A 57,671-nucleotide genomic window follows, 5' to 3' on the forward strand; every position below is an offset into this window, starting at 1 on the left:
AAAGCCCATACTCCCTTAGCAGGGGAGCGCCTTCGGCCACTCGGCCACCTCTCCGTTTCTTGGCGCACATATTACTGTTTGATGAAAATAAGTCAAACCCTTTTTAGGAAACCTAACTTCATTTGGAGTGTTTTTAAGCACATTGGGGATAATAGACTCAAATAGTCACAAAAACAGTGTTCTTTTCAGTGAAAATTGATTTAAATAATCTTCCTTAATCTCATTATCTCGCTGTTAAGTCTGTTAGAAATTTAGCGATAAAAAACTTTTTTTACAAACGACATTATCAGCATATCAATTAACTAACTTAGATGAGGTTTTGAAGATTAAAATTTCGCCAGGCCATTTGTCATAATTAATGTGACCATAATGATTAACATGAACGGTTTAAGTGTTTTTTATGTAGTTGATAATCTGAACGATAATTGACCACTTAATGCCAGCTCAACGAGGGTAAAACCTTTGAGATAGATTAATGCTGACTCAACACAATAAAACCAAGCGATTTCTAATGCTCATATTAGAGTGTCAGTAAGATACTTTAACAAGGTCTTAATCAAAGCCATGGTGGCTGTTTTTAATATCACTCGCGTAGAGCGAATACTCCAACCTCGTCTGGAGGGTAAGCCAAGAGACAAAGCATTTTGCTTTGCAACATAGAATAGGCATCCTGCTATTGGATCACTACGATAACGGATTGGGCTCGTCGTTGAAGAAAGGGCAACTAACACGCCTGAGCGCTCCTGTATTTAGTCTTCGCCCGTGTATCGATGAATGTGCTATCTATTATAAATATAATCACTCTGCTGTGGTACACAGATGCGAGTAAGCCTTAACTTAAATAATATGCAGCGCTTTGACTAACCATACTGGATATAAACTTAACCGCCCTGTTTAACCGCCCTGTTTAACCGCCAGAAATATCTCACATGCAGAAAACAAAAAAGTCAGCAAATGCTGACTTTTTTGATATCGATCAAATATGCTCGAACTTAGTAATTACCACCTTCAGAAGGGGTACCTGACTTCTCAGACTGAATACGTTGATAGATCTCTTCACGATGAACAGAGACTTCTTTAGGTGCATTGACACCGATACGTACCTGGTTACCTTTAACACCTAACACAGTAACTGTGACTTCGTCACCGATCATTAATGTTTCGCCTACACGACGAGTCAAAATTAGCATTCGACTGCTCCTTTAAGTTCAATCTGCATAACACGCTTTATCCGTAATATGCGCTCATTATAAGGTCTGCTTTACATAAAATCATAGTATCAATTTCTGAATACGTCGGTTTATAAAGCATATTCTCTTAAGAAATCATAAAACTTGATGATTTTCATCTTTTGAAACGAGGTTAACCGTCAATTAATCACATTCACGATACGACTCGCTGGTTAAACAATCCAATACGGCAAACCAATAACAAAAACGCTAGCAATGGAAAACAAATACCAAATCAGAGTACTACACTTGAGCACAAAAAAAAGCATTGTCTGACACTGGTAATCCTTTTAAACGCTTTTACTGTTAGCAAGTTAGTTCACTATGCCAAATCTACTGATAGCACTCAAGTCATAAAGCTGCATATAGTAGACTTTATGACTCAATTGCCGATAAATCGTTAATTTACAGATTTAATTAGCTTAAACGTTCGTTTACCCAAGGTGCAACCAAGGCTAATGCAGCGGCTAAATTCTCAGGCTGAGTACCACCCGCTTGAGCCATATCTGGGCGTCCGCCGCCCTTACCGCCAACCTGCTGTGCGACCATTGCCACTAACTCACCCGCTTTAACTTTTTTAGTTAAATCATTGCTGACACCAGCAATTAAGTTAACTTTACCGTCTTTAGACGTACCTAAGACAATAATCGCAGATTTAAGCTTTTGTTTCAGCTCATCTTGTAAACCACGAAGTGAACCAGGATCAATGCCATCAAGCTGCTTAACTAACAACTTAACCCCATTGATGTCGACTGCATCACCCGCCATATCGGCACTGGCTGCTGCAGCTAACTTATCTTTTAACTGCGACAAATCTTTTTCTAATTGCTTCACTTTATCTAACTGGGCTTTTAACTTAGCCACAACTGAAGCACTGTCTGATTTAAGTAATTGCGCGGCTTCATCTAATACTGCTTGTTGATCGGCAATATAAGCCATTGCTGCGATACCTGTGACAGCCTCAATACGACGCACACCGGCAGCAATACCACCCTCAGAAGTGATTTTAAATAACCCAATATCACCAGTACGGCCAACATGAGTACCACCACATAGCTCGATAGAGAAATCCCCCATAGTCACCACGCGGACTTGGTCATCGTATTTCTCACCAAATAATGCCATGGCGCCTTTTTCTTTGGCTTCGTCAATGGCCATTTCTGTGGTGCAAAGTTCATGGTTACGGCGAATTTGAGCATTGACTAGATCTTCAACCGCTTTTAACTCTGAAGCTTTAACCGCTTCAAAATGAGCAAAGTCAAAACGTAAGCGCTCAGGGTTAACTAATGAGCCCTTCTGAGACACATGCGAGCCTAACACTTGACGTAATGCAGCATGCAGTAAGTGAGTGACGGAATGATTTAACTGAGTACGATGACGTAAATTTTTATCCACTTGCGCAATTAACTGCTGACCAATAACTAATTTGCCTTGGCTTAATTGACCTTCATGACCAATAGCAGGGCCAAACTTTTGCGTGTCGTTAACAATAAACAGTAAACCTTCAGCTGTCAGTTGACCTTTATCGCCCACCTGTCCACCTGACTCTGCATAGAATGGCGTATTATCTAGCACAACAACGGCATCTTGACCGGCAACCACAGTATCAACCGCTTTACCGTCAACATATAAACCAATCACATTAGGCTGACCAGTTAACTCGGTATAACCACTGAATGCGGTTTCTGCGTCGATAATTAATTGGCTATTATAATCTGCGCCAAAGTTACCTGCGGCTTGTGCGCGACTTCTTTGCTCCGCCATTGCGACTTCAAAGCCTGCTTCATCAACATTAATATCACGTTCACGACAAACATCAGCGGTTAAATCAACTGGAAAACCATAAGTGTCATACAGTTTAAATACCGTTTCACCATCTAAAGTATTACCTTGTAGCGTATTTAGCGCACCATCCAAAATCACTAAGCCACGCTCAAGTGTACGAGCAAACTGCTCTTCTTCTGCTTTTAAGGCTTTTTCAACAATGGCTTGTGTTTGTTTTAAACCATTAGCTGCATCACCCATAACGCTAATGAGTGTTGGGACTAACTTATAGAAAAATGCATCGGTAGCACCAAGCTTATTACCGTGACGAACTGCGCGACGAATAATACGACGCAATACATAACCACGGCCTTCGTTTGATGGCATAACACCATCGGCAATTAAAAATGCACAAGAACGTATATGATCAGCAATAACCCGTAATGATTTATTTTCTAAATCAGATACACCAATAATTTCAGCCGTTTTTGCGATGAGTTGTTTAAAGATATCGATTTCGTAGTTTGAATGCACACCTTGCATAATTGCTGCAATACGCTCAATGCCCATACCTGTATCAACCGAAGGTTTAGGTAATGGCAACATTTCACCGTCGGCTTGACGGTTATATTGCATAAATACAATATTCCAGATTTCAATAAAGCGATCGCCGTCTTCTTCAGGCGTACCAGGACGACCACCCCAGATATGATCGCCATGATCATAGAAAATTTCGCTACATGGGCCACAAGGTCCGGTATCACCCATCTGCCAGAAGTTATCAGACGCAAACGCGCCACCTTTATTATCACCAATACGGATCATATTTTCAGGTGCAACACCAATTTTTTGCGTCCAAAGCTCATAGGCTTCGTCATCTGTTTCATAAATGGTGACACATAAGCGATCTTTTGGCAGCTTGAGGGTTTCAGTTAAAAAGGTCCACGCAAAACGAATCGCATCTTCTTTAAAATAATCGCCAAAACTGAAATTACCCAACATTTCAAAAAAAGTGTGGTGACGAGCGGTATAACCCACATTGTCTAAATCGTTATGTTTACCACCAGCACGAACGCAACGTTGTGATGTTGTTGCTCGGCTATAGTTACGCTTATCCATACCGAGGAACACATCTTTAAACTGATTCATACCCGCATTGGTAAATAACAGTGTTGGGTCGTTAGTGGGAACGAGCGAGCTGCTATCAACAACCTGATGTCCGTTATCTTCAAAGTACTTTAAAAATGCACTTCTTAACTCTGCTGTAGTCTGAAACATGAAATGGCCCTGAATAGAGAAAATACAAAAGTAACGAGCTTGATATGCAAGCTAGTAAATGTAGGCATTATATACTGAATTTGTCGAAAGAAGCGAGTTGAGTCAGTTGATTATAATCTCGACAAAATCGATAGAATAACGATCTACTGGCTCGATAACGACGGAGATAGCGAACTCAATCCACTGATTATTTAAACGGAATATGCATTTCTATCTTGTCTATAAATAAGCTCGTTGATCATGACTAGGACATAATTTGACTAATCAATCTGATAAGCAACCAAATCAAACGCATAAGAAACCAAGATAGTTCACATTCTGGCGAGTCTGGTAATCAGCACAATCGTGATGTGATAAGAAATAATGTGATTAAAAAGGATGTTATTAAAAAGGATGTTATTAAAAAGGATGTTATTTAGCCTAACCGACATTTGATAGAGCAACTTGTCGCCGTACATTTCTCAATGTACCCAACTTTACTTAAAAATGATGCAATCACCTTAACATTAGCAAACACAAATAAATGCATACCAAGGGTGTTAAAGGCTTTAGATATTTTTTTGCTTAAAGCGGTGTTGACTATAGCTGGCAAGATTAGCCATTGTGCATGACAAGTGTCACTTAAAAGTCTCTGAGTTTGCCATTATTTGCAACATTTAGACTGGATGACGTTTAAAATATGGTGAGTGTAAAAGATGGTGAGTGCTTGTAATGAGGCGACTTTATGGCGGGAATTTTCGCGGCGCGCAGAAGCGCTACCGCGATAAATATGACTGGCTAATTTAGAATACTTCACCTGTTTCAAGGTCAATATTCTCATCACTTTCAGTGGTTGAGTCTGATGAGTTAGCCCCACCATTCAATAACATGCCACGAAGAGTGGTATTAATTTCATCAGCAATAGCTGGATTTTCAGTCAAAAATTTACCAGCATTGGCACGGCCTTGACCAATTTTTTCGCCTTTGTAGCTGTACCAAGCACCGGCTTTATCAACCAGCTTGTGTGCAACACCTAAGTCAACTAGTTCGCCGGTACGGTTAATACCTTGTCCATAAAGGATCTGGAATTCAGCTTGCTTAAATGGAGCTGCAATCTTATTTTTAACCACTTTAACGCGAGTTTCATTACCGATGACTTCATCGCCATCTTTAATCGCACCGGTACGACGAATATCTAAACGAACAGATGCGTAGAATTTAAGTGCATTACCACCTGTAGTCGTTTCTGGGCTACCAAACATTACACCAATTTTCATACGAATTTGGTTAATAAAAATAAGCAGTGTGTTTGATTGCTTAAGGTTACCCGCAAGTTTGCGCATCGCTTGGCTCATCATACGAGCAGCAAGGCCCATATGCGAATCACCAATTTCACCTTCAATTTCTGCTTTTGGTGTTAATGCTGCAACAGAATCGACAACGATTACGTCTACCGCACCTGAACGCGTTAACGCATCACAAATTTCTAGTGCTTGTTCGCCTGTATCTGGCTGTGAGCAAAGTAAGTTATCAATATCTACGCCTAACTTTTTGGCATAAATTGGGTCAAGAGCATGTTCAGCATCAATAAACGCACAGGTTTTGCCTTCGCGTTGCGCTGCGGCAATCACTTCAAGAGTTAATGTGGTTTTACCTGATGACTCTGGGCCGTAAATTTCAACGATACGTCCCATTGGTAAACCACCCGCACCAAGTGCGATGTCCAATGAAAGCGAACCGGTAGAGATAGTTTCAACATCCATTGTGCGATCTTCGCCCAACTTCATAATTGAGCCTTTACCAAACTGCTTTTCAATTTGGCTTAATACGGCGGCTAGCGCTTTCTCTTTGTTTGGATCAACCTTCATTATAAAACCCTCTTAAGGCATTCAATACGTTTAGTAAAATGCTATTTTGACTTAGGTGAAATGATGTAAACCATTTCATTATGTTCATCAGTATACTGTATAGTCATACAGTATCAAGTGCTGAGGGCAATTTTTTTTAAACCTTAGTGAATTGCCTTTTTACATCAATATTTTATCTCCATATACTTTTTTGTTTGAATCTATTTATACCCTAGGGGCAAATATTGTTAAGATTAGCCTCATAAGATTTACGTCCTAAGATTGATTAATAGTGAAGTGTTCATAATGACAGTGATTGATACCAGCGATTTAGAAAAACACACCCCGATGATGCGTCAGTATTTAGGCTTAAAAGCGGCCCATCCTGATATGTTATTGTTTTACCGAATGGGTGATTTTTATGAGTTGTTTTACGATGATGCTAAGCGCGCTTCTGAAATGCTGGGGATTTCACTTACTGCTCGCGGAAAAAGCGGCGGCGATCCTATCCCAATGGCTGGAATCCCCTATCATGCTGTAGAAGGCTATTTAGCTAAACTAGTCAATATCGGCCAGTCTGTAGCCATTTGTGAGCAAATTGGTGATCCTGCGACATCAAAAGGCCCAGTTGAGCGTCAAGTCGTACGCATTGTGACTCCTGGTACCTTAACGGACGAGGCTTTACTTCAAGAAAAACACGACAATTTACTGGCGGCGCTTTATCAAGGTAAAAACGGTTTTGGATACGCTACCTTAGATATTTCATCAGGTCGTTTTGTGGTTGCTGAATTACCTACTCGTGAAGCCCTAGAAGCTGAATTACAACGTACTAATCCTGCCGAGTTGCTCTACAGTGAAGATTTTACTGACATGTTATTAATCAATAATATGAAAGGTATTCGTCGCCGTCCAGAGTGGGAATTTGATTATGATACTTGCGTAAATTTACTGCTTGGTCAATTTGGTACCAAAGATTTACATGGCTTTGGTATTAGTGATGCACGCTTAGCATTACAAGCTGCTGGTTGTTTAATGCAGTATGTCAAAGATACGCAAAAGATGGCACTGCCACACATTAATTCGATTGTGCGTTTTAATCAATCTGAATCCATTATTTTAGATGCCGCGACGCGACGTAACTTAGAATTAACGCAAAACTTGTCTGGTGGGCGTGAAAATACCCTGTCGTGGGTACTCGATAATACTGCCACGCCTATGGGCAGTCGCATGTTACAACGCTGGATCCATGAGCCACTTCGAAATAGACAAACGATTCAATATCGCCATAACGCCGTAAGCGAGTTGATTGAGCAAGATATATATCAACCCCTACATGAGCAGCTGAAGGTTTTAGGCGATATTGAACGTATTATGGCTCGTTTGGCACTGCGTAGCGCCAGACCTCGTGATTTTTCACGTTTAAAGCAAGCGCTAGCACTGCTACCTGAAATTCAACAAACATTAGCCGTATGCCAACAACCAAGATTGACAGCTTTAATTCAATTATTGGGTGAGTTTCCAGAACAACACGATTTATTAGCACGCGCAATTGTTGATAATCCGCCAGTATTAATTCGTGACGGTGGCGTAATCCGAACGGGCTACAATAATGAATTAGACGAATGGCGTAAGTTAAGTGAAGGCGCAAGTGATTATTTAGTCGAACTTGAAGCTCGCGAGAAACAACAAACTGGCATTAACACTTTAAAAGTAGGTTATAACCGCGTCCATGGTTACTACATTGAAGTCAGCCGTTTACAAGCTGATAGAGTCCCACTGAGTTATCAACGTCGCCAAACCCTTAAAGGCACCGAACGTTATATCACTCCAGAATTAAAAGAATACGAAGAAAAGGTACTCTCAAGCCAGGGCAAAGCGCTCGCACTTGAAAAACAACTGTGGGAACAACTTTTTGACTTATTGCTACCTAAATTACAAGAGTTACAACAGTTTGCCAGTGCCGCGGCCGAATTAGATATATTAAGTAATTTTGCCGAGCGTGCAGAAACCCTTAATTATCAATGTCCACAAATGACGCAGGATATTGGTATTCATATCAATGCTGGACGCCATCCTGTGGTAGAGCGCGTCAGTCAAGCGGCATTTATTGCTAACCCTGTGGTATTAACACCTAAACGGCAAATGCTCATTGTAACTGGCCCTAATATGGGCGGTAAATCAACCTATATGCGTCAAGTGGCACTGATTACATTAATGGCACACATAGGCTGTTTTGTTCCTGCTGACTCAGCTCAAATTGGTGAAATCGATCGGATATTCACCCGTATTGGCGCATCAGACGATTTAGCATCTGGTCGCTCCACCTTTATGGTTGAAATGACCGAAACGGCTAATATTTTGCATAATGCGACCGCAAACAGTTTAGTGTTAATGGATGAGATAGGCCGCGGTACTTCAACCTATGATGGTTTATCGCTGGCATGGTCTGCTGCAGAATATCTCGCGAAAAATGTCAGTGCACTGACATTATTTGCCACTCATTATTTTGAACTCACCCAACTGCCAGAGCTGTTACCATCAGTAGTGAATGTGCACCTAGATGCAATAGAACACGACGACACCATTGCCTTTATGCATTCAGTGCAAGAAGGTGCGGCAAGTAAAAGTTATGGCTTACAAGTCGCGGCGCTAGCCGGGGTTCCCGCAGCGGTCATTAAGGCGGCAAAACAAAAGCTACATCAACTTGAAAATAGGGATATGAGTTCACCACAACATAATCAGGCTCAAGTGAGTATGAATTTATTACCGCCAGTGCCAGAGCCATCAGCAGTATTGGAAAAATTAGCACTAATTAACCCTGATGATTTAACCCCTAAACAGGCATTAGATTATTTATATGAATTGAAGCGCTTAAACAACGTGAGCTAACAAATAGTGCTAGTGATTATTCGCGACGATAACAACGGTGGAAGTCTGCAAAGACTTCCATTTGATATTTACGATTAACTGACGCAAACCCACTATTAATTAGCTCTTAGCAATATACTGCATCAAAAGGATAAACGTACCGAAGGAGTGAGACAGGCATAAAATAGGCTATAGACAATAGGATTGTCTTTCTAACAAGTTGCTGAACTGAGCTTAAATTGTCATATCGAATAGTGATCAATCGATCACAATCACATCAATGATGTGGGTATTGATTGTCGGGATAAACCTAAACACATGAGCAAAAAGTAATCTCTCATATAGGCTTTACCCGCATATCAACAATAGCTTAAGTTAACGTTATCCAAAATTTAGCTATCACAAATGATTCAAGTTAAATTAATTAATCACCAGTAACTTAATTATGACAGTAAACGTTCACTGTCCATTAGTCTCTGAATAATGCTTCAACAGAAAGCCCTTGAGCGCCCAATAAATCTTTTAAACGTTTAAGCGCTTCCACTTGAATTTGACGCACACGTTCACGTGTTAAACCAATTTCAGCACCAACATTCTCTAACGTTGAAGGTTCATATCCAAGCAAACCAAAGCGTCTCGCCAGTACTTCACGTTGTTTAGTATTAAGCTCATTTAACCATCCAACTATCGAATTCGATAAGTCTTCATTTTGCACCCGATAATCCGGGCCTACTGAATCGTCATCAGCAATAACATCTAATAAAGCCTTCTCATTATCGCCGCTCAGTGGTGTGTCGACAGAAGTAATTCGTTCATTTAGTTTCAACATGCGACTGACATCACCCGTCGACACATCTAACTTTTCTGCAATTTCTTCTGCAGTCGGTTCGTGGTCAAGTTTTTGCGCCAGCTGTCTTGCGGTGCGTAAGTAAACATTTAATTCTTTAACTATATGGATAGGCAGGCGAATGGTGCGGGTTTGATTCATAATTGCCCGTTCAATTGTTTGTCTGATCCACCAGGTCGCGTAAGTAGAAAAACGGAAACCACGCTCTGGGTCGAACTTTTCCACCGCTCTAATTAAACCTAAATTGCCTTCTTCAATAAGATCGAGCAACGCTAATCCGCGGTTGTTATATCTTCTGGAAATTTTAACGACAAGACGAAGATTACTTTCTATCATGCGGTTGCGAGATTTTTCGCAGCCTTTGAGGGCTTTACGTGAAAAAAATACTTCTTCCTCTGCTGTTAGTAGCGGGGAAAAACCTATTTCACCTAAATATAATTGAGTGGCGTCTAAATTTTTCTGTAAGTCATCTTGGACTTTTTCTTCAATATCGAGTTGTTGCACCAAATTAGCATCATCGGTTGCAACTTCTGGTGGTTGTTTAGCTAGATCGACAAGACATTCTGCTGAAGCAGTATTATTTTTGCGGCTCATAATTGCTCTCCCAAACCTAATTTATGTTATTTAATCTACTGCACTCGCTTATCCTCCGTTATTTATGTTGCTAAACAATTACTGTTTAGGTAGATATCGTAATGGGTTGACAGACTTACCATGAAAGCGCACTTCAAAGTGAAGCATAACTTGATTAGTCCCAGTACTGCCCATTTTTGCAACTGTTTGACCTGCCGTCACATATTGCCTTTCCTTAACCACTATCGTGTCAGCATGCGCATAAGCACTTAAAAAATCATCATTGTGTTTGATAATCACTAAATTGCCATATCCGCGCAGTGCATTACCTGCATACACGACTTTCCCATCTGCAGCGGCTTTAATAATATCACCGCGATTACCTGCAATCTTAATACCTTGATTGCCTTGTTCTGAAGCCGAAAAATACCCGATTATCCGACCTCTAACTGGCCAATGCCATAATTGAACTTGTTGTGGTAAATTTGCGACAGAACCACTTGTATTTTGGTTAATTGTTTGTTGGGTAGTTGTTACAGAATACGCAGGCTTGACTTTGTGATCAAGCTCTTTTTTCGTTCTGCTTGAAACAGCTGCTGTGCCTGGCTTTGAAGTGACTACTGACTTTATTGTTTCTGATTTTGAACCAATTGAACTGGCAATATATGGCTTATTAATGGCTTGAGTTTGAACAGAAGCAACCTGAGTTTGAGGGGTACGAACAGTTGGCGTTGGACGATGACTTTTGGCCGCTAAATGAAGTATTTGGCCAGGATATATAGTATAAGGAGCCGATAAATGGTTCAAGCGAGCAACTTCGGCAAAATGGCGTCCAGCTCCCCAAGCGATTGAATAAAGGGTGTCGCCTTGCTGTACTTTATATTTATCGGTTTTTAATGACCCTTTGTGGTAACGAGGTCCATGATTTTTTGATGATAAACTGTCAACCGGCGCAGGACGATCTGCTTGAAAGCTGCATCCTGTGAGCATAATTGCTAAGACCATAAAGTTTGGCCAACCGGTATTCATCAAACAAAATCCTTACAGAGAAAAATACATGATTGTTAAGCTAAAACAAGCTTATTCCAAACGAACATTTGTTCACTAACCAAAACTCAACTGTGTCGAATTGACTACGCCAAATCTCCGTTAATAAGCGGCACAAATTTAACCGCCTCGATAATCTCAGATTGGAATGACTGTCCAATACGGGTAATTTTGAGTAATTGTTGGATGTCTTCTCCAACAGGAATAATTAAAACTCCATGTTCAGCTAATTGTTCAAGCAAGGCTTGAGGCACTGTTGCCGCAGCAGCAGTCACCATAATGCCATCAAATGGACCGCGATTTGGCCAACCTTGCCAACCGTCACCGTATTTAAATGACACATTATGTAAATCGAGACGCTTTAAACGTTGCCGAGCTTGTATTTGCAATGCCTTTATTCGCTCAATAGTACAGAGCTCAGGAATTAATGACGCTAAAACGGCAGCTTGATATCCTGATCCTGTACCAACTTCGAGCACTTTTTGAGGTTGGTGCTGCATTAACAGCTCTGTCATTCGAGCAACGATATAAGGCTGTGAAATAGTTTGTCCCTGCCCTATAGGTAACGCGGTATTTTCATAGGCTTTATGAGCTAGCGCACCATCAAGAAACATCTCTCGTGGTGTAGTCGCGACAGCATGCAATACTGCAGGATCTTTAATCCCTGCCTCCGCCAACTTTTTGGCCAAATTAAGTGCTGATGTTGACGCTACCCGGGTCATATTTTTATTATCCAATCGGCTAATCCATCAAGTTGATTGTATGCTGTTAAGTCAACGGTTAGCGGAGTTATCGAAACATAACCTGCTGCGACTGCACCAAAATCAGTTCCATCACCCGCATCTTGTTCACTGCCAACTGGCCCGAGCCAGTATATATCTTTACCCGCTGGATCTTGGGTTTTTATCATACCTTCAGCTTTATGCCTGGCCCCCAAACGGGTGACTTTAATCCCTTTAATTTGTGTTAAAGGCAAATCAGGAACATTAACATTTAAAATTTGATCGCGGCTAATTGGGTGAGACAGTAAACCTTTTACGATTTTCACGGCATAAATTGCAGCGGTATCATAGTGAACGAGTGATTTACCCGCCAGTGATATAGCAATAGCGGGTAAACCTAAAAAACGCCCTTCCATGGCTGCTGCAACAGTACCAGAATATAAGGTATCATCGCCCATATTCGCTCCGGCATTAATACCAGAAACCACAATATCGGGCTCGACATCACAAAGCTGTCTAATCGCAAGATGGACACAGTCTGTGGGTGTGCCGTTAACAGAAATACAGCCGTTATCTAAGTTATTAATTCTTAATGGATTAGTCAAGGTTAATGAGTTACTTGCTCCCGAGCAATTACGATCAGGTGCAACCGTTAATACTTGCGCAAACTCACTCAGTGCCTGGCTTAACGCAATAATACCGGGTGCATTAACACCATCATCATTACTGACTAAAATATTAATCATTCATTAACACTCTTCATTTGTTTTAGCTTGTTGATCTGCAACCATCACTTTTCGCTGTGACTCTTGGACATCTTGATAATCAACCAGTTCACGAAGCACTGATGTAGCATAACTCCCTGCTGGTAATATAAATTCAAGTGTTAGCGTATCGGCGTCAAATTGCCATTTCATTCCTTGAGGTTCAAGCAATAAAGGCCGTCTTTCTTGTGACAAACCCGCTTCTTCGAGGCCCTGAAGATCAGCTGAAAATTCGGCTAACGGCATCATTTCTACTGCTAATGCATCACCTTGTGCTAATGGTGTTCCCCTGCCCCACAATGGTGCTGCAAGTTGAATATCTTTTTCTGCTAAACGAGTTGTCAGAACGTCATCCCAAGCTTCCACAGTAAAATAGCTTTTACTGCCGGCTAACATCACACAATCGCCTGTTAATGTCTCGATATGATGATTGGCGAGGCGAAATGACACCACTTGGTTAAATATATTGGAACGCACAGCCGATAAATACATGCTGCGTTTGTGACGATCTTTTATATTTCGACCACCACTGAGCATTTGTCGGCCTAAGATAAGGTTTTTACCATCATGGCCAAAACGTTGTTCACCAAAATAATTAGGCACACCCAGTTTAGCAATCTGCTGTAAACGCATGTCAACATCGGTAGCATCAGTAATATTTCGTAAGGTCAGCACAAACCGGTTGCCAAGTAATGCGCCTATACGCAGTTTTTTGCTATGACGGCTACTCGATAAAATCGTTAGCTTTTCATCATTTAGCTGAGCCCACTCTGGTGTTTCTTTACCAGGAATGCGGATCCCGAACCATTGTTCAGTAATGGCATTTTTGTCTTTTTGGCCAGCATAAGTCACTTCTTTTGGATGAACCTTAGCAAATTTAGCTAATATCTCAGCAACATAAACCGTATTCATGCCATTTTTGCGCACGTGGAGCATATGATGTTCACCTTCGCCAGTTGGCGTAAAAGGCAAAATTTCTTGGACAATAAAATCACTGTTATGGGTACGTAAATCAGCTTGGCTTATTGGTTTACCAAATAGGTAATGTAATTCTTTCATGTGACAGAACTCTCTATATATTTTTAGGTTATTGGCTCTTCATCAACACAACAGCTTCAACGGCAATGCCTTCTTTACGCCCAGTAAAACCAAGTTTTTCGGTGGTCGTCGCTTTTACATTAATATTATCGATATCGGTTTGTAAATCGACACTTAAACACTGACGTATCGCTTCAATATGAGGCGCCATTTTAGGTGCTTGCGCAATAATAGTCACATCGAGGTTACCTAAAACAAACTGCTTTTGCAGTGCAAGTTGATAGCAATGTTTCAATAACTCTCGGCTATCTGCACCAGCAAAATTAGCATCGGTATCAGGAAAATGTTTACCTATGTCGCCTAATGCCATCGCACCTAATATGGCATCGCTAATAGCATGCAGAACGACATCACCATCAGAATGAGCTATCAGCCCACTTTCATAAGGCACCGTCACCCCGCCTAAAATAAGCGGGCTGTCACCGCCAAATTTGTGTACATCAAAACCATGACCGATACGAATATTCATTTCAAAACCTTACGTTAACTGACTATCAGGTGATATTAACGACTCGAGCTAAATCTGTTAAATTTATTGTTGTGACATAAACAAAACTGCCAATTGTAAATCATCTGGATGAGTCACTTTAATATTATCCACCCGACCACTGACCAACCCCGGCATAACACCAGCCCATTCCATAGCACTGGCTTCATCTGTAATAGGGGCCTGCGCCGCTAATGCTGCTGATAAATGGCGGCGTAAAATTGATGCTGGGAAAAATTGTGGGGTGAGCGCATGCCATAACAAGGTGCGATCGACAGTATTAACAATATGACCACTGGCATCACTGCGCTTCATCGTGTCGCGAACCGGTGCCGCCAAAATAGCGCCTTGAGGATAAATGTCTACAGACTCAATTAATCGACTGATATCGGTTAGGGTAACACAAGGCCTGGCGGCATCATGGACTAGCGCCCACGCGTCTGGATGATGACTATAAACATAGTCTAATGCGGCTAAAACTGAGTCGGCACGCTCTCCACCACCCACAACTTGGATTAACTTAGGATGCTGAGATTGCGGTAATTGGCTGAAATAATGATCTTGTGGATGCAATGCAACAATGACTTGTTCTATTTCAGGGTGAGCGAATAATGTATCTAATGTGTGAGCGAGAATACTTTGTTGACCAAGCATTAAATATTGCTTAGGTTTGTCAGCACCCATGCGGCTACCAATACCTGCAGCAGGCACAATAGCAATAATAGAACGAGGATTGTTGCGCATATTAGCAGTACCAAGATTGAAAGTAATATGATTGAGGGTTATACCTGCAGTACCACATAAGGTTAACGATTAAATTGGTTGCGTTCACGCAGCTCACTGCCTACAACTCGATAAAACGTCTCGCCTTCTTTAACCATACCTAACTCGTTACGGGCACGTTCTTCAATGGCTTCTGTGCCACTTTTTAAATCAATAATTTCTTCTTTAAGGATTTGATTTCGAGCAACAAGCTTGTCATTACTTTGTTCTTGCGCCGCGATTTGCGTTTGCAAGACGACATATTCTGAAAAGTTGTTATCGCCCTGCCAAAGCCGGTACTGTAAAAGTGATAATAAACAAATCAATAAAAATATTAGTTGTTTCATAATATTAAGTTATGTCGAAGTAACCCCTAGAAAATATGACTGTTATAGTACAACAAAAAAGGCCACCAAGTGGTGGCCTTTTTAAGCTAAAGCAAAAATATTATGCTTGGCCTTTGACTTCTTTAAGACCGTTATACGGTGCTTTTGAACCTAAAGCTTCTTCAATACGCAGCAATTGGTTGTATTTAGCAACACGGTCACTACGGCTTAGTGAACCGGTTTTGATTTGACCTGCCGCGGTACCAACAGCTAAATCAGCAATCGTTGAATCTTCTGTCTCGCCGCTACGGTGAGAGATAACAACCGTAAAGCCTGCATCTTTAGCCATTTTAATTGCAGCCAAAGTTTCAGTTAATGTACCGATTTGGTTGAATTTAATCAGGATAGAGTTAGCAATACCATTATCGATACCACGCTTAAGAATTTTGGTATTGGTTACGAATAGATCATCACCGACTAATTGGATTTTATCACCCATTAGTTTAGTTTGGTGAGCAAAACCATCCCAGTCAGACTCATCAAGACCGTCTTCGATAGAAACGATTGGGTAACGTTGCGTCAAACCTTGTAAGAAGAAGTTAAATTCTTCAGAAGTAAATTTCTTACCTTCACCTTTAAGATCGTAGATGTTTGCTTCTTTGTCGTAAAACTCAGATGCAGCACAATCCATCGCTAACGTAATGTCTTTACCTAACTCATATCCGGCGTTGGCAACAGCAACTTTAATTGCCGCTAGAGCCGCTTCGTTAGAGGCTAGGTTAGGCGCAAACCCACCTTCATCACCAACAGCCGTTGAGTGACCGTCAGCTTTTAATACTTTAGCTAGGCTGTGGAATACTTCTGCGCCCATACGTAAGCCTTCACGGAACGTCTTAGCGCCAACAGGCTGGATCATAAACTCTTGGATATCAACGCTGTTATCAGCATGCTCGCCACCATTGATGATGTTCATCATTGGAAGAGGCATAGAGTAAACACCTGGAGTACCGTTTAAGTCAGCAATGTGAGCATATAAAGGTACGTGTTTAGCCGCAGCAGCCGCTTTAGCAACAGCAAGAGACACTGCTAAAATCGCGTTCGCGCCAAATTTTGCTTTGTTCTCTGTTCCATCCAAGTCAATCATGATTTGGTCAAGTTCAGCTTGAGCCAATGCATCTTTGCCTTTTAACGCTTCTGCGATTGGGCCATTAACAGCGGCAACAGCCTTAAGAACACCTTTACCTAGGTAACGCGCTTTGTCGCCGTCACGAAGTTCTAAAGCTTCGCGACTACCGGTCGATGCGCCAGATGGCGCTGCAGCCATACCGATAAAACCGCCTTCTAAATGCACTTCTGCTTCAACCGTTGGGTTACCACGAGAATCCATAATCTCGCGACCAATCACTTTAATAATGTTAGCCATAATTCCCTCGTACTTTGTGTAAGTAAATTAAAAGAAATAAAAAGTTAATACCAATAAAAATACATACGACACTAAAAACAGCAGACTTATTGGTATATAACTTTCAGTTTTGTAATTTAAATTCGAATATCACTTAGGATAAATCGAATTAGACTTTGCATCAACTTAGTTTTGACTACTGTGATACAAGATTGAGGCTATTATTTGATCTAACGCAAGTATCGTGCATAAAAAAGCCGCTAATGCATGCATTAGCGGCTAGTTCATTAAGCGATATCGCGTTTTTGATACGCATAAGAAGCGGCAATAAACCCTTCAAATAATGCATGACCGTCGCGTGGGGTTGAAGTGAATTCCGGATGGAATTGACTTGCCACAAACCATGGATGATTTGGTAGCTCGATCATCTCAATCAATTTACGATCAGATGATAAACCACTAAACACTAAACCGGCCTTTTCAAGACGCTCAATATAGTTGTTGTTGACTTCGTAACGGTGACGATGACGCTCAACGCAAGTTGTAGCCTTGTAGGCTTCAGCGGCTTTAGTTCCTTGTTTCAAATGACATAACTGAGCGCCTAAACGCATAGTGCCACCTAAATCAGAAGACTCATGGCGCGTTTCAACATCACCTTCTTCGTTAATCCACTCGGTAATTAATCCCACTACTGGATGAGGTGTTTGCGAGTTAAATTCAGTTGAATGTGCACCTTCTAAACCTGCCACATGACGAGCAAATTCAATTAATGCCACTTGCATACCTAAACAAATACCAAAATAAGGTAGGTTGTTTTCACGGGCAAATTTGGCAGCAAAAATCTTACCTTCAACACCCCGTTCACCAAAGCCGCCTGGGACTAAAATACCGTCCAGTCCTTGTAATACTTCTTCGCCTTTAGCTTCAACGGTTTGTGAATCAATGTACTTAATGTTCACTGTCACGCGTTTTTTCAAGCCTGCATGTTTTAAGGCTTCGTTAACCGACTTGTAAGCGTCAGGTAATTCAATATATTTACCAACCATACCAATAGTCACTTCACCATTTGGATTGGCTTCTTGATAAATAACATTTTCCCACTCAGACAAATCAGCTTCGTTACATTCTAAATTAAAACGTTTGATGACCAAGTCATCTAATCCTTGTGAACGCAATAGCGCTGGGATTTTATAGATGCTATCAACGTCTTTTAACGAAATAACTGCACGTTCTTCAACGTTACAGAATAACGAAATTTTTGCTTTTTCATTCGCAGGAATAGCACGGTCGCCACGGCAAACCAACACATCTGGAGCAATACCAATAGAACGTAACTCTTTAACAGAGTGTTGCGTAGGCTTAGTTTTAATTTCACCCGCAGCGCCTAAGAATGGCACTAAGGTTAAATGCATAAATAGAGTGCGTTCACGTCCTAGCTCTGCACCTAATTGACGAATAGACTCAAGGAAAGGTAATGATTCGATATCACCTACCGTGCCACCGATTTCCACAATCGCCACATCATGGCCTTCTCCACCGGCTAACACTTTTTCTTTAATCGCGTTAGTAATGTGAGGAATAACCTGAATGGTTGCGCCTAAATAATCACCACGGCGTTCTTTACTAATCACTTCTTCGTAAATACGCCCAGTGGTAAAGTTATTACGACGATTCATTTTAGTGCGAATAAAACGCTCGTAATGACCTAAGTCAAGATCGGTTTCAGCGCCATCTTCAGTCACGAATACTTCACCGTGCTGAGTCGGGCTCATGGTACCCGGATCGACGTTAATATAGGGGTCAAGTTTCATAATGGTTACATTGAGGCCACGCGCCTCTAAAATTGCTGCGAGCGAAGCCGCTGCAATGCCTTTACCTAGTGATGAAACAACGCCACCAGTAACGAAGATATACCTTGTAGTCATGCTGAACCTGAGAAATTGTGTTGGAATAAACGTGCTTGTAAGAAAGCACTAGGACGGGGCGATATTATAGCAAAGCCACCTCGTTTCGACAAACTTAAACGCGCTAATTTTAGCTTAATTTATGTTTTCGTGTTGTTTTACACGATTCCAGTAGTGGTCTAATTGCTCTAAGCTGTGTTGCTCTATTGGTTTTCCACTTAGGGCAACACATTGTTCAACCCCTCTGAATCGCCGTTCAAATTTATGATTGGCTTGACGCAATGCTTGCTCGGGATCAACCTTTAAGTGGCGCGCAAGATTGACCACTGCAAACAATAAATCGCCCATTTCATCGACAATTCTCGGTTGATAAAAATCAGGATCTTGATGTCGTTGATTAACTTCAACCAGTACTTCATCGATTTCTTCATGTATTTTAGCCACCACAGGCTCAAGCTCGGCCCAATCGAACCCCACTTTTGCCACTCGATGTTGTATTTTTCGTGCTCGACTGAGTGCCGGTAATGCGTGAGGAATATCATCTAAAGCGGAATGCAGTTGCTTTTGCTGACGTTCTGAGGCTTTTAATTTATCCCAGGCTTGGCTTAAATCATCGGTATTGGTGATTGCCGCAGGTGCTTGGGTTTCTGGTTGGGCAAACACATGGGGATGACGACGAACCAACTTATCACTAATACGCTCAATCACTGTGGCAAAGTTAAACATGCCTTGCTCTTGGCCTAATTGGCAATAAAACACCACCTGAAATAATAAATCACCCAGTTCATCAGGTAATTCCTGCCATGCTTTGCGCTCAATAGTATCCACTACTTCATAAGCTTCTTCTAAAGTAAAAGGCACTATAGTTGTAAAGTCTTGGGCAAGATCCCACGGACATCCTGATTTAGGGTCGCGCAATTGCTGCATAATGGTCAATAACGATTGAATATCTGCCACGATAGTGTCCTCTTTGAATAAGTAAAAAGGCACCTTCGTTAGAGGTGCCTTGATCGCGATAATGTGATTATCTGTGTCTTGATTATCTGCGAATTAACGTCTGTTAACTAAAGTCTGCGCGACTCAATCACGCCATCAACTTGGGATAACTTGGCGAGGATCCGTGATAAACCGTCTAAGTTGTACAACTCAAGTTCAACTTCTACCGTTGCGGTTTGAGTTTTCACGTCTGATGATGAACTCATGGCCATCACGTTAGACTTTTCAGCAGCCAGCACTGTGGTTAAGTCACGTAACAAACCACTACGGTCATGTGATAGCACCCTAACGCGGATTCGATAACCACCAGAGTAATTCTCGCCCCAAATCACATCGACGCTACGTTCAGGATGAGCACGCATTAACTCTTTGACTTGCTCGCAATCGCTGCGGTGCACTGAAATTCCCCGCCCCATAGTGATGTATCCAAAAATCTCATCACCAGGTACCGGTTGGCAACAACGAGCGATATGACTCATTAAATTACCCACACCATTAACTTCAACTTGGCCTTTGCTCGATTTTTTAGGTTTATGTGACGCTTTCTTGATGATGTCTTCAAGTAAATTTTCGTCTGTGTCAGCGACCTTACGAATTTTGGTGTCAGTGAAATTAACCACTTGGTTTAAGCGCAAATCGCCGCCACCGATGGCTGCCAACATGTCATCCATTGAATTTAAATTAAAACGTTCTACCGCCACCGCGGCGTCTTTGATTTTTAAGCCAACGCGGGCCAATTCAGATTCAAGCATCTCCTTACCCGCAGCAATATTTTTGTCGCGATCTTGTTGCTTAAACCAGTGTTGAATTTTTGAGCGTGAACGTGACGACTTGATATAGCCTAAATTAAGATTGAGCCAATCACGTTTGGGGTTAGGCGTTTTTGAAGTGATAATCTCAATCCGCTCGCCCGTTTCCACTTGGTAAGTGAAGGGAACTATGCGGCCATCAACCTTAGCGCCGATACATTTATGCCCCACCTGCGAGTGAATATAGTAAGCAAAATCGAGCACGGTTGAACCTAAAGGTAAGTCAACTACTTCACCACTTGGGGTAAATACATAAACTCGATCTTCAAATACTTGGCTGCGGACTTCATCAACTAAATTACCGCTTTCGGCGACATCTTCTTGCCACTGCAGAATTTTACGCAACCAGTTAATTTTTTCTTCGTAACCCGTTTGCTTACTGTTACTCGCACCTTCTTTGTATTTCCAATGCGCAGCGACCCCAAGCTCGGAATCTTGATGCATTGCTTCGGTACGAATTTGAATTTCTACTGTTTTGCCTTCTGGGCCTACAACTACAGTATGAATCGATTGATATCCATTCGGTTTTGGATTGGCGACATAATCATCAAACTCACGAGGAATATGGTGCCAAAGATCATGCACAACCCCTAATGCGCCATAGCAATCTTGTAATCTTTCAGTGACGATACGTACGGCACGAACGTCAAAAAGCTCATCAAACTTGAGATCTTTGCCCTTCATTTTGCGCCAAATACTGTAGATATGCTTAGGACGACCGTACACTTTGGCGCGAATATCATCACTGTCTAAGCGTTGTTGTAATTGAGTCACAAATTTGTCGATAAACACTTCACGATCAAGGCGTTTACCATCTAATTGTTTGGCAATGTCTTTGTAAACCGTTGGATGCAAATAGCGAAAAGATATATCTTCCAGCTCCCACTTGAGCTGACCAATACCTAAACGATTAGCTAATGGTGCATAAATATCGGCAATTTCGCGGGCTAACAATACTCGAGTTTCTTCATCGGCGTTTTTAACCGCACGAAGCAAACATACACGCTCAGCCAATTTGATGACCACAGCGCGCACGTCTTCAACCATAGCCAATAGCATTTTGCGGATGTTATCGATTTGCGGTTCTGCATCACGGGAGTTTTGACTGACTTTTAACGCGCCGATAGCATTCATGGTGACAACACTGGCAACAAGTTTTGCAAGATTTTCACCGTATTGCTCTACAATTTGCTCTTCATTGAGCACACCTGCATCGAGTAGCAGAAATAACACCGCAGCTTGGAGGGTTTCGATGTCCATATTCAGCGGCGCTAAAATCTCAATCATTTCGCGAGCGCGCGCAAGCAACTCTGTATGAGCCAGCTTGTTTTTAACCGGTAAGGCCTCAACTTGCTGGATCAATAATAATAATTTCTGAGCATCATCTTTGTCGTCGAGATATCGAGCGACCCACTCATCTAATTGGAATGCTTGCGTGTTAAAATGTGCTTCGCGAACAGATACCATGAACCCTTCCTTAGCCGCATGACCGACTGACAGACATTCAACCATATTGCCACATGTAAAACTGTGTTTGTATGGCGCTAACAATAACTAAACGACCTATCTTGAAGCTCTACATACGTTTGTCAATTTAATCGCGTTTAGTTGAACAAATTTTTAGCATACCTAAGTTCCGATATCGCTAAAACGGCCTGTTTATTTATCTAATTCAAATAACACCATGGCTTCAATATGATGTGTTTGTGGAAACATATCCACTAATCCGACTTTAGCAATACGATAACCATTAGCTAATAATACACTACTGTCGCGAGCTAAACTTGCCGGATTGCATGAAACATAGACCACTTTTTTAGGTTGCATTTTCTGTAACCATTGTAAACTTTCGAAGGCACCGGCTCTGGCAGGATCAAGTAACAGTTTATCAATTTTCCCCAGCCAGGGTTGCGTCGATAAATCAGCACTTAAGTCTGCATGATAAAAAGTGACGTTATCCAGTTTATTGTCGATAGCATTTTGTTTAGCTTGTTGTACCATTTCAGGCACACCTTCAACAGCGACAACCTCAGCAGCCTTCAATGCCAAAGGTAAGCTGAAATTCCCCACACCACAAAACAAATCTAAAATGCGCTCGCCTGGCTGAGGGTCTAACCACGCAATAGCTTGATCTACCATGCTCTGATTAATCGCGCCGTTAACTTGCACAAAATTACCCGGGGTAAACGAACAACGCACCGACTCCTGCGCAAGATGGTAATAAGGTAACGTCACCGCATCATCAGTTTGTAACAAGGGATATAATTGGGTCAATTGACCGGCATCATCTTGCAATAATAAGTTAACTTGATGTTTCTCAGCAAAACCCGTTAACCAACGAATATCTGACGCGGGTAACACTTTCGTCACTCTTAATACTGCAAAATTACCGTTATCCGCTTGAGTGAGTTCAACGTGCCCCAAACTTGACCGCGCTTTGAGTTGATTTAAATTAACCGCAAATGGCGTAATTAGTGCCGATAAAGACTCTGCTAATACAGGACACTGCTGAATAGAAACAATTTTATTGCTATTGGCTGCGCGAAACCCCAGCTGCAGCCGACGAGTGTTTTTATCAAATAATGTTGCCAGTCTGGCGCGTCGACGGTAATGCCAACTGTCACCCACGATAGGAGCTGCGACAACATCGGTCTCAACCGCTGAAGCAATCGATGATTTACTCATAAGGTCGACTAAGGTCGTTTGTTTATGTTCGCGCTGAGCTTGTGTGTCCATGTGCTGTAAATCACAGCCGCCACATTCATAATAATGCGGACAATGAGGTTTGACTCGATGAGCAGATGCAAGCTCAATCGCGATTAACTTAGCTTTAGAGTAGCTTTTCTTTTGTTCCACAAATTGCACTGTTGCCGTTTCGTCAGGCAACACACCAGGAATAAACACCACTTTGCCTTGATGCTGCGCTATACCTGCACCTAAATGGTCAAGTTGAGTCACACTGAGGCTTAGTTTTGTTGATAATTGCTTAGATTTGTTCGGTTTAGCTTGGAAAAATTGTGCCATTTCGGCCTCAGGTATTGAATAAAAAACTAGTCAAGAGTGCGCCATCTCTGGCAATCTAGACGCAATAATCGCGATTAAGTAACAGGGACATACCTAACAAACATGAAAAGTGCCAACAATATGACCAAATACAGCCTACGCTCTTGGGTTCTGGTACTTGCGTTAGCACCCACTATTGTCGTGGGTATTCTACTTGGAAGTTATTTCACGATAAACCGCTTTTATGAATTGGAACAAACCTTAATTGAAAAAGGCAGTAACATTGTCGAACCGTTAGCGATTGCCAGTGAATTTGGCATTATTAATCAAGACCGTGAATCAACTAAACTTTTACTCGCCGCTTCACAGATAAACAATGCATCCCTGATCCTCTCCATCGCTGTTTTTGATGCCAAAAACCAACTCTTTGTGACATCGCACTATCATAAAGATTTTGAAACCATGCGTTATAAGCAACCTTTGGCTAACTTGGTTGGAACAGAGCATGAAACCATTGGCGATACCTTAGTCATTCGAGTGCCAATAATATCTCATACTGGCTTAGAACTAAAACCGGTTGCCAACATCAATCGCCAGAATGACACTAATACCGATAATGCCTCGGCAAACAATGGCATGATTGCGCCGATTTACAACAACCAACAAGAAAAAATACTCGGCTATATTTCGGTATTATTAAACAAAGAAAACGCTCTGCTTGAACAGCATAGAGCAGCAATAGCCGCATTTATTATCGTGTTGATTGGCGTACAGTTTAACTTATTTTTCACTTTCCGTTTAGTCAAATACGTTAACTACCCCATTACCGAAATGGTGCGAGTGGTTGCCAAAATTCGTGAAGGTAAACTCGATACTCGCCTTGAAGGAAATCTGATTGGCGAGCTCGATCTGCTTAAACGGGGTATCAATGCAATGGCAGGATCATTGTCTGAATATCACGATGAAATGCAGCAAAACATTGATCAAGCAACCTCAGATTTACGCGAAACACTTGAACAAATTGAAATTCAGAACGTAGAACTCGATATAGCTAAGAAACGAGCGCTTGAAGCAAGCCGGATAAAATCAGAGTTTTTAGCTAACATGTCGCATGAGCTTCGTACCCCACTTAATGGTGTCATAGGTTTTGCAAGACAGCTGTTAAAAACGCCATTGCATACCAGCCAGCTCGACTACATTAAAACTATTGAACGCAGTGCCAGTAATTTATTAGGGATTATCAATGACATTCTCGACTTCTCAAAACTAGAAGCCGGCAAAATGGTATTAGAGAAAATGCCATTTGCATTGCGTGAAACCCTTACCGAAACCTTGACCATTATTGCCGGAAGCGCCCAAGAAAAAGGCCTAGAATTAGTCATTGATATCGATGCCAATGTTCCTGAAAGCGTCAGTGGTGATGCCATGAGAGTGAGTCAAATTATTACCAACTTAGTCGGTAACGCCATCAAATTTACCGACAAAGGCAGTGTGATACTCAAAATCCACTTAGTGGGTCAGGACGACGATAATATTACCTTACGCTGCGAAGTTATTGATACCGGCATTGGCATTGATGAAAGTCAGCAAGAGTATCTATTTCAGGCATTTGGCCAGGCAGACTCATCGATTTCTCGCCGCTTTGGTGGCACTGGATTAGGTTTAGTCATTACCAAACGCTTAATTAACCAAATGGGCGGCCAAATAGGCTTTACCTCTGCGCCCGATAAAGGCTCAAACTTTTGGTTTATTTTACCACTGGGGATCAGTCAATTTGAGATTGGTGAAGTGCTGCCGGTGGATGTATTGCAACATAAATCAGTATTATTGTATGAACCACGAGAATTAACTCGTGACACACTTAACCGTCGCTTAGTGTCATGGCAATTAATTATCACTAGTGTTGCCAATCCCGAAAACCTGACGTCGGTTTTGCAAAGTAAAAACAGCAAGTTTGATTACATCATCATTAGCTGTCATGGGTTTGCAGACAACGCAGCCTTTATCCATTTGTTACAACAAGCCAGACAGCATACTGACTGCCTTATTTTATTGCATGACTGTCTAGACCAAGACATGATAATCAATGTACTAAAAGTCAATGCAGATGTATTGCTCAACACTCCGGTTAGCGATTTTACCCTAGCACATCATTTAATCTATCCTCCAATGCCGTCAACCTTAGTGGCTTTACCAGAACAAATAAACCATGAGATCAGCAAACGCCAAAATGCATCCGTATTAGCCGTTGACGACAATATGGCCAACCTAAAGCTAATTGATACCCTACTCAAAGAGTTGGTCGATAATGTGGTCACAGTCAATAACGGCGCGGATGCGATAAAACAAGCAAACACACAAGTGTTTGACTTAATCTTTATGGATATTCAAATGCCAGGCACAGATGGCATTACCGCAACCAAACAAATTCGTTCAGGATCTCTCAATCGAAATACGCCGATTATTGCCGTTACTGCACATGCTATTGCAGAAGAACGTGAAAACATATTAGCCAGTGGTATGGATGGTTTCCTTCCCAAACCTATTGATGAACTGTCACTAAAAAGCGTTATCAGTCGATGGATAATTAAACCGCAATTCACCCATTTTGATACTCATGTGCTCAATTGGGATTTATGTTTAACCCAGGCCAATCAAAAAACAGATTTAGCATTAGACATGTTAAAGATGCTAGTTAACTCATTACCTGAAACCACCGCAACGATTAATGAGGCATTAATTGCAAAAAATGCCGAGGTACTTGTGCAAGCGGTGCATAAACTGCACGGCGCAACATGTTATTGCGGTGTACCTACGACACAAAAACTGTGCCGGGATATTGAGTCAGCATTAAAGCATAAAATTGCCATTGATGACTTAGAACCTGAAATACTAGAGTTACTTGATGAGTTAACTAAGGTAGAATCAGCAGCAAATCAAGTCATAAATCAGCTATCAGTGGATATACCCCATGACCAGTAAATCCGGTTTTTTCAAACGCCTAAAAGCGTTATCGTTACCTCAGAAGCAGCTTTTTGCTTTAGCATTGTGCCAACGAATGTTGCCTAACTACCAATTATTTTCTGAAGTGTGTGAATTTGGCCAACCGCAGGTGCTCAGTACAGCCTTAGAGTTACTGTGGCAAAGCCAGTATGACAAAAAACTTAAGTTCAATATTGACGTGCATTTACAACGCCTTGATGAAAATACTCCAGATCCTAGTGAATTTGAAGCCTATGGTGCTTACCCTGCCATGGATGCAGCAGTAGCCATTGCAACGCTAATGGGTGCTATAGACGGGAAAATTGAAGAAGATATTACTAATATTAGTAAGTTATCATCAAGCACTGTAGCAAATTACATTGAAGCAATTAGTGATGAATCATTAATGGATGAAGAACTTGATGAATTTGTATTTTCGCACCCAGTAATGGAAGAAGAAAAAGAACTACAAGGCATGTTACTCGACATTATCGAAGCTAACCCAGAAATCACCAGCGAACTGGTTAAAGGTTTACGTAAAGAGATTATCGAAGCCGGTGTGTCTAATATTGGCATTAGTCTATAGGGGCTGACTCCGATACTGCCAATAAACAACCAAGCCTGATGTTATTCAGGCTTTTTATTGAGTGTCACGCCATGAAATTTTTTATCACAGTTTCATTTTTATCCAGTCTGATGAAAAATCGATAATTAGACCTTAATCGTTAGTTATCTGGTGCGAGTAGGCTCTTTCTTCGGGTTGAAGGCGGTAAGTGCATTTTTACTGAACTTGAAATATTGTCATCAGCAAAAGTATTCCAGGTCAGTTTGAGCCAAAAAGTAAAAAATAAACACTCGTTTAACTTTAGCCTAATTGCATCCTCCTAGCAAAACGCAGTAAAGTGACCATATTGTCATTTTGTTAAGGAATTGCGTGGGATGTCCAGTATTCTTACCCCGCTAATCGCTGTATTTATCATTATGCTGCTTGGCAGTATTGTACAAAAATTGAGATTTTTGCCAGCCGACACCGATCTGATCCTCAATCAATTTGTCTACTACATTGCCTTTCCGGCAATTTTACTGATTGTATTAGCTGAAACACGCATTGAAGACATTATTCAATGGGGCTTTATTGGTGGCTTTAGTTTGGCGATGATCATTACCTATGCATTGGTGATTGCTGTGTCATTGTGGCGCAAACCTAAGCAGCAAGCCGTTGCGGCAATGCGCGCCTTAAATGCCACCTTTGGCAATACTGCATTTATTGGTATTCCATTACTGAGCTTGTTATTCCCAGGTAACAAGATCGCCTTAGTTGCCGCTGCCATTGCCAGCTTACTGTCGGTGTTTATGTTTGCCTTTGCATTGGTCTCTATTGAACTGGCCAGCCGTGACAAAAAATCCACTGATCATGCTATCGTCATCATGGCGAATGCACTATGCAAAAATCCGATTGTACTGGGCAGCGTCATTGGTATCAGCCTATCGGCATTGCATATTACCTTACCAGAGAGTCTGGCATTAGTACTGCATCAAATAGGCAATACCTCAAGCCCTTGTGCACTATTTGCCATCGGAATGGTACTTGCTAAAGCGTTACGACATCAATCGTTCGCAAAAATGTTCAGTCTCGGACTTATAATAGAACTCAGTTTCATTAACTTACTCAAGTTATTTGTTCAGCCCTTGATTGCCTTTGGATTACTCAAATTCTTTGGCGTAGAGCATCAACTACTGATTATGGGAGTACTTTTAGCAGCCTTACCAACGGCAGCAAGCGTATATCTATTGGCTGAACGATACCAAATTAATGCCAATGGAAGTGCTCAAGGGATTTTATATGGCACATTAATCACCTTTATCAGTTTGCCTATAATAGAAACACTTTTAAAATCCATTGCTTAATGTTCAACCGACTCTCGACGATAAAATAGTCAATAATAATTTTACCTCAACCACTTTACTGTATATAAAATCAGTATATACTGTTTATCAATACAGTGGTTTGGTCGTTTATTGACAGGAATTCATTATGCTTTGCCAACTCAGCATCAATAATTTTGCTATCGTGCGTTTTTTAGAACTCGATTTTAAAGCCGGTATGACAAGCATCACCGGCGAAACTGGTGCAGGTAAATCGATTGCAATCGATGCACTTGGGTTATGTCTTGGTAATCGTAGTGATGCCAATACTGTCAGACCTGGCGCCAGCAAAACCGAAGTGAGTGCAAGGTTTACCCTTGTCGATGTGCCTTTAGCTAAACGTTGGCTTGAAGATAGCGATCTCGATGCTGAAGATGAATGTATATTGCGTCGAACCATTAGCAGTGATGGCCGCTCAAGAGCCTACATTAATGGTAATCCAGTTCCTGTGACGCAATTAAAAGCCATCGGCCAGTTATTGATTGGTATTCACGGCCAACATGCTCATCACGCTATGCTCAAAAGCGAACATCAATTAAACCTACTCGACAACTACGCTAATCACAGACTACTACTCGATAGTGTCAGTGCCAGCTACCAACGCTGCAAGCAAGTTGAAAACGAGCTGAAGGATCTTGAGCAAGCTCAGCATGAGCGTATTTCTCGTCAACAGTTACTCCAATATCAAGTTGAAGAGCTTAATGAATTCAACTTAGGCTTAGATGAGTTTGATGAAATAGAACAGGAACATAAACGCTTAGCCAATGGCACAGATCTAATTGAACGTTGCCAAGCGGGCTTGCATTTATTGACCGAAAATGATGATGCTAATATCGAATCACTACTCAATAAAGTGGCCACTATTGCTGATACGCTTCAAGGCTACGATGAATCACTTAGCCCGATTAGCACTATGATCAATGATGCATTAATTCAAGTACAAGAAAGCGCTAGCGAAATTGAGAGTTATTTAAGTAGTTTAGAGCTTGATCCTGAACATTTCGTCTATTTAGAAAAACGCCTATCAATGGCAATGCAATTGGCGCGCAAGCATCATGTGAGTGCTGACAAGCTAGCGCTACATCATCAAGCGCTTATGAGTGAATTAGCCGAACTTGCTGACGATGAAACTAAATTAGATGAAATAAGACAACAACTTGCAGACACCAGAAATGCTTATCTAACCAATGCACAAAAACTCAGCCAAAGCCGCAGCCGTTATGCCAAGGAATTAGATAAGTTAGTGACTCAATCTATTCATGAACTCAACATGCCTAAGGGTAAGTTTACCATTCAGATTAATCATAATCCGCACAACATTTCAGTTAATGGCTGCGATAACATTGAGTTTATGGTGACCACTAACCCAGGACAACCATTGCAACCGATCTCAAAAGTCGCCTCCGGCGGTGAGCTATCGCGCATTGGATTGGGGATTCAAGTGATCACGGCGAAAAAAGTTGCCACTCCAACATTAATATTTGATGAAGTTGATGTGGGTATTTCAGGTCCAACAGCCTCTGTCGTCGGACGCATGTTACGCAGTCTTGGCGAGTCGACCCAAGTGTTATGCGTCACCCATTTGCCGCAAGTTGCGGGTAATGGTCATCAGCACATGTTTGTGAATAAATTTAATAAAGGTGGCAACACAGAAACGACCATGCAGGCCTTGGATAAAGAGCAACGGGTGAATGAACTTGCACGCTTATTGGGTGGCGATGTCATAACCGAAAACACCTTAGCTAACGCCCGTGAACTATTGCAATAATCGTTACGCACTTATAAAAAGCAAATCAATATGTTAACGTAAAGTTAATATGGATTTACGGATAAATCATAATGATCAAAGTAATAAAGGGCTTGGGTGTTGTTGTCGGACTAATGTGCAGCTTACTAGTATTTATTGTTGTCTGTTTAGTGGCCATTAACGCCACAGACAGAACAAAGTCACCTAACACGCTTTTAGTTGAAACTTGGTTAAAACAACAATCGATTGACCCTGCCCAAAATGGTTTTGTATATTTGCAAGCTTTTAGCGGCACTATTGAGGATGTAACGGCTAAAGAAATGGCCACTACATTAAGTTTCAATGATGAAGAAAATCAACTATTAAGCGATTACAAAAAATCGTGTTATCAAACAGATGTAGCAAGCTGTAATGAATTTATTGAAAAAAATAACGATAGTATTTTACAAACAATTAAGGCACATAAAGCCAATATCACCCATTATAACAAGCTGATTGAAATGCCTTATTGGCAAGAAGATATTCAGTATTTAACACCTGAGAGTCTATTTAAATGGTTACCACTACTTAACTTACGAGCAATCAGTGAACTTAGCGTTTTAATCAACTTTGACGGGGCCCCTAAACTTAATGCTAATGAGGCCTTGTTAACATTTTTAACTACAGATGCTCAATTCTGGAATATGGTTTATCACTCATCTCGCTCTATAGTCAACCATATGATTGCCGTTAGCGTCATCAAATCTCAACTTAACTTTGCCAGCACTGTAGCTAAGACACTCGATAGCGCGTTTGTAAATAAAGTCACCACTTGGCAAACGCCATTCGAATTAACTAACAACGATTTTGAGAGAGTATTTTCTGGTGAATGGCAGTTTGCTCATAATGTCAGAGAACAAATGCTAATTGAAGTGCAGTCTGATGAAGTCGCCTTTTATGAAAAATGGCTAGCAGATGCTTTATACAAGCCCACAGACAGTGACAACCTTATGGCTGAGTATATTGTAAGCTTAGTAAAGGAACCGGTTTCAACGAGCTCTGCTCACACGGTCATAAAGCCTGATTACTGCTCTCTTGACAATTATATAAAGCAATTATGGATGTCACGCTACAACCCGATTGGTAAACTATTTAACTGCACAGTTTATGAAACAGATTATAAGCAACGATTAACTAATATCAATACAGAGTTAGAGCAATTGCGCACTAATCTACTTACCGGAACATCATCTTAATAAATTCACTTCGACTGATTTTATTAAATGCCGTTAGCGAAAAAGAGCACAAATGGGCTCTTTTTTGTTTTATAAATTTTTATATATAAAGTGCTTAACCTGAAATCGAGATAAAGATGAGGAGGTAATAAAAATGAACTTATTTTGCCATCTCGCGCGCTAAACTTATTATTTTAACAAGATTCGGCATCTTGCTACTGAATGCATCGATAACAAGCCTATCAACTCAGTGAGGAAAACAAAGGACTTTTTGATAGTCGTTTGTTATCCAAAATTCAGGTTACTTATAAATAATAAAGCGCAAGTTGCACCCCGATTAACGAAAATACACCCGCTAATACGTCATCAATCATTATCCCAAAACCACCATGCACTTTGGCATCGAGCCACCGGATAGGCCATGGTTTAACAATGTCGAAAAAGCGAAATAGTACAAAACCAAGTGCTAACCACATAAAACCTAAAGGCGCTGCAATCATGGTAATCATCAATCCAACAACTTCATCCCATACAATAGCACCATGATCGTGCACCCCCATGTCCTTAGCAGCTTTTCCACAAATATAGAATCCAGCAAGCATGCTAATACAGGTAATGATGAGGTAATGGGTTAAGCTTAATTGTTGCATCAAAAGCACTAAAGGTATCGCAGCTAAAGTACCAAAGGTACCCGGCGCTTTTGCTGCTTTACCACTGCCAAAGCCTAGTGCCAAAAAGTGTATTGGATGTGCTAATGACAGCTTTTTAACAAATTTATCTTGGGTTAATAGTCTCATAATATTCACATTAGAAATGTACAAAGCCACGTGAAATGAGGTTAAATTCCTGGCCATCATCGACTAATTTTAATTTATCACCAGCACAGATTTGACCAATTTTAACGAATTTCACCCCAGCATGGATCAAAGCAGTATTGATTGCACCACGCTGTGACTCAGGTACAGTAAATAACAGCTCATAATCTTCCCCGCCAGTTAATGCATAACTTAAAGCATCTTCACGGCTGAGGTTGGCTTTGATTGATTTTGATAACGGAATTTTATTTACATCGATTGTCGCTCCCACTTTCGATGCAGTTAACACATGACCAATATCGGATATTAAGCCATCAGATAAATCAATAGCACTTGTTGCAAGCGTTCGCAGTGCTTGACCAGCCAAGACTCGGGGTGTGGGGTAATAATGTCGATTAATCAGGTATTCTTTATCTTCAGTATTGACGCTTTGGGCACCTCTGAGAATATCAAGACCTAAGGCTGAGTCACCTAAAGTACCAGTGACATATATCCAATCGCCATTTTTGGCACCAGCACGAGTCAACGCAGTGCCTTTTATCACTTGGCCATTAATGGTGATACTGATGCTGCGCGGTCCCCGAGTCGTATCGCCGCCGATTAAGGCTATACCGTAGTATTCGGCAATCTCAAATAAGCCTTCACTAAAGCTGGCTAACCAGGGTTGATCAACGCTAGGTAGTGTGAGAGCTAAGGTAAACCAAGCTGGCTCCGCCCCCATAGCAGCAAGATCAGAAAGATTAACCGCTAACGATTTGTACCCTAAAGCATGGGCGGGGATGTCGGCTAAAAAATGAACCCCCTCAACGAGAGTATCACAAGAAATCGCAATGGATTTATTGTCTGCCGGATTCACTAACGCACAGTCATCGCCGATGCTTAATTCAACATCGCGCCTTTTTTGGCCTTTATTGCGGAAGTAATGTTCAATGAGTTGGAATTCTTTCACATTCAGTCTGGTACGGTAAACCGTCCACCTTAATTTTGAAACCATTAACAACAAATGAAAACGGTATCCGAAGATACCGTTCTGGTGTTACTTATGCTTCACTAACTTATCAAGCAAGCCGTTAACAAATTTGTGACTATCTTCAGCACCAAACGCTTTCGCTAACTCGATACCTTCGTTAATCGCCACTTTAAACGGCACATCTTTACGGAAGGTCAACTCGTAAGTTGCCAGACGCACAATGGCTTTTTCTACTGGTGACACTTCTTCAAAATTACGATCAAGATGCGGCTTTAATAGCTCATCAATTTGCGATGTTTTTGATGCTACACCAGTTAACAACTCACGAAAATAAGCGACATCAACACCGTCAGTGTTCTGTTCAGTTAAAAACTCATGTTCTACGTCAGCAACTTTGTTTTTACTTAACTGCCATGAATAAATGGCTTGAACGGCTAAACGGCGGGCCTTACGGCGCTCTGAAGGTTTCATACTTTTCCTACTATTACAGCTGTTGTTCTAGTTGTTGCAGTACATTAACCATTTCAAGCAAACTAAGGGCTGCTTCGCCACCTTTATTGCCTGCTTTAGTACCTGAGCGCTCAATAGCTTGCTCAATGGTATCTGTGGTTAATACACCAAATGAAACAGGAAGATCATACTCTAATGCAACTTGTGCAAGACCTTTATTACATTCACCAGCAACAAATTCAAAATGAGGTGTTCCGCCACGAATGACAGCACCTAATGCAATGATACCGTCAAACTTGCCACTTGCTGCAACACGCTTTGCGGCAAGGGGTAATTCAACTGCACCAGGGACGCGAACAACAGTAATGTTGTCGTCACTAACCTGGCCAAAACGCTTTAATGTGTCTATTGCACCATCAAGCAGACTTTCAACTAAAAAGCTATTGAATCGCGAGATCACGATCGCCACTTTGGCATTTTTCGCTTCGATATTACCTTGAACTACGTTCATTCTATCTTACCTAAATTAGCTAAAGCACCCGGCTCGGGGCAAAAAGAGGCGTTATAATATCACAGCCAAAAGCCCTGAGCGCTATGCAATTAATGAAATTGTTAAATTTACCACGAGCTAAAATTATTCAGCTATATAATCAGTCACTTCTAAACCGAAACCCGACAATGAATGGTAACGTTTTGGTGAGCTTAATAAGCGCATAGTCGTAACACCTAAACTCGACAGAATTTGCGAGCCTACGCCAACACGACGAGATGTTCCTTGCCACATTGCTGGCGCTGGAGATTGACCATTGTCTTCAGCTTCGAACGCTTTGACTTTGGCCAATAAGTTACTTGTATGTTCATCATTACCCAGCAACACTAAAACACCACCTTCTAAAGCAATCCTTTCCATGGCTTTTTCTAATGGCCAACTGCGCTTTTGATCACGTTCAGAATGCAGCAAATCATTGAAGGTGTTTTGTAAATGAACACGCACCAAACAATTTGATTTTACTTCATCTTTAATCAAGGCGTAATGTAATTGATTATCGATAGTGTCTCTAAAGGTCACCATAGTAAACTCACCAAAACGAGTAGGCAATTTACACTGAGCTTCGCGAACAACTGTGGTTTCGTTGGTATTACGGTACTCAATCAAGTCGGCAATAGTGCCTATTTTAATGCCATGTTTTTCACTGAATATTTCTAAATCCGGACAGCGAGCCATAGTGCCATCTTCGTTTAATATTTCAACTATCACGCCTGACGGTTCACATCCTGCTAAGCGCGCTAAATCGCAACCCGCTTCGGTATGGCCAGCACGAGTTAATACCCCGCCTTCTTGCGCCATCAATGGAAAAATATGTCCAGGTTGTACCAAATCAGAGGCTTTAGCATCTTTAGCAACGGCAGCTTGAACTGTTACAGCACGATCATGGGCTGAAATACCTGTGGTCACCCCAGTTGCTGCTTCAATTGAAACCGTAAAATTAGTTGAAAACTGGGCGTTATTGTTGGTCACCATTAAAGGTAAGTTAAGCTGCTGACAACGCTCTTTGGTCATGGTTTGGCAAATTAATCCGCGGCCATAAGTGGCCATGAAGTTGATTGCAGCTGGCGTCACTTTATCAGCGGCCATAATCAAATCGCCTTCATTCTCTCTGTCTTCATCATCCATCAAGATAACCATCTTGCCTTGACGAATATCTTCAATGATTTCTTCTATGCTATGTAGCGCCATTGTCAGACCTTTATTGATTAAGTATTCGATTTAAACCTTAGGCATTAAATCTGTTTATACCGTGTGTTTTTACACTTCGGGTACTGGGTACGAATGATATTTTACGGCAACAACTAACGCAAAAAACCTGATTTAGCGAGTAATTCCATGGTCACGCCCGATGAAGGCTGTGCATGGTGAGCTTCTGGTTGCATTAATCGTTCTAAATAACGGGCAATTAAATCCACTTCAATGTTAACGCTATCACCGACTTTCAAATGCACCAGCGTAGTTTCGCCCGCAGTATGAGGCACTATGGTTAATCTGAAGCGATGACCATCAACTTCATTGACGGTTAAACTAACACCGTCAATGGTAATCGAACCTTTGTGAGCGATGTAACGACTTAATTGCGCTGGTGTCGATAGCCAAAACTCAAGCGCTTTACCTCGATAAGCACATTGCTCTACTTTTGCGATGCCATCCACGTGGCCGCTGACCATGTGCCCACCCAACCTTGTGGTTGGCGTAACCGCTTTTTCAAGATTAACCTTTTGGCCGACTTGATAATGACTAAAACCGGTTAACGCGACAGTTTCAGCTGATATATCAGCAACATAACCATCACCTAAACGTTCAACAACCGTTAAACACACACCATTAGTCGCAATGCTGTCACCTAGCTTTACATCGGTTAAATCTAGCTTACCGCTAGCAACCGTTAAGCGAATATCGTCACCTTTTCGATCAATTTTACGTAATGTGCCAAGGGCTTCGATTATCCCAGTAAACATAATGACTCACTTTTTGCTTATAAACTTTGCTCTTGCTCGGGTTTTCGCCTAAGCACTCGCACATTAATACGATTGATTATATCTAAGGATATATCGCTTATCTTGTCCAATGCTACGCTCATCGATTAATTGCAACGACGGTGTTTGATCCATCGCACTGTAATCGGGTAGCTGCAACATATTACGTCCATGGCTGCCTAAAAGTTTAGCAGCCTGATAAAGCACTACTTCATCAGCGAGACCTTGAGCAACAAATGCGCCGGCTAACGTTGCCCCAGCTTCAACTAACACGCTATTGCTATGCTGACCTAAATACGTTAGCAAAGCTAACAAAGGGATTCTACCTGACGAGTCACACTCTAATTGCAGAAAATCAACGTGCTGTGGAAAGTCAATTTTGACCTTGTCAGAATATGCACAGCCTGAAACCAGTAAAATAGGACTTTGAATCGAAAATAACTGCTGGGCTGACGTTAATCTAGCTTGGCTATCAAGCACCACCCTTAAAGGCTGGAATATGTCTTCTTGCGTATGACAAGTGGTTAATTCACCGAGCGCTTCATAACGGACATTTAAGCTAGGGTCATCAACAAGAATAGTTTCAACCCCAGTGATTAATGCGCAATGCCTGGCTCGATACTTTTGCACATCTGCCCTGGCAGCGTCACCGGTAATCCACTTTGACACTCCATTCGACAGGGCTGTTTTACCGTCTAAACTGGCGGCTATTTTCACTGTCACCCAAGGCAAGCCAGTTTTCATCCGCTTCATGAAACCCAAATTTAGCGCATAAGCTTGCTCTGTCAGTAATCCGATATCAACTTGAATACCTGCATCACGTAACATGCTGATACCGCGGCCAGCAACCTGTGGATTGGCATCGGTAACAGCAATAACAACTCGAGCGACCTTGGCATTAATTAAGCCTAAAGCACAAGGTGGTGTACGGCCGTAATGGCTACACGGCTCAAGAGTGACATACGCGGTAGCATCTTGTGCCGAAAAGCCATTATCGCGAACCATTTTAAGCGCATTGACTTCGGCGTGGCCCTGGCCTGCACGCTGGTGATAACCTTCACCGATAATCTGACCATTGGCGACAATGACGCAACCGACACAAGGATTTGGCCGAGTGGTATAACGACCTTTCTCGGCGAGTGCTATCGCACGGCTCATCATTTGAGTGTCGAAGGTAGAAAAGTTAGCCATATTAGGTAGTCTCTTATTGCTCAGATGCCGTCATAAAAGGATGATATTTGTCGCCATTACTTTTGTAATTTGGCAATGGCCTCACCAAATTGTGATACATCTTCAAATGCTCGATAAACTGATGCAAAGCGGATATAAGCCACTTTATCAAGGTTCATCAACTGTTCCATCATAAGATTACCAATCATTTCAGAATTAACTTCGCGTTCGCCCGTTGCGCGCAGCGTTGATTTGATTTTAGTCAATGCTTGTTCAATTTCATCGATTGAAACAGGACGTTTTTCAACGGCACGCAGCATGCCGCCACGGAGCTTTTCTTCATCAAAGGGTTGACGAGTACCGTCACGTTTAATCACTCTGGGCATCACTAATTCTGCACCCTCAAAGGTAGTGAAACGCTCATGGCATTCGGTACATTCCCGGCGGCGACGAACTTGGTGACCATCAGCCACTAATCGAGAATCTATAACTTTGGTATCGGTCGCGCTACAAAAAGGGCAATGCATTGAGCCTCCTGCAGAAAAAAACAAAATGGCCGCTAACAATTAGCGGCCATTAAAGTTTATCCTATTTGTTGAACAAGGTTAACCTAAACCTTTTCAACAGGCATCAAGAGACGATTAACCGTATACAGGGAATCGAGCACATAATGCCAACACTTGACCTTTCACTCGTTCAGCCACTTCGGCGTTAGATGCATCATCAAGAATGTCACAAATCCAGCCGGTTAACTCTTTCGCTTCTGCTTCTTTAAAGCCACGACGAGTAATTGCCGGTGTTCCAATACGAACACCAGAGGTGACGAACGGTGAACGTGGATCATCAGGTACTGAGTTTTTGTTCACGGTAATGTTGGCATTGCCCAATGCAGCATCTGCTTCTTTACCCGTTAAATCACGACCAATTAAATCAACCAACATTAAATGGTTTTCTGTACCGCCAGAAACAATTTTGTAACCACGATCTAAAAACACACTTACCATAGCTTTAGCATTTTTAACAACTTGCTGTTGATATACTTTAAACTCTGGCTCTAATGCTTCTTTAAATGCAACCGCTTTACCGGCGATAACATGCATTAAAGGGCCACCTTGGCCACCAGGGAATACCGCTGAGTTCAACTTTTTATATAAGTCTTCATCATTAGCTGCAGAAATAATAATACCGCCACGTGGGCCAGCCAATGTTTTATGGGTTGTTGAGGTCACAACGTGTGCATGAGGCACAGGCGTTGGATAAACATCTGCAGCCACTAAGCCAGCAACGTGAGCCATATCAACAAGCAAATAAGCACCAACTTTATCAGCAATCTCACGCATTTTAGCCCAATCGACTATGCCTGAAAATGCCGAAAAACCGCCGATCATCATCTTAGGCTTGTGCTCAATAGCTAAGCGTTCCATTTCGTCATAGTCAATTTTACCTGACTCGTCGATGCCGTAAGGAATGATGTTGTAAAGCTTGCCGGAAAAGTTAACTGGTGAACCGTGAGTTAAGTGACCGCCGTGGGCTAAGTTCATACCTAATACAGTGTCACCTGGCTTTAATAGCGCCATAAATACCGCACTGTTAGCTTGTGAACCAGAATGAGGCTGCACGTTGGCATATGTGGCACCAAATAATTCTTTTGCGCGTTCAATCGCTAATGTTTCAACCACATCAACGTATTCGCACCCACCATAGTAACGCTTACCTGGATAACCTTCAGCATACTTGTTAGTTAACTGAGAACCTTGCGCTTCCATCACACGTGGACTGGTATAGTTTTCAGATGCAATCAATTCAATGTGTTCTTCTTGACGACAAGTTTCATCTTCAATGGCTTTAAATAATTCTGGATCATAATCCGCAATATTCATCGCTTTCTTCAACATGGTAGCTCCAACATCATTATCTATATAGTAGGGTTGCGGCGTATTCTACTCTGCAACGATAATGATTTACAGTATAAACAACATGAAATTCACTGTGTTCTGAATACAAAACGATTCATGTTTATGCCAATAGACTGGCAAATTTTAGATCTTATGTGGCCGAAAAAACACTCAGGAGCAAATCACACAATTGCCTGTTGAGTTCAGCCTATAATACAGTAGAATTATCATCATCTTTATTGACAATTAGACAGTATTATTATGGCTCAGTTTGTATACAGCATGCTTCGTGTGGGTAAAATTGTCCCGCCTAAAAAGCAGATTTTAAAAGATATTTCATTAAGTTTCTTTCCTGGCGCCAAAATTGGTGTGCTCGGCTTAAACGGTTCAGGTAAATCGACATTACTGCGTATTATGGCCGGCATCGACACTGAAATCGAAGGTGAAGCACGCCCAATGCCTGGATTGAAAATTGGTTATTTACCCCAGGAACCTCGCTTAAATGAGCAACAAACGGTTCGCGAAGCCGTTGAAGAAGCCTTAAGTGAAGCTAAAAATGCCCTAACCCGTTTAGATGAGGTTTATGCGGCTTATGCTGAGCCCGATGCTGATTTTGATGCCCTCGCTAAAGAGCAAGGTCAACTAGAAGCTATTATCCAATCTCAAGATGCTCACAATATTGATCATATTCTGGAACGTGCAGCAAATGCGTTACGCCTCCCCGATTGGGATGAAAAAATAGCTGTACTTTCTGGTGGTGAACGCCGACGTGTCGCAATTTGTCGCTTGTTACTTGAAAAGCCTGAAATGCTATTACTTGACGAACCGACCAACCACTTAGATGCTGAGTCAGTGGCTTGGCTAGAGCATTTTTTACAAGAATATACTGGTACAGTCGTGGCGATTACCCATGACCGCTATTTCTTAGATAATGCTGCAGGCTGGATTTTAGAGCTCGATCGCGGTGAAGGTATTCCATGGCAAGGCAACTACTCATCTTGGCTTGAGCAAAAAGACGCCCGTTTACAGCAAGAGTCTTCTACCGAAAGCGCTCGTCAAAAAACCATTGCTAAAGAACTAGAATGGGTAAGACAAGGTGCCAAAGGTCGTCAGTCTAAGGGCAAAGCCCGTATGGCTCGTTTTGAAGAACTCAACACTAACGATTATCAAAAACGTAACGAAACTAATGAGTTGTTCATTCCGCCAGGGCCACGCCTTGGTGATAAAGTGATCGAAGTGACTAATTTAACCAAGTCATATGGTGACCGCGTACTAATTGACGACCTAACCTTCACAGTCCCCAAAGGGGCAATTGTCGGTATTATTGGTGCTAACGGTGCCGGTAAATCAACCTTGTTCAAAATGATCTCAGGTGATGAACAACCGGACAGTGGCGATATTTCTGTCGGTGAGTCGGTTCAAATCGCCTCAGTAGATCAGTTCCGCGATTCAATGAATGATAAAAATACTGTCTGGCAAGAGATATCTGGCGGTCACGATATTATGCGTATCAACAACACCGAGATATCGAGCCGTGCTTATGTTGGCCGCTTTAACTTCCGTGGTGGCGACCAGCAAAAAATCATCGGCACCTTATCGGGTGGTGAGCGCAACCGAGTACATTTAGCCAAATTATTGCAAGCTGGTGGCAACGTATTGCTACTCGATGAACCCACCAACGATTTAGACATCGAAACATTGCGAGCTCTCGAAGAAGCCTTATTAGAGTTTCCTGGGTGTGCAATGGTTATTTCTCATGACCGTTGGTTCCTCGACCGCATTGCAACTCATATTTTGGATTATCGAGACGAAGGCAAAGTGAACTTCTATGAAGGCAATTATACTGAGTATTCAACTTGGTTAAAGAATACCTTAGGAACTGATGTCGTTGAACCTCATCGATTAAAATACAAGCGCTTAAACAAGTAACCTAAACACTTGCACACAAATGGTTAACAATTGTTAAACTTGAGTGATAGTGTTGAAAAAGAAATATCAAATAAAGCAGAGCCCTAAGCTCTGCTTTATTATATTAGCTCGTATGTGGAAGGTTATTATTGAGAATGCTCTGTAGAAATATCAACATGTGTCAAAAAACTGTCAATTTATTGTAAGTAATGCACTAAATCTGTTTGTAAAGCCAAAATAACTTCAGTATCATAAAATATTAATGGATTATTTTACTCTTTGCTGATTACACTCAGCGCATTACAGAGTGTCGATGGTTCTAGCTTGAAGAGAAATTTAATGGAGATATCAGTGAGATACGGTTCAATCAGCCTTGCTTTATTGTGCTTATACGCTAGCAACTCATTTGCGGCACTCGAAGTCATTACCTCGTCAGAAAAGCAGACCCTCAATAAGATTGAAGATCAATATGATATTGATACTCTGCTGATCACAGTTAACGACAAGTTCTCACAGCTTAATAAAAAAGCCTACGACATAGAAAATATAAAGAAGACGATTGTTGCAGAACAAAATCGATACAACGAGTTGATTACAGAATTACCTAAGGTCATTCGAGCCAAAACAGCGCTTGCAGATACCTATAAAAAAATTGAAGACTCTGTCAATCTAGTCGATGAACTGACCCTTAAAGCAGAGCAAGACAGTAAACTTCTGGAAACTGAAAAAGTCGAAATTCTGTCTGAATATGAAGTAATAAATAATAAACGCACAACTAAAAGTCAGCAATTATTTAAACTTAAAACCGATATCACGAATCGTTTAATCGCAGACTTGTCAAAATCAACGAGTACTTTGCCAGTCAATATCAATGGCTCTACTGAATGTTCAAAATACCAAACTATCGCAGATTGTTTGAAAGAGTCTAAAAGCAGCATTTTATCTAATACTCGCAATGAATCACCATTTTTAAACGATAAAAGTGTTTTATTGTCATATGAAGTTCTTGATGCCAACATGAATATGAAAGGCGATCTTCACTATAAAGTCGCGATGAAATTTAAACCTTCATATAACAACAAAATCGACACTATACTGAATGAAAAACTAGGTTTAGTATCGGCGATGGTGACGTTAATCAGTAATGTTCCAGCTGATTGGTATGTAAATGGCACCAAGGTGGGTACAGGTAAAAAACTGTTTCACGAGATCCCTTTAGGTAAACATGGCATTTTAGCTTCATACCAAAATCAAGATAAATCAAGTGTCGAAAACATTGAAGGTAATGGAGTATTTAACTACAAATTCAATGAGGTTGCTTCTACTCAAAAAGTCAGTAACAAACCTAAAATGGACACGGCTGAGGTGAAAAACGTTATCCTTAAGCAGGCGCCTAAACAAGTCCAACCTTCAGTACAACAAACCAAAGCTAAGTACACTCTATTCTCTGACCAAACCAGTATTAAGCTAAGTGACGATGATGCTAAAAAGAACTCATCAGATAACAGCTACGAATATTTTATGGGTGTTGCCCCAGCAAATAAAAAACAAAACATAGAGTTTACAAATGAACCCGTTAATAAGTAATGGTTATATTGCAGGCATAATGAAGATCTTGCTCTAGCGATGAAACCAACACTTAAATAAAAGCCATATCAACTGATATGGCTTTTTTGTGACGATTAATTGTTGCCCCCCTCGCTTCATATGCGCCTTGTTACAAAGAAAATCGAAAGATTTACATTACTTTACGCTCAATTAAGCAAAAATAATTACAATACCCAAACATCAATCACCGGCTAGCCATTAGCCAATGTCGTCGCGCAACGACACCTTCCATTATTGTTTATAGAGATGTGTACTCAGATGATCAAAAAACTTAGCCAATATCTTTTTTCAACTACCATATTGATTATGGGATATGTTGGATTTGTTCACACAGTTAACGCCGCGCCCAAGGCTATGCACGCAGAAAAAGTTGTGCCTGTTATCACAGCCATCGTTGAACAACATGAGCTTTCACAATCAATTACCTTAATAGGAAAACTTGTCGCGACTCACTCAGTAATGATAGCCCCGCAAGTTGCAGGCAAAATAGATAATATAGAAGTCACATCCAATCAATACGTCAAGCAAGGGCAAGCATTACTGACGCTTGATAACCGTAAAGCTAAAGCCAGCGTGACCGAAGCCCAAGCTTATTATCAAGATGAAGTTCGCAAGCTTAACGAATTTAACAAGTTAATCCATGTTAACGCCATTACCCAAACTGAAATAGAAGCGCAAAAATCGACTGTTGATATCGCTTTTGCCCGACTAGAATCAGCCAAAACTGACCTTGACTACCATACATTAACTGCGCCCTTTTCGGGTAATACCGGCCTAGTCAATTTCAGTCGCGGAAAAATGGTTACCATTAATGAGTCTCTATTATCACTTGATGACTTGTCTGTGCTTCAGTTGGACTTACAAGTGCCAGAGCATTATTTATCACAACTCAGCACGGGAATGTCAGTCAAGGCGACCAGTAGAGCTTGGAATAAAACCACCTTCACAGGCAAAATTATCGCCATTGACCCTCGTGTCAATTCAGCCACACTCAACCTCAACATTCGCAGTCAGTTTGATAATCAAAAGGGTCAATTAAAGCCCGGTATGATGATGTCAGCTACGCTAGTATTTCCAAGTGTGTCATCACCAATAGTGCCAGTACAAGCTCTTGAATATTCAGGTACAAAACGGTATGTCTACGTGATCGATAAGCATAATATCGCCACCCGTACACAAGTAATGTTAGGCGCAAGAATTAAAGACCAAGTCTTACTGGAGTCTGGTATCAACATTGGTGATCACATCGTAGTTCAAGGCTTGGTCAACATGCGTGATGGTGTCAAAGTGAAAGAGTTAGCGACTCAATCGGAAACGTCTCCTGCGCAACAGGAGCATAAATAATGTGGCTAAGTGATACGGCTGTTAAGCGCCCTGTTGTTGCGATTGTATTAAGTCTGTTGCTGTGCGTATTTGGTTTAGTGTCTTTCTCCAAACTGTCGGTGAGAGAAATGCCCGACGTGCAAAATCCTGTCGTAACAGTGATGACCACTTATAGCGGTGCATCGGCGACGATAATGGAAAGTAAAATCACTAAAAATCTCGAAGATGAATTAACAGGTATTAGTGGTATTGATGAAATCACCTCAACGACTCGAAATGGCATGTCACGTATTTCAATCAAATTTGAGCTGGGTTGGGACTTAACTGAAGGCGTAAGTGACGTCCGTGACGCCGTAGCAAAAGCACAACGTCGCTTACCTGATGAAGCAAACGATCCAATTGTATCTAAAGATAATGGCACGGGTGAGCCATCAATTTACGTCAACTTAAGCTCTGAAAATATGGACCGTACTCAGCTGACCGATTACGCCCAGCGAGTATTAGAAGACAGATTTAGCTTAATTACTGGTGTGAGCTCGGTTAATATTTCTGGTGGCTTATACAAAGTCATGTATGTGCAGCTAAAACCGCAATTAATGGCCGGTAGAAATGTTACCACCAACGACATTATCAGTGCATTGAATACTGAAAACCTTGAAACACCCGGTGGTGAAGTTCGCAATGACACGACCGTCATGTCAGTCAGAACGAAACGACTCTATTACAGCCCAGAAGACTTTAATTATCTAGTGGTTCACACCGCAGATGATGGCACACCGATTTACCTTAAAGATGTCGCGAGCGTGTTTGTCGGTGCAGAGAATGAAAACTCGACCTTTAAAAGTAACGGCATTGTTAACTTAAGTCTCGGCATAGTGCCACAATCAGATGCCAATCCATTAGACATCTCGACGCGAGTACAACAAGAAGTCGATAAAGTGCAGAGTTTCCTGCCAGAAGGCACAAAACTGATTGTTGATTATGATGCTAACGTGTTTATTGCACGCTCAATTAATGAGGTATACAACACCCTGTTTATTACTGGTGTACTGGTTATCCTGGTGTTGTACATTTTTATCGGACAAGTGCGCGCAACGCTTATTCCTGCGGTGACGGTTCCGGTATCATTAATTGCTGCATTTATAGCGGCATACAGCTTAGGTTATTCAATTAACTTATTAACCCTAATGGCACTGATTTTAGCTATTGGACTGGTGGTTGATGACGCTATCGTAGTCGTTGAGAATATCTTCCACCATATTGAGCAAGGTGAAGAACCGATCCTCGCTGCTTATAAGGGAACGCGCGAGGTTGGCTTTGCGGTTATTTCCACCACACTAGTTTTGGTAATGGTGTTTTTACCTATTTCATTTATGGATGGCATGGTTGGATTACTGTTTACCGAGTTTTCGGTGATGCTGGCGATGTCGGTGCTGTTTTCATCACTTATCGCCCTAACGCTAACGCCAGTAATGAGCAGTAAACTCTTAAAAGCCAATGTGAAGAAAAATCGTTTTAATATTGCTATCGATAATGGGTTTGCCCGTATGGAACGAGGTTATCGTAGATTGGTTAAATGGGCATTACGCTGGCGTATAGCAGCACCGCTGATTATCATCGCTTGCATTGGTGGTAGCTACATGCTGATGCAACAAGTCCCTTCACAGCTGTCACCACAAGAAGATCGCGGCGTGTTATTTGCGTTTATTAAAGGCGCCGAAGGCACCAGTTATAATCGTATGATCGCCAACATGGATATTGTTGAAAGTAGATTGATGCCACTGTTAGGTCAAGGTGTAGTGAAATCATTCAGTGTTGAAGCACCAGCATTTGGTGGTCGAGCCGGAGACCAAACAGGATTTGCCATCATCCAGCTGGAAGATTGGCAAGATCGTGACACTAATATTAAACAAGCACTGGCATTAATCGCTCAAACCTTAAAAGATATTCCCGATGTGATGGTACGCCCTATGCTGCCAGGATTTAGAGGTCAATCCAGTGAACCGGTGCAGTTTGTGCTCGGAGGCTCTGACTATTCGGAGTTATTCAAATGGGCTCAAGTGCTTCAACAAGAGGCTGATGCAAGTCCGATGCTTTCAGGGGCTGATTTAGATTATGCGGAAACAACCCCAGAACTGGTTGTTACTGTTGATAAACAGCGAGCTGCTGAACTCGGTATCAGTGTGGAAGAAATCTCCACCACATTAGAAATTATGCTAGGTGGACGCAAAGAGACAACGTTTGTCGAACGCGGTGAAGAGTATGATGTCTACCTTCGTGGTGATGAAAACAGCTTTAATAGCATCACTGATCTTAGCAAGATTTACTTCCGTTCAAGCAGAGGCCAACTCATTACCCTTGATACTGTTACTCATGTTGAAGAAGTCGCATCGCCACAGAGATTGAGTCATACCAATAAACAAAAATCGATCACCATCAAAGCCAATTTAGGTGAAGGTTATACCCTTGGGGAAGCGCTAGACTTTTTAGAGCAACGCGCAATAACATTGCTACCCAGCGATATCTCTATTGCTTACACAGGTGAGTCAAAAGATTTTAAAGAAAATCAATCCGGGGTAATGATAGTGTTTGGTTTAGCATTGCTGATTGCTTATCTAGTATTGGCAGCTCAATTTGAAAGCTTCATCAACCCAGCGGTGGTAATGTTTACCGTTCCTATGGGCATTTTTGGTGGTTTTATAGGTTTAGTGCTTACCCATCAAGGGATGAATATTTACAGCCAAATAGGCATGATAATGTTAATTGGTATGGTCACTAAAAACGGGATTTTAATTGTCGAGTTTGCCAATCAATTACGCGATCGAGGCTTATCGCTGGACAATGCCATTATTGATGCATCAGCACGTCGTTTACGGCCGATATTAATGACGGCATTCACCACATTAATTGGTGCAATACCGTTGATCGTCTCTACCGGCGCAGGGAGTGAAAGCCGTATTGCTGTTGGAACTGTGATATTCTTTGGCATGGCATTTGCGACCATGGTAACTTTATTAGTGATCCCCGCAATGTACCGACTTATTTCTTCGTCAACCCACTCTCCTGGGTTTGTAGAAGAACAACTTAATAATGCTATTGCCGCTCAACAAGCGCAAAAGCCTTAATTTTTCAGGTGTAATAATGACAACGCTTGCCGTATTTGTAGATGTGCAAAATATTTATTACACCTGTAAGCAAGGTTTTGGTCGTTCGTTTAATTACCGAGCCTTGTATAAGCAGTTATCGGCACGAGGGAACATTTCTCATGCTATCGCTTATGCTATTGCGCCAGCTGATGATGGACAGGTAAAGTTTCAAGACGCGCTAAAACACATTGGCTTTAACGTAAAAACTAAGCCCTATATTCAGCGTAGTGATGGTTCGGCTAAAGGAGATTGGGATGTGGGGATCACCATCGATATGCTCGAGATAGCGCCCACGGTAGATGAAGTTATTTTACTCTCTGGTGATGGTGATTTTGATTTATTACTCAAAAAGATAAACCAAACAACCACATGCTATACCCACGTATTAAGTGTTGAGCGCCTCACAGCAAAATCTTTAACCGATCAATGCCAACAATTTACCGCTATCGAAGCACCATTATTGATCTAGATAATATAAAACGTAAGCTTGTGCCAATCAGCGATACCAAGTGACCCTTGCGTGCTAAAAACCTCATTAGCCACAACTTAGCGCCACACAACTGTAGTCCATTACAGCAACACTGCATAAGTTCTAACACAATAGAATAACCGCATAAATTAACAAACCGATGCAGTTTAACTTCAATGATATTGGTCAGTATCAAATGGATTTAAGCCAGGCTAATTTATCGAATATAAGAATACAGTAACGGGTGCCGATTACGCTTATCGATAATCGAAAAACTTATATAACAAGCGCTTAATCACTAAAAGTTCACAGAATGGACTGATGATGAAAAACATGAAATATCACTTTATTACTAGAAGTGCTATTATTGCCTTGCCATTACAGGACTGTTCGATAAAGGATTATATGTCGTCAACATATCAAAAAAATGTACTTTTTGATTGCATTTTACTGCCAAAATATTCTGGCTTATTAATACATTACTTATTTTTAATATTAATGACTATTGTCAGTTTCCTTTCTATACACAATACCGTGGCACAACCATTATCAATTACGCTAGCCGCTGAAGATAGCTGGCCACCCTTTGCTGATGAATTTGGTCGAGGTATTTCCCACAACATTATCCGTCATGCTTTTGAGCAAGTTGATGTTAACATCTCAACTATTGTAGTCCCTTATGCTCGCGGATTAATTATGACTGAACGAGGCTCGGTTGATGGCGTATTTAATGTTACCAGAGAGCAAAGTACAATTGACCGATTTGTTTTCGGTAATGAACCTCTTTTTACCATAACGGCTTCTTTTTTCTTTGCCAAAGATTATCCTACGGTTGCAAAAAATAAATGGCAACTGCCAACCGAAAGCACCATAGGTATTATCAATGGCTATGAGTATGGAGATGAATTCACAACACTGGTAGAAAAACGAAAGCTCCAAGTTATCACTGTAGATAGCCAACGCCAATTAACTAATTTGTTACTAGTGGGCAGAATTGACTCTGCTATCATGTATGATCTTGTTGCTGACGTTTACATCAAGCGGATGGGAGTTAACAATGATATACAAGCTAAATTTAACAATCATACCAGTAAAATATTTGTCGCTTTTTCTAAACTTAATCCGCAATCAAAACACCTTAGTGAGTTACTCGACAAAGGACTAATAGCACTAAAAAAACAGGGTAAATACCAGCAATTACTTCTGCCCCTAAATGATTAATAGCAACACAGTAAATAACATAAGGTCATAGTGTAATGAGTCGTGTCCCTGCGCAACAACAATACAGCCCAGTGCACTCTTTTTCAGTACAAATTTATTATGAAGATACTGACTTTTCAGGAGTGGTGTATCATCCAAATTTTTTGAAGTATTTCGAACGTGCTCGTGAACATGTTATTGGTGCAGAGATCCTCAGCCAACTTTGGCAACAACAACAATTGGGTTTTGCTGTTTATCGCAGTGATATGTTATGTCACGATGGCATTGAATTTGCTGATATTATTGATGTACGTACTCAATTTTATTTTGAAAGTAAGTACCGTACAGTGTGGAAACAGGAAATATGGCGACCTAATGCGAAAAAACCAGCAGTAACGGCAACGATAGAAATGGTCTGTATGAACCAGAAACGTCAACTTGCGCCCATGCCGACAGAATTAATAACCCATCTATCCAAGAGGATTTAGGACGTTAGCGCTATGGATAACAATTTATGGCTGGTTAATTTGAGCAGAGCTGATGAGTGGGTAATTAAGTTGCGGATATATGTGCTCAAACTCACTGGCAGTAAAAGGTTTAGCAAAATAATCACCTTGAATGGTATCCACCCCAAAATGATGTAATGCTTCCAATACTGTCTTAGATTCAACACCTTCAACCGTCACTTCAAAACCCAGATTTTTAGCGAGATCGATACTCGTCTTAACAATTTGCTTTGCCGCTGGTGAAGTTTCAAACTCATCTAAAAAGGCTTTATCTATTTTCACTTCATCAACGGGTAAATGACGCAAATAAGCCAAAGAAGAGTGGCCAGTACCAAAGTCATCAATCGCAAGTTTAACCCCAATATCGCGTAATTGATTTAAGGTCACAATGGTTTGTGCCAGTGATTTCATTAAAACACTTTCAGTGATTTCAATCGTAATCGATTCGGCTGGCACCAGATATTGAGCTAATTTACTTGCAACATCAGCGGCAAGATTGGGATTATCTAAATCAGTAGAAGATAAATTAATGGCGACATTAACGTAAACCCCTGTGTTGCGCCATTTAACTTGTTGAGCTAGCACGTTATCTAACACCCAAGTACTCAAAATATTAATCATTCCAGTTTGTTCTGCTAATGGAATAAACTCATTAGGCGAAATTAATCCCAAACTGTCATGCTGCCAACGAATTAACGCTTCAACCTGCTTACAGTGACCACTTTTTAAATCTAACTTGGGTTGGAATACCATAAACAGCTGATTTTGCTTTAACCCTTTAGGCAAGCCATTGATAATTAATAATTCTCTGTATTGGGCTTTATCATCATCTTGATCATAAAATGCCATGGCTTGCTTTAATGTTTTGGCTTTTTTTAATGCCAAATCTAAGCGGCGCAGCATCAAACTGACCTCGGCATGATGTTCACTTAATGACAATACACCCAATTGTATTTTGATACTGATGGGTTGCTGTTCAATTTCAAACGGTTTTTGTAATTCACTTTTGATTTCAAGCAGTTGCTCAACTGTCAATTTTTGGTGAAAAAACAATAGAAACTCATTTCCGTTCATTCGAGCGATAAACTGTGCTTTGCAATTAAGGTTATCGATCCGCTTCGCAAACGCTTTAAGAAATTTGTCGCCAAATAAAAAACCAAACAAATCGTTCACAAACCGAAATTGTCGAATATCTATCAGCACTAACATGCCGTCTGACATGGGCATTTTAGACAACATTTTACGTTTAAAACCGACACGGTTAGCTAAGCCAGTTAACTTATCTCGTTCGGTACTAAAGATGCTTGATTGATGTAAGTCGTGAAGAACGTTAATGAGCGGTTTTAATGAGGTTGAAGTTGAAGCTGAGTCTACGTTGAATGAATCTTGATTAAGTAATTGTAATTGCAACGAATGAGTCAATTGTTGAATAAAACGATGCTGACGCCAATAGAGAAGTGCAACGCTACACAGCAAGATCGCCATAATACATAACATCGTTATCAAAAAGTAATTCATTAAGTCTTCATCATGTTGCAATTTTAATCATCACAGTATTCAACGCAAAAATACATCACTAATATTAATCATCTGTGTTTGACTCATTTGATAATATCAGTGAAATAAGCACAACATACTACTATTCGTAACTTTGCTTAATTGAATGATACATATCAATGAACTCATCACTGGCAAGATCTTCTGCAGTAACAGGCAAGCCTCTTTGTGCAAAGACGCCCAATCTTTCAGCTAATTCTTCACCGGCACGCAGTTCACCCGTGTAAAATGCAGCCGAACGGATAAAGTCGAGATAAGATACTTTTTCAGGCATGTAATGAAGATCAGCCCATCGTTCGACCACTTCCATTACCTCAGGGGCAAAATCCCATGTTTTTAATACGGCGCGACCAATAGGGCCCTGCATTTTACGCACTAAACTGCGTAAATCATCAATTCGGCTAAATAACTCAGGATGAACTTCCGCTTCGGTTAATACTGGTAATGCACCAATATTATGCACTAAACCAGCTAGAGTAAGCGTATCACGGTCTAATTTTTTACTCGGGTGACGTTTATTGTACATCTCTAACATGGCACCGGAGGAAGCTGTCACTTCAATAGAGGTTTTCCATACTTCATCCATCACCTCCCACACCATTTCGTTAGTGGAGATAAATAACTGCTCCATGGCAACAGATGTGGTAATAGATTTAATTTGTACTAAACCAATACGACTCACAGCGGCATTAATATTTTCAGCTTTGTTACCACGAGAATATAAAGCACTGTTGGCAACTTTGATAATGCGCGCTGAAATAGCGGCATCTTGACCAATAATGTCAGCAACTTGCTTGAGGCTTGAATCTTGACGAGACACGACTTCTTGAACACGCATGGCCACTTCGGGCAGTGTTGGTAAAACTAAAGCATCATCTTTAAGCTTTTTTAATAGTCCAACCAAGAGTTGATGTTCCGTAGACATGAGGTCTCCATAAATAAATAGCCACTGATGTTGGATTATATACCCAAAGCGATAACATTTGCGATTACTCAACTAACGAGAAGCCAATTAATTATATCGTTCCGTTAAGCTTTGTCGCTCGGTAACCAGATTAGTAGTTGTAAAATACAACCGACCTCACAAATTCTAAGGCTATATTTGTCCCCGCTAATATCCTTAAGTAAGCTTCGGCCCTTGAGTCATACACTATTTAACTAGGTCGAGTAAAACCATGTTTAAACCTGAATTATTATCTCCCGCTGGTACGCTTAAAAATATGCGTTACGCCTTTGCTTATGGTGCCGATGCTGTTTATGCAGGCCAACCTCGTTACAGTTTACGAGTCAGAAATAATGATTTCAAAATGGAGAACCTTGCTTCAGGTATTGAAGAAGCTCATGCCCTAGGGAAAAAATTGTATGTGGTGAGTAATATTGCGCCGCACAATGCCAAACTCAAAACCTATATTAAAGACATGGAACCTGTGATTGCAATGAAACCCGATGCGGTGATCATGTCAGATCCGGGGCTTATTATGATGGTACGCGAAGCGTTCCCTGAACAAGTAGTTCACTTATCAGTTCAAGCAAACGCCATTAACTGGGCGTCGGTCAAATTCTGGCAACAGCAAGGGATTAAGCGAGTCATATTATCGCGTGAATTGTCACTTGATGAAATTGAAGAAATTCGTCAGCGGTGTCCAGATATAGAATTAGAAGTGTTTGTTCATGGCGCATTGTGTATGGCATATTCAGGCCGTTGTTTATTGTCTGGTTATATGAATAAACGCGATCCTAATCAGGGAACCTGCACTAATGCATGTCGCTGGAAATATGATGTTCACCAAGCACAACAAACTGAGAGCGGAGATATCATCCCTGTGACCCCCACAGTTCAGTTTGAAACCCCAACCTTAGGTTCGGGTCAACCCAGTAGTGAGATTGTTTTATTACAAGAAGCCGGTCGCCCTGGCGAATATATGCCAGCGTTTGAAGATGAACATGGCACTTACATTATGAACTCAAAAGATTTACGCGCTATTCAACATGTGGATCGTTTAACCAGAATGGGCATTGATTCATTAAAAATTGAAGGTCGTACCAAATCTTTTTATTATGTTGCGCGCACTGCCCAACTTTATCGTCAGGCCATTGAAGATGCTGCTGCGGGTAAAGACTTTGATCGCACTTTAATGAACAACCTTGAAGGCTTAGCGCATCGCGGCTATACCGAAGGTTTTTTACGTCGTCATGTTCATGATGAATATCAAAATTACCAATATGGTCATTCTGTAAGTGATAGTCAGCAATTTGCTGGTGAATTTACTGGCAAACGAAATCCACAAGGGTTAGCTGAAATAGACGTCAAAAATAAATTCTCTGTCGGCGACAGCGTTGAAATAATGACAACTGAAGGTAATTTTGTTATCACTATTGAAGCATTACTGAATCGCAAAGGTGAATCTATCGATTCCGCTTTAGGCTCAGGACATTTTGTGTTTCTCGCGCTGCCAGCAGATATTAACATCGACAAAGCCATGCTAATGCGTAATTTACCTGAGGGGATGGATACTCGAAACCCTCATCAATCTGTTTAACCTGAGGTTTTATGGCATTAATCATTGACGATAGCTGTATCAATTGTGATATGTGTGAACCTGAATGCCCTAATGAGGCCATCACTATGGGTGAAGAGGTATATGAAATTGATCCCGGATTGTGTACTGAATGTGTGGGCCATTACGACAAACCGACCTGTGTGTCAGTTTGCCCGATTGATTGCATCGATCCCGACCCAGAACATAAAGAGTCGCAAGACGAGCTGCTGATCAAATATGCTAGGCTCACGGGTAAGTCGCCCAATTAACACTGACAACGCATGTTAGTCATACAGTAGTCAGCATAAAGTGAATGAGCGCCGATTGGCGCTCATTCACTTTGAGTCATTTAGCGGCATAAGTCATGCTCAAAAATCATTGCAATCATAAAGACTGACTCACCTTCTGAGTAAATTAAAAAAGATGATAAATTTCATTTTGTTATCTTTATTTATGTGTTTATTTGCTCTGTTCTAAAATCATTACATTAAAATAGTATCAGACTAATTGAGCGAGCTTAATCTGTGGTACAACTTGCATTATCGGACATTTTTTCTATGTCATTTTGTGTGTTGAGTATGTTGCTATCTTCGGGTTGTAATTGAAGTGCTTTTTTGATCATCTCCATTGCCCTCTGTTTACAACCAGACACAGACAAACTGTAAGCGTAATTATTTAAATAAGCGCCCTGTTGCTCAGGCTGTTGCGCGCTATAATTTAATCCCTGTTGATACCAAAAAGTAGCCTTGGCGTTATCTATTGCTAAATAATAATTTCCAAGCAAAAAATAGCTTAGCCAATAGTCAGGCCATTGTCTGGTGGCATTTTCAAGCGCATTTATGCCGGCAGTACTTTCGCCAACGCTGAGCAAATCTTGGGCGGCGCTGGCGTAAATAAACCGGTCGAAATGTGAACTCTTGATATCCGGCGGCACAACAGCCAATAACCAATATTGGCCTCGCAACCAGGTGCGTTCAAATACTTTAAGTTCCGCGATACGGTTTTTATGGCTGCCAGAATGGAGCACGACCTGCTGATTATCAAGGTCATAGCCTGTTACCACTGCGTAATGCCACATGGGATACCATGAGGTTGATAAATTTTGTAGCACTATGACCGGAATGTTTTCACTGACCAAAGACAGTAGTTGGGTCAAGTTGCCTGATTCAGCATAAGCAAGCAGCCCCTGTTGACGGGCTGCGGCCACCATTTCAATTTGCAAGCTGCCATGTAAATCAGGAATAAACAGTGCTGGTGCTATTTGCTGAGGTGTTTTGGTTAGCCCATAAAAATTGAACACTTCTGAGAGTGTTGTAGGACCACAGAAGTAATCCTCTTGAGGATAAAAAGGAACCCCAGTAATTTGATGTTTAAGGGAAATATCGGGCGGATTAGCTAATAACATGGCTGTCTGGGGCGGAACCGATAAACAGCCACTGAGAAATAAACAAAAGCCAGTAATACCAACGGCTTTTGTAAACCTGCTTATATGACTCATACTTGAAAATACGACCTAGTTAATGGGCCTAATAAAGGAAAACACATCGGTAACGCCCACCAAATCGAGTACCACTAACACCACTAATACAGTGACCACAACTCCTACTACGCCACCAGCAGCCGCAGGCATATCATTCATTTGGGTGTTTAATTGGTTTAATTCCTGATCTGTCATGCTGGCGATCCGCATTTCTGCATCCTCCATACTAACGCCAAGTGCTACCAGTTTATTTTGAACGTCAACGTTACTGAGCATTGCAATGACTTGTTGTTTATTATAAATATTTTTCTGCTGAACGATAACCTGCTCTGAGGAAATAACCCCAGCGTAGGTGGTCGAAATACAAGTCAAATAAGCTAACATTACTGTGGCGACTGCAAGAACTTTTTTCATTGGATTTCCTTTGATTGAGCGAATGTAAATATCTTATTAACAGTAGAGTTAATGCTGCGTAATAACAAGGTATATCGAGATTATACCTACTTTGGTGACACTTAAATAATCACACTGCACCCGCTTTAGCAAAATTGTCACTAACTGCCGCAACTCTTTATCGATTGAGAGGGGGGTGTAATCCTCAGCTTTTTATCACGGCTACTGATTAATTAGGTCATATTGTTGCGGTTAACAACCCCCAACACTGTCTCTTTTTGGCTTATTAATGGCATCGCCATAGTTCAGCTTATGGCTCACTTATGTTATCAGCCAGCTAATTTGACTGGCGTATGATGCCATATTTGCGCATTCTGGCGCGCAAGGTGCTGGGGTTAAGTCCAAGAAGTAGTGCTGCGCCTTTATGGCCTTCAATTCGCCAACCTGTCTGCTGCAATACTTTAGCGATATGTTCACATTCCAGCTCAACCAAGCCCTTTATCGAAGCATCATCACTGGGCACTCGTTTTTCAAAATTATCAAAGCGACCTAAGATCTGCAGTGTATTTCCTTCGCTAAGGATAACGGCTCGTTCAATAGCACTCTCCAACTCTCGCACATTGCCAGGCCATTGATGTTGCAGTAAGGCTTGATGAGCTTCTTGGCTGATAGTGTCAATCAACTTACCTATTTTTTTGTTAAATTTAATCACAAAATGATTAACCAACAGCGGGATATCTTCTTTACGTTGTCTTAAAGGCGGCAAAGTGATTGGGAATACGTTCAAGCGGTAATAGAGATCTTCACGAAATTTGCCATTACGCACTTCCTCAATCAAGTTGCGATTAGTCGCGGCAATAATTCTCACATCCACCTTTATAGTACGCGGACTGCCTAGCCGTTCAAATTCTCCATCTTGAATAATTCTCAGTAGTTTAGCTTGCATCTCTAGCGGCATTTCACCAATTTCATCTAAGAACAAGGTGCCACCATCAGCCAGCTCAAAACGGCCTATCTGTTTGCTGTCTGAACCGGTGAAAGCTCCCCGCTCACGGCCAAACAATTCGCTCTCTATCAGACTCGCAGGTAAAGTGGTGCAGTCTACTGTGATCAACGGACGCGTTTTTCGCGAACTGCGGCTATGGATAGCACGGGCAACAACCCCTTTGCCAGTGCCAGTCTCACCGAGCAGCAATACTGTGGCATCCATTGGAGCAACTTGCTCAACGTTCTGAAAGACCTGCGACAGCAGTTTGCTATTACCGATTATTTCGTCAAAATTAAACTGCCGCGCAACTTCCTTTTGAAGATAAATATTTTCGGCCTGAAGCTTGTCCTTTAATTGCTTTATTTGTATGTAAGTCTCTCTCAGTGACGCTTCAGCCTTTTTACGTTCATCAATTTCCTGCCCGAGTAGCAAGTTAGTCTTGGTCAACTCTAGCGTACGCTTTTGTACAGTGTCTTCCAAAGAGAGGTTATTTTTTGCCAATTTTTTATACAGTAAACTCACTTCCAACATATTATGAATACGGGTTTTCACCTCGACCAAGTCAAAGGGCTTGCTAATAAAATCCTTGGCCCCCGCTTGTAATGCCTGCAGTTTATGATTGGGTTGGGCAGTGAGCACCAGCACTGGTAAATAATCCATGCTATGGTCTGCCTTAAGCGCAGCCATAACCTCGAATCCATCCATTTTTGGCATCTGTAAATCAAGCAAAATCACATCATAGCGATTAATCCGGTTGAGGTCGCAAACAACTAAAGGATCCATGCTTGTCGTTACCTGGGTATAACCGCTATCAAGTAATAATTGCTCCAACAGAAGCACATTAGGCTCTTGATCATCGACAATCAAAATCTTAGCGTTGAGTATATCGCTTGCAGTAATTTTCATTATTTTGCCTCATCATCAGCGATTACAGCAGACTTATTGGCATGCTCAAGCGCTATGTCGACAGTCTTCAGAAATTCATTGATCCGCAGTGGTTTAGTTAGATAATGAAAGAAGCCGGCATCCAGACCTTTCTTAATGTCTCGGGGAATAGCATTTGCACTGAGAGCGACCACGGGTATAGATGCTGTTATCGGACTTTCCCTGAGAATTTTCAATGCAACTAAACCGCTAATTCCCGGTAGAT

Annotated in this window: 46 protein-coding genes (1 of these 46 only partly in view); 15 read left to right on the plus strand and 31 right to left on the minus strand. The window is 41.3% G+C overall.

Annotated features, from left to right (window positions below; translation table 11 throughout):
* Window positions 1–992 precede the first annotated feature (992 nt).
* The 3 genes from csrA to recA all read right to left on the minus strand — a co-directional run bounded on the left by csrA (window position 993) and on the right by recA (window position 6,118).
* Window positions 993–1,190 (minus strand): carbon storage regulator CsrA, encoded by a 198-nt coding sequence (gene csrA, locus ACED29_RS01545; RefSeq protein ID WP_011636538.1) that lies wholly within the window; start codon window positions 1,188–1,190, stop codon window positions 993–995.
* Between the two features lie 456 nt (window positions 1,191–1,646).
* Window positions 1,647–4,271: an alanine--tRNA ligase gene (gene alaS, locus ACED29_RS01550; protein ID WP_371696820.1), complete on the minus strand. Its 2,625-nt coding sequence runs from the start codon at window positions 4,269–4,271 to the stop codon at window positions 1,647–1,649.
* A 782-nt stretch (window positions 4,272–5,053) separates the two neighbouring features.
* Complete coding sequence (recA, locus tag ACED29_RS01555) at window positions 5,054–6,118, minus strand: recombinase RecA (RefSeq protein WP_182697904.1); 1,065 nt, start codon at window positions 6,116–6,118, stop codon at window positions 5,054–5,056.
* A 285-nt stretch (window positions 6,119–6,403) separates the two neighbouring features.
* On the opposite strand from recA, the gene mutS reads away from it, so the two are divergent.
* A complete protein-coding gene (mutS, locus tag ACED29_RS01560; RefSeq protein WP_371696821.1) occupies window positions 6,404–8,986 on the plus strand; it encodes a DNA mismatch repair protein MutS in 2,583 nt (860 codons plus the stop codon).
* Between the two features lie 448 nt (window positions 8,987–9,434).
* Here the strand turns inward: mutS and rpoS are convergent, their stop codons facing one another.
* The 13 genes from rpoS to rlmD form a co-directional block, all read right to left on the minus strand.
* Complete coding sequence (gene rpoS, locus ACED29_RS01565; protein ID WP_124017576.1) at window positions 9,435–10,406, minus strand: RNA polymerase sigma factor RpoS; 972 nt, start codon at window positions 10,404–10,406, stop codon at window positions 9,435–9,437.
* Between the two features lie 78 nt (window positions 10,407–10,484).
* The gene (locus ACED29_RS01570; protein WP_371696823.1) at window positions 10,485–11,417 is read right to left on the minus strand and encodes a peptidoglycan DD-metalloendopeptidase family protein; all 933 of its coding nucleotides are present in this window, start codon (window positions 11,415–11,417) and stop codon (window positions 10,485–10,487) included.
* Window positions 11,418–11,518: 101 nt separating this feature from the next.
* On the minus strand, window positions 11,519–12,154 hold the full coding sequence (locus ACED29_RS01575; RefSeq protein ID WP_124017670.1) for a protein-L-isoaspartate(D-aspartate) O-methyltransferase: 636 nt from the start codon (window positions 12,152–12,154) through the stop codon (window positions 11,519–11,521).
* Entirely contained in the window at window positions 12,151–12,900 is a 750-nt protein-coding gene (surE, locus tag ACED29_RS01580; protein WP_124017578.1) for a 5'/3'-nucleotidase SurE, read from the minus strand. Before surE ends, ACED29_RS01575 begins: the two co-directional genes overlap by 4 nt.
* A gap of 3 nt (window positions 12,901–12,903) precedes the next feature.
* Window positions 12,904–13,977, minus strand: a complete 1,074-nt coding sequence (gene truD / locus ACED29_RS01585; protein WP_124017579.1) for a tRNA pseudouridine(13) synthase TruD — start codon at window positions 13,975–13,977, stop codon at window positions 12,904–12,906.
* A gap of 28 nt (window positions 13,978–14,005) precedes the next feature.
* Entirely contained in the window at window positions 14,006–14,485 is a 480-nt protein-coding gene (ispF, locus tag ACED29_RS01590; RefSeq protein ID WP_124017580.1) for a 2-C-methyl-D-erythritol 2,4-cyclodiphosphate synthase, read from the minus strand.
* Window positions 14,486–14,548: 63 nt separating this feature from the next.
* Window positions 14,549–15,247, minus strand: coding sequence for a 2-C-methyl-D-erythritol 4-phosphate cytidylyltransferase (gene ispD, locus ACED29_RS01595; protein ID WP_182697899.1), 699 nt, complete (start codon window positions 15,245–15,247; stop codon window positions 14,549–14,551).
* Window positions 15,248–15,309: 62 nt separating this feature from the next.
* The gene (ftsB, locus tag ACED29_RS01600) at window positions 15,310–15,612 is read right to left on the minus strand and encodes a cell division protein FtsB (RefSeq protein ID WP_124017582.1); all 303 of its coding nucleotides are present in this window, start codon (window positions 15,610–15,612) and stop codon (window positions 15,310–15,312) included.
* Between the two features lie 100 nt (window positions 15,613–15,712).
* Window positions 15,713–17,014, minus strand: coding sequence for a phosphopyruvate hydratase (eno, locus tag ACED29_RS01605; protein WP_124017583.1), 1,302 nt, complete (start codon window positions 17,012–17,014; stop codon window positions 15,713–15,715).
* Between the two features lie 266 nt (window positions 17,015–17,280).
* Complete coding sequence (locus ACED29_RS01610; RefSeq protein ID WP_124017584.1) at window positions 17,281–18,918, minus strand: CTP synthase; 1,638 nt, start codon at window positions 18,916–18,918, stop codon at window positions 17,281–17,283.
* 114 nt (window positions 18,919–19,032) lie between these two features.
* The gene (mazG, locus tag ACED29_RS01615) at window positions 19,033–19,854 is read right to left on the minus strand and encodes a nucleoside triphosphate pyrophosphohydrolase (protein ID WP_273057998.1); all 822 of its coding nucleotides are present in this window, start codon (window positions 19,852–19,854) and stop codon (window positions 19,033–19,035) included.
* A gap of 107 nt (window positions 19,855–19,961) precedes the next feature.
* Entirely contained in the window at window positions 19,962–22,169 is a 2,208-nt protein-coding gene (gene relA / locus ACED29_RS01620) for a GTP diphosphokinase (RefSeq protein ID WP_182697896.1), read from the minus strand.
* Between the two features lie 192 nt (window positions 22,170–22,361).
* Entirely contained in the window at window positions 22,362–23,726 is a 1,365-nt protein-coding gene (gene rlmD, locus ACED29_RS01625) for a 23S rRNA (uracil(1939)-C(5))-methyltransferase RlmD (protein ID WP_371696826.1), read from the minus strand.
* 102 nt (window positions 23,727–23,828) lie between these two features.
* Between rlmD and barA the strand changes: the two genes are divergently transcribed.
* From barA to ACED29_RS01650, 5 genes are all read left to right on the plus strand, one after another.
* Window positions 23,829–26,687: a two-component sensor histidine kinase BarA gene (gene barA, locus ACED29_RS01630; protein ID WP_124017588.1), complete on the plus strand. Its 2,859-nt coding sequence runs from the start codon at window positions 23,829–23,831 to the stop codon at window positions 26,685–26,687.
* Entirely contained in the window at window positions 26,677–27,273 is a 597-nt protein-coding gene (locus ACED29_RS01635) for a YjaG family protein (RefSeq protein ID WP_124017589.1), read from the plus strand. Before barA ends, ACED29_RS01635 begins: the two co-directional genes overlap by 11 nt.
* Window positions 27,274–27,626: 353 nt before the next feature.
* Window positions 27,627–28,595: an AEC family transporter gene (locus ACED29_RS01640; RefSeq protein WP_124017590.1), complete on the plus strand. Its 969-nt coding sequence runs from the start codon at window positions 27,627–27,629 to the stop codon at window positions 28,593–28,595.
* Between the two features lie 127 nt (window positions 28,596–28,722).
* Window positions 28,723–30,381 carry a DNA repair protein RecN gene (recN, locus tag ACED29_RS01645; protein ID WP_182697893.1) on the plus strand — a complete coding sequence of 553 codons (1,659 nt, stop codon included), beginning with the start codon at window positions 28,723–28,725 and terminating at the stop codon, window positions 30,379–30,381.
* Window positions 30,382–30,452: 71 nt separating this feature from the next.
* A complete protein-coding gene (locus ACED29_RS01650; protein ID WP_371696829.1) occupies window positions 30,453–31,595 on the plus strand; it encodes a hypothetical protein in 1,143 nt (380 codons plus the stop codon).
* A 284-nt stretch (window positions 31,596–31,879) separates the two neighbouring features.
* On the opposite strand, the gene ACED29_RS01655 is transcribed toward ACED29_RS01650, so the two are convergent.
* The 9 genes from ACED29_RS01655 to glyA form a co-directional block, all read right to left on the minus strand.
* Entirely contained in the window at window positions 31,880–32,371 is a 492-nt protein-coding gene (locus tag ACED29_RS01655) for a phosphatidylglycerophosphatase A (protein WP_371696830.1), read from the minus strand.
* 10 nt (window positions 32,372–32,381) lie between these two features.
* Complete coding sequence (thiL, locus tag ACED29_RS01660) at window positions 32,382–33,338, minus strand: thiamine-phosphate kinase (RefSeq protein ID WP_165870152.1); 957 nt, start codon at window positions 33,336–33,338, stop codon at window positions 32,382–32,384.
* Between the two features lie 87 nt (window positions 33,339–33,425).
* Complete coding sequence (gene nusB / locus ACED29_RS01665; protein ID WP_101085664.1) at window positions 33,426–33,830, minus strand: transcription antitermination factor NusB; 405 nt, start codon at window positions 33,828–33,830, stop codon at window positions 33,426–33,428.
* A gap of 13 nt (window positions 33,831–33,843) precedes the next feature.
* Window positions 33,844–34,320 carry a 6,7-dimethyl-8-ribityllumazine synthase gene (gene ribE / locus ACED29_RS01670; RefSeq protein WP_011636512.1) on the minus strand — a complete coding sequence of 159 codons (477 nt, stop codon included), beginning with the start codon at window positions 34,318–34,320 and terminating at the stop codon, window positions 33,844–33,846.
* Window positions 34,321–34,443: 123 nt separating this feature from the next.
* Entirely contained in the window at window positions 34,444–35,547 is a 1,104-nt protein-coding gene (gene ribBA / locus ACED29_RS01675) for a bifunctional 3,4-dihydroxy-2-butanone-4-phosphate synthase/GTP cyclohydrolase II (RefSeq protein ID WP_124017595.1), read from the minus strand.
* A gap of 113 nt (window positions 35,548–35,660) precedes the next feature.
* Window positions 35,661–36,320, minus strand: coding sequence for a riboflavin synthase (locus tag ACED29_RS01680; RefSeq protein ID WP_182697889.1), 660 nt, complete (start codon window positions 36,318–36,320; stop codon window positions 35,661–35,663).
* A 63-nt stretch (window positions 36,321–36,383) separates the two neighbouring features.
* Window positions 36,384–37,529, minus strand: a complete 1,146-nt coding sequence (gene ribD / locus ACED29_RS01685; protein ID WP_182754867.1) for a bifunctional diaminohydroxyphosphoribosylaminopyrimidine deaminase/5-amino-6-(5-phosphoribosylamino)uracil reductase RibD — start codon at window positions 37,527–37,529, stop codon at window positions 36,384–36,386.
* A gap of 56 nt (window positions 37,530–37,585) precedes the next feature.
* A complete protein-coding gene (gene nrdR / locus ACED29_RS01690) occupies window positions 37,586–38,035 on the minus strand; it encodes a transcriptional regulator NrdR (RefSeq protein ID WP_124017598.1) in 450 nt (149 codons plus the stop codon).
* Between the two features lie 114 nt (window positions 38,036–38,149).
* A complete protein-coding gene (gene glyA, locus ACED29_RS01695; protein ID WP_182697887.1) occupies window positions 38,150–39,403 on the minus strand; it encodes a serine hydroxymethyltransferase in 1,254 nt (417 codons plus the stop codon).
* 261 nt (window positions 39,404–39,664) lie between these two features.
* Here glyA and ettA point away from each other — a divergent pair, with 261 nt between their 5' ends.
* The 7 genes from ettA (at window position 39,665) to ACED29_RS01730 (ending at window position 49,545) form a co-directional block, all read left to right on the plus strand.
* The gene (gene ettA / locus ACED29_RS01700) at window positions 39,665–41,332 is read left to right on the plus strand and encodes an energy-dependent translational throttle protein EttA (RefSeq protein WP_124017600.1); all 1,668 of its coding nucleotides are present in this window, start codon (window positions 39,665–39,667) and stop codon (window positions 41,330–41,332) included.
* 330 nt (window positions 41,333–41,662) lie between these two features.
* Window positions 41,663–42,898 (plus strand): hypothetical protein, encoded by a 1,236-nt coding sequence (locus tag ACED29_RS01705; RefSeq protein ID WP_182754869.1) that lies wholly within the window; start codon window positions 41,663–41,665, stop codon window positions 42,896–42,898.
* Between the two features lie 327 nt (window positions 42,899–43,225).
* The gene (locus ACED29_RS01710; RefSeq protein WP_371696919.1) at window positions 43,226–44,263 is read left to right on the plus strand and encodes an efflux RND transporter periplasmic adaptor subunit; all 1,038 of its coding nucleotides are present in this window, start codon (window positions 43,226–43,228) and stop codon (window positions 44,261–44,263) included.
* Window positions 44,263–47,367, plus strand: coding sequence for a multidrug efflux RND transporter permease subunit (locus ACED29_RS01715; protein WP_182697884.1), 3,105 nt, complete (start codon window positions 44,263–44,265; stop codon window positions 47,365–47,367). The genes ACED29_RS01710 and ACED29_RS01715 overlap by 1 nt, the downstream gene beginning before the upstream one ends.
* A gap of 16 nt (window positions 47,368–47,383) precedes the next feature.
* A complete protein-coding gene (locus ACED29_RS01720; protein ID WP_124017604.1) occupies window positions 47,384–47,857 on the plus strand; it encodes an NYN domain-containing protein in 474 nt (157 codons plus the stop codon).
* 324 nt (window positions 47,858–48,181) lie between these two features.
* Entirely contained in the window at window positions 48,182–49,078 is an 897-nt protein-coding gene (locus ACED29_RS01725; RefSeq protein WP_371696833.1) for a substrate-binding periplasmic protein, read from the plus strand.
* Between the two features lie 35 nt (window positions 49,079–49,113).
* Window positions 49,114–49,545, plus strand: coding sequence for an acyl-CoA thioesterase (locus tag ACED29_RS01730; protein ID WP_371696835.1), 432 nt, complete (start codon window positions 49,114–49,116; stop codon window positions 49,543–49,545).
* A gap of 24 nt (window positions 49,546–49,569) precedes the next feature.
* On the opposite strand, the gene ACED29_RS01735 is transcribed toward ACED29_RS01730, so the two are convergent.
* Window positions 49,570–51,081, minus strand: coding sequence for a bifunctional diguanylate cyclase/phosphodiesterase (locus ACED29_RS01735; RefSeq protein ID WP_182697882.1), 1,512 nt, complete (start codon window positions 51,079–51,081; stop codon window positions 49,570–49,572).
* 121 nt (window positions 51,082–51,202) lie between these two features.
* On the minus strand, window positions 51,203–52,045 hold the full coding sequence (locus ACED29_RS01740; protein ID WP_182697881.1) for an HDOD domain-containing protein: 843 nt from the start codon (window positions 52,043–52,045) through the stop codon (window positions 51,203–51,205).
* Between the two features lie 250 nt (window positions 52,046–52,295).
* Between ACED29_RS01740 and yegQ the strand changes: the two genes are divergently transcribed.
* Together yegQ and ACED29_RS01750 are read left to right on the plus strand one after the other, a co-directional pair.
* Entirely contained in the window at window positions 52,296–53,660 is a 1,365-nt protein-coding gene (gene yegQ, locus ACED29_RS01745; protein WP_182722039.1) for a tRNA 5-hydroxyuridine modification protein YegQ, read from the plus strand.
* Between the two features lie 11 nt (window positions 53,661–53,671).
* Window positions 53,672–53,929 (plus strand): YfhL family 4Fe-4S dicluster ferredoxin, encoded by a 258-nt coding sequence (locus tag ACED29_RS01750; RefSeq protein WP_124017609.1) that lies wholly within the window; start codon window positions 53,672–53,674, stop codon window positions 53,927–53,929.
* Between the two features lie 248 nt (window positions 53,930–54,177).
* On the opposite strand, the gene ACED29_RS01755 is transcribed toward ACED29_RS01750, so the two are convergent.
* From ACED29_RS01755 to ACED29_RS01770, 4 genes are all read right to left on the minus strand, one after another.
* Window positions 54,178–55,158, minus strand: coding sequence for a PA2778 family cysteine peptidase (locus ACED29_RS01755; RefSeq protein ID WP_371696838.1), 981 nt, complete (start codon window positions 55,156–55,158; stop codon window positions 54,178–54,180).
* Between the two features lie 15 nt (window positions 55,159–55,173).
* Window positions 55,174–55,554, minus strand: coding sequence for a PA2779 family protein (locus tag ACED29_RS01760; protein WP_124017611.1), 381 nt, complete (start codon window positions 55,552–55,554; stop codon window positions 55,174–55,176).
* A gap of 316 nt (window positions 55,555–55,870) precedes the next feature.
* Window positions 55,871–57,427, minus strand: a complete 1,557-nt coding sequence (locus tag ACED29_RS01765; RefSeq protein WP_371696840.1) for a sigma-54-dependent transcriptional regulator — start codon at window positions 57,425–57,427, stop codon at window positions 55,871–55,873.
* A protein-coding gene (locus ACED29_RS01770) for a PAS domain S-box protein (RefSeq protein WP_371696842.1) crosses the window boundary here: on the minus strand, window positions 57,427–57,671 show its 3' end. The gene runs 2,353 nt beyond the window's last position; only the last 245 of its 2,598 coding nucleotides appear in the window; the start codon falls outside the window, past its right edge; the stop codon is at window positions 57,427–57,429. The genes ACED29_RS01765 and ACED29_RS01770 overlap by 1 nt, the downstream gene beginning before the upstream one ends.

The sequence above is a fragment of the Shewanella sp. 5S214 genome (assembly GCF_041439795.1).
Lineage (GTDB): Bacteria > Pseudomonadota > Gammaproteobacteria > Enterobacterales > Shewanellaceae > Shewanella > Shewanella vesiculosa.

What these genes read in the sequence shown, in the direction of transcription:
- ACED29_RS01725 (WP_371696833.1), top strand. Translation starts at nt 48,182, where the DNA reads ATGAAAAACATGAAATATCACTTTATTACTAGAAGTGCTATTATTGCC.
- nrdR (WP_124017598.1), bottom strand. Translation starts at nt 38,035, where the DNA reads ATGCATTGCCCTTTTTGTAGCGCGACCGATACCAAAGTTATAGATTCT.
- ACED29_RS01735 (WP_182697882.1), bottom strand. Translation starts at nt 51,081, where the DNA reads ATGAATTACTTTTTGATAACGATGTTATGTATTATGGCGATCTTGCTG.
- alaS (WP_371696820.1), bottom strand. Translation starts at nt 4,271, where the DNA reads ATGTTTCAGACTACAGCAGAGTTAAGAAGTGCATTTTTAAAGTACTTT.
- ACED29_RS01750 (WP_124017609.1), top strand. Translation starts at nt 53,672, where the DNA reads ATGGCATTAATCATTGACGATAGCTGTATCAATTGTGATATGTGTGAA.
- eno (WP_124017583.1), bottom strand. Translation starts at nt 17,014, where the DNA reads ATGGCTAACATTATTAAAGTGATTGGTCGCGAGATTATGGATTCTCGT.
- yegQ (WP_182722039.1), top strand. Translation starts at nt 52,296, where the DNA reads ATGTTTAAACCTGAATTATTATCTCCCGCTGGTACGCTTAAAAATATG.
- relA (WP_182697896.1), bottom strand. Translation starts at nt 22,169, where the DNA reads ATGGTATCTGTTCGCGAAGCACATTTTAACACGCAAGCATTCCAATTA.
- ispD (WP_182697899.1), bottom strand. Translation starts at nt 15,247, where the DNA reads ATGCGCAACAATCCTCGTTCTATTATTGCTATTGTGCCTGCTGCAGGT.
- ACED29_RS01635 (WP_124017589.1), top strand. Translation starts at nt 26,677, where the DNA reads ATGACCAGTAAATCCGGTTTTTTCAAACGCCTAAAAGCGTTATCGTTA.
- ACED29_RS01730 (WP_371696835.1), top strand. Translation starts at nt 49,114, where the DNA reads ATGAGTCGTGTCCCTGCGCAACAACAATACAGCCCAGTGCACTCTTTT.
- ettA (WP_124017600.1), top strand. Translation starts at nt 39,665, where the DNA reads ATGGCTCAGTTTGTATACAGCATGCTTCGTGTGGGTAAAATTGTCCCG.
- ribBA (WP_124017595.1), bottom strand. Translation starts at nt 35,547, where the DNA reads ATGGCGCTACATAGCATAGAAGAAATCATTGAAGATATTCGTCAAGGC.
- mutS (WP_371696821.1), top strand. Translation starts at nt 6,404, where the DNA reads ATGACAGTGATTGATACCAGCGATTTAGAAAAACACACCCCGATGATG.
- barA (WP_124017588.1), top strand. Translation starts at nt 23,829, where the DNA reads ATGAAAAGTGCCAACAATATGACCAAATACAGCCTACGCTCTTGGGTT.
- truD (WP_124017579.1), bottom strand. Translation starts at nt 13,977, where the DNA reads ATGAAAGAATTACATTACCTATTTGGTAAACCAATAAGCCAAGCTGAT.
- ispF (WP_124017580.1), bottom strand. Translation starts at nt 14,485, where the DNA reads ATGAATATTCGTATCGGTCATGGTTTTGATGTACACAAATTTGGCGGT.
- ACED29_RS01655 (WP_371696830.1), bottom strand. Translation starts at nt 32,371, where the DNA reads ATGAGACTATTAACCCAAGATAAATTTGTTAAAAAGCTGTCATTAGCA.
- ACED29_RS01715 (WP_182697884.1), top strand. Translation starts at nt 44,263, where the DNA reads ATGTGGCTAAGTGATACGGCTGTTAAGCGCCCTGTTGTTGCGATTGTA.
- glyA (WP_182697887.1), bottom strand. Translation starts at nt 39,403, where the DNA reads ATGTTGAAGAAAGCGATGAATATTGCGGATTATGATCCAGAATTATTT.
- ACED29_RS01610 (WP_124017584.1), bottom strand. Translation starts at nt 18,918, where the DNA reads ATGACTACAAGGTATATCTTCGTTACTGGTGGCGTTGTTTCATCACTA.
- ACED29_RS01710 (WP_371696919.1), top strand. Translation starts at nt 43,226, where the DNA reads ATGGGATATGTTGGATTTGTTCACACAGTTAACGCCGCGCCCAAGGCT.
- ftsB (WP_124017582.1), bottom strand. Translation starts at nt 15,612, where the DNA reads ATGAAACAACTAATATTTTTATTGATTTGTTTATTATCACTTTTACAG.
- ACED29_RS01765 (WP_371696840.1), bottom strand. Translation starts at nt 57,427, where the DNA reads ATGAAAATTACTGCAAGCGATATACTCAACGCTAAGATTTTGATTGTC.
- ACED29_RS01755 (WP_371696838.1), bottom strand. Translation starts at nt 55,158, where the DNA reads ATGAGTCATATAAGCAGGTTTACAAAAGCCGTTGGTATTACTGGCTTT.
- ACED29_RS01720 (WP_124017604.1), top strand. Translation starts at nt 47,384, where the DNA reads ATGACAACGCTTGCCGTATTTGTAGATGTGCAAAATATTTATTACACC.
- ACED29_RS01680 (WP_182697889.1), bottom strand. Translation starts at nt 36,320, where the DNA reads ATGTTTACTGGGATAATCGAAGCCCTTGGCACATTACGTAAAATTGAT.
- ACED29_RS01575 (WP_124017670.1), bottom strand. Translation starts at nt 12,154, where the DNA reads ATGACCCGGGTAGCGTCAACATCAGCACTTAATTTGGCCAAAAAGTTG.
- recA (WP_182697904.1), bottom strand. Translation starts at nt 6,118, where the DNA reads ATGAAGGTTGATCCAAACAAAGAGAAAGCGCTAGCCGCCGTATTAAGC.
- rlmD (WP_371696826.1), bottom strand. Translation starts at nt 23,726, where the DNA reads ATGGCACAATTTTTCCAAGCTAAACCGAACAAATCTAAGCAATTATCA.
- ribE (WP_011636512.1), bottom strand. Translation starts at nt 34,320, where the DNA reads ATGAACGTAGTTCAAGGTAATATCGAAGCGAAAAATGCCAAAGTGGCG.
- ACED29_RS01740 (WP_182697881.1), bottom strand. Translation starts at nt 52,045, where the DNA reads ATGTCTACGGAACATCAACTCTTGGTTGGACTATTAAAAAAGCTTAAA.
- ACED29_RS01760 (WP_124017611.1), bottom strand. Translation starts at nt 55,554, where the DNA reads ATGAAAAAAGTTCTTGCAGTCGCCACAGTAATGTTAGCTTATTTGACT.
- ACED29_RS01650 (WP_371696829.1), top strand. Translation starts at nt 30,453, where the DNA reads ATGATCAAAGTAATAAAGGGCTTGGGTGTTGTTGTCGGACTAATGTGC.
- nusB (WP_101085664.1), bottom strand. Translation starts at nt 33,830, where the DNA reads ATGAAACCTTCAGAGCGCCGTAAGGCCCGCCGTTTAGCCGTTCAAGCC.
- recN (WP_182697893.1), top strand. Translation starts at nt 28,723, where the DNA reads ATGCTTTGCCAACTCAGCATCAATAATTTTGCTATCGTGCGTTTTTTA.
- ribD (WP_182754867.1), bottom strand. Translation starts at nt 37,529, where the DNA reads ATGGCTAACTTTTCTACCTTCGACACTCAAATGATGAGCCGTGCGATA.
- rpoS (WP_124017576.1), bottom strand. Translation starts at nt 10,406, where the DNA reads ATGAGCCGCAAAAATAATACTGCTTCAGCAGAATGTCTTGTCGATCTA.
- csrA (WP_011636538.1), bottom strand. Translation starts at nt 1,190, where the DNA reads ATGCTAATTTTGACTCGTCGTGTAGGCGAAACATTAATGATCGGTGAC.
- ACED29_RS01640 (WP_124017590.1), top strand. Translation starts at nt 27,627, where the DNA reads ATGTCCAGTATTCTTACCCCGCTAATCGCTGTATTTATCATTATGCTG.
- surE (WP_124017578.1), bottom strand. Translation starts at nt 12,900, where the DNA reads ATGATTAATATTTTAGTCAGTAATGATGATGGTGTTAATGCACCCGGT.